Annotated in this window: 42 protein-coding genes and 1 pseudogene; 11 read left to right on the forward strand and 32 right to left on the reverse strand. The window is 62.2% G+C overall.

All coding sequences use genetic code 11. The features are described from left to right. Window positions 1-112: 112 nt before the first annotated feature. The 8 genes from xylB to ACIPL0_RS20600 form a co-directional block, all read right to left on the reverse strand. Complete coding sequence (gene xylB / locus ACIPL0_RS20565; protein ID WP_400598557.1) at window positions 113-1,597, reverse strand: xylulokinase; 1,485 nt, start codon at window positions 1,595-1,597, stop codon at window positions 113-115. A gap of 29 nt (window positions 1,598-1,626) precedes the next feature. Further along, window positions 1,627-2,625, reverse strand: a complete 999-nt coding sequence (locus ACIPL0_RS20570) for a LacI family DNA-binding transcriptional regulator (protein WP_400598556.1) — start codon at window positions 2,623-2,625, stop codon at window positions 1,627-1,629. Window positions 2,626-2,653: 28 nt separating this feature from the next. Then, window positions 2,654-3,595: an ABC transporter substrate-binding protein gene (locus ACIPL0_RS20575; RefSeq protein ID WP_400598555.1), complete on the reverse strand. Its 942-nt coding sequence runs from the start codon at window positions 3,593-3,595 to the stop codon at window positions 2,654-2,656. Window positions 3,596-3,768: 173 nt separating this feature from the next. After that, on the reverse strand, window positions 3,769-4,761 hold the full coding sequence (locus ACIPL0_RS20580) for a ribose ABC transporter permease (protein ID WP_400598552.1): 993 nt from the start codon (window positions 4,759-4,761) through the stop codon (window positions 3,769-3,771). A 214-nt stretch (window positions 4,762-4,975) separates the two neighbouring features. After that, a complete protein-coding gene (locus ACIPL0_RS20585; RefSeq protein ID WP_400598550.1) occupies window positions 4,976-6,526 on the reverse strand; it encodes a sugar ABC transporter ATP-binding protein in 1,551 nt (516 codons plus the stop codon). A gap of 313 nt (window positions 6,527-6,839) precedes the next feature. Then, the gene (locus tag ACIPL0_RS20590) at window positions 6,840-7,211 is read right to left on the reverse strand and encodes a hypothetical protein (RefSeq protein ID WP_400598548.1); all 372 of its coding nucleotides are present in this window, start codon (window positions 7,209-7,211) and stop codon (window positions 6,840-6,842) included. A gap of 1,107 nt (window positions 7,212-8,318) precedes the next feature. Continuing rightward, window positions 8,319-8,759 carry a Bro-N domain-containing protein gene (locus ACIPL0_RS20595; protein ID WP_400598546.1) on the reverse strand — a complete coding sequence of 147 codons (441 nt, stop codon included), beginning with the start codon at window positions 8,757-8,759 and terminating at the stop codon, window positions 8,319-8,321. A gap of 256 nt (window positions 8,760-9,015) precedes the next feature. Continuing rightward, complete coding sequence (locus ACIPL0_RS20600) at window positions 9,016-9,561, reverse strand: carboxymuconolactone decarboxylase family protein (RefSeq protein WP_400598545.1); 546 nt, start codon at window positions 9,559-9,561, stop codon at window positions 9,016-9,018. Window positions 9,562-9,633: 72 nt separating this feature from the next. Here ACIPL0_RS20600 and ACIPL0_RS20605 point away from each other — a divergent pair, with 72 nt between their 5' ends. Together ACIPL0_RS20605 and ACIPL0_RS20610 are read left to right on the forward strand one after the other, a co-directional pair. Further along, window positions 9,634-10,632, forward strand: a complete 999-nt coding sequence (locus ACIPL0_RS20605; RefSeq protein ID WP_400731574.1) for a cupin domain-containing protein — start codon at window positions 9,634-9,636, stop codon at window positions 10,630-10,632. 167 nt (window positions 10,633-10,799) lie between these two features. Further along, window positions 10,800-11,015 carry a 4-oxalocrotonate tautomerase family protein gene (locus ACIPL0_RS20610; protein ID WP_400598541.1) on the forward strand — a complete coding sequence of 72 codons (216 nt, stop codon included), beginning with the start codon at window positions 10,800-10,802 and terminating at the stop codon, window positions 11,013-11,015. A 96-nt stretch (window positions 11,016-11,111) separates the two neighbouring features. Here the strand turns inward: ACIPL0_RS20610 and ACIPL0_RS20615 are convergent, their stop codons facing one another. The 4 genes and pseudogenes from ACIPL0_RS20615 to ACIPL0_RS20630 form a co-directional block, all read right to left on the reverse strand. Further along, window positions 11,112-11,660, reverse strand: a complete 549-nt coding sequence (locus ACIPL0_RS20615; RefSeq protein WP_400731575.1) for a methyl-accepting chemotaxis protein — start codon at window positions 11,658-11,660, stop codon at window positions 11,112-11,114. 312 nt (window positions 11,661-11,972) lie between these two features. After that, window positions 11,973-13,025 (reverse strand): annotated as a pseudogene (locus ACIPL0_RS20620) (methyl-accepting chemotaxis protein); the annotation flags it as partial. Beyond that, a complete protein-coding gene (locus ACIPL0_RS20625) occupies window positions 13,022-13,594 on the reverse strand; it encodes a chlorite dismutase (protein WP_400598539.1) in 573 nt (190 codons plus the stop codon). The gene ACIPL0_RS20625 and the pseudogene ACIPL0_RS20620, both read right to left, overlap by 4 nt. A gap of 90 nt (window positions 13,595-13,684) precedes the next feature. Then, entirely contained in the window at window positions 13,685-14,497 is an 813-nt protein-coding gene (locus tag ACIPL0_RS20630; protein WP_400598538.1) for an HD-GYP domain-containing protein, read from the reverse strand. 364 nt (window positions 14,498-14,861) lie between these two features. Here ACIPL0_RS20630 and ACIPL0_RS20635 point away from each other — a divergent pair, with 364 nt between their 5' ends. After that, entirely contained in the window at window positions 14,862-15,833 is a 972-nt protein-coding gene (locus tag ACIPL0_RS20635; protein WP_400598536.1) for a YeeE/YedE thiosulfate transporter family protein, read from the forward strand. 132 nt (window positions 15,834-15,965) lie between these two features. After that, entirely contained in the window at window positions 15,966-16,220 is a 255-nt protein-coding gene (locus tag ACIPL0_RS20640) for a glutaredoxin domain-containing protein (protein WP_400598534.1), read from the forward strand. Between the two features lie 27 nt (window positions 16,221-16,247). Here the strand turns inward: ACIPL0_RS20640 and ACIPL0_RS20645 are convergent, their stop codons facing one another. Both ACIPL0_RS20645 and ACIPL0_RS20650 read right to left on the reverse strand, forming a co-directional pair. Continuing rightward, entirely contained in the window at window positions 16,248-18,617 is a 2,370-nt protein-coding gene (locus tag ACIPL0_RS20645; protein WP_400598533.1) for a DNA polymerase II, read from the reverse strand. Window positions 18,618-19,203: 586 nt separating this feature from the next. Beyond that, entirely contained in the window at window positions 19,204-20,373 is a 1,170-nt protein-coding gene (locus tag ACIPL0_RS20650) for an aspartate aminotransferase family protein (RefSeq protein WP_400598530.1), read from the reverse strand. 108 nt (window positions 20,374-20,481) lie between these two features. On the opposite strand from ACIPL0_RS20650, the gene ACIPL0_RS20655 reads away from it, so the two are divergent. Next, complete coding sequence (locus tag ACIPL0_RS20655; RefSeq protein ID WP_400598528.1) at window positions 20,482-21,384, forward strand: LysR family transcriptional regulator; 903 nt, start codon at window positions 20,482-20,484, stop codon at window positions 21,382-21,384. A gap of 121 nt (window positions 21,385-21,505) precedes the next feature. Here ACIPL0_RS20655 and ACIPL0_RS20660 read toward each other — a convergent pair whose 3' ends face one another. Next, complete coding sequence (locus ACIPL0_RS20660; protein ID WP_400598526.1) at window positions 21,506-21,982, reverse strand: RidA family protein; 477 nt, start codon at window positions 21,980-21,982, stop codon at window positions 21,506-21,508. Between the two features lie 236 nt (window positions 21,983-22,218). Between ACIPL0_RS20660 and ACIPL0_RS20665 the strand changes: the two genes are divergently transcribed. After that, on the forward strand, window positions 22,219-23,235 hold the full coding sequence (locus tag ACIPL0_RS20665; protein ID WP_400598524.1) for a zinc-dependent alcohol dehydrogenase family protein: 1,017 nt from the start codon (window positions 22,219-22,221) through the stop codon (window positions 23,233-23,235). 195 nt (window positions 23,236-23,430) lie between these two features. Here ACIPL0_RS20665 and ACIPL0_RS20670 read toward each other — a convergent pair whose 3' ends face one another. The 3 genes from ACIPL0_RS20670 to ACIPL0_RS20680 all read right to left on the reverse strand — a co-directional run bounded on the left by ACIPL0_RS20670 (window position 23,431) and on the right by ACIPL0_RS20680 (window position 26,097). Beyond that, on the reverse strand, window positions 23,431-23,745 hold the full coding sequence (locus tag ACIPL0_RS20670; RefSeq protein ID WP_400598522.1) for a class I SAM-dependent methyltransferase: 315 nt from the start codon (window positions 23,743-23,745) through the stop codon (window positions 23,431-23,433). 391 nt (window positions 23,746-24,136) lie between these two features. Then, on the reverse strand, window positions 24,137-24,574 hold the full coding sequence (locus ACIPL0_RS20675; protein ID WP_400598521.1) for a DoxX family protein: 438 nt from the start codon (window positions 24,572-24,574) through the stop codon (window positions 24,137-24,139). A gap of 101 nt (window positions 24,575-24,675) precedes the next feature. Further along, window positions 24,676-26,097 (reverse strand): transglycosylase SLT domain-containing protein, encoded by a 1,422-nt coding sequence (locus ACIPL0_RS20680; protein ID WP_400598519.1) that lies wholly within the window; start codon window positions 26,095-26,097, stop codon window positions 24,676-24,678. A 186-nt stretch (window positions 26,098-26,283) separates the two neighbouring features. On the opposite strand from ACIPL0_RS20680, the gene ACIPL0_RS20685 reads away from it, so the two are divergent. The 3 genes from ACIPL0_RS20685 (at window position 26,284) to ACIPL0_RS20695 (ending at window position 29,278) form a co-directional block, all read left to right on the forward strand. Then, on the forward strand, window positions 26,284-27,093 hold the full coding sequence (locus tag ACIPL0_RS20685; protein WP_400598517.1) for a TatD family hydrolase: 810 nt from the start codon (window positions 26,284-26,286) through the stop codon (window positions 27,091-27,093). Window positions 27,094-27,368: 275 nt separating this feature from the next. Further along, on the forward strand, window positions 27,369-28,718 hold the full coding sequence (locus tag ACIPL0_RS20690) for a methyl-accepting chemotaxis protein (protein WP_400598516.1): 1,350 nt from the start codon (window positions 27,369-27,371) through the stop codon (window positions 28,716-28,718). Window positions 28,719-29,056: 338 nt separating this feature from the next. After that, complete coding sequence (locus ACIPL0_RS20695; RefSeq protein ID WP_400598514.1) at window positions 29,057-29,278, forward strand: hypothetical protein; 222 nt, start codon at window positions 29,057-29,059, stop codon at window positions 29,276-29,278. A 45-nt stretch (window positions 29,279-29,323) separates the two neighbouring features. Here ACIPL0_RS20695 and ACIPL0_RS20700 read toward each other — a convergent pair whose 3' ends face one another. From ACIPL0_RS20700 to ACIPL0_RS20735, 8 genes are all read right to left on the reverse strand, one after another. Beyond that, on the reverse strand, window positions 29,324-30,118 hold the full coding sequence (locus tag ACIPL0_RS20700; protein ID WP_400598512.1) for an acyl-CoA thioesterase: 795 nt from the start codon (window positions 30,116-30,118) through the stop codon (window positions 29,324-29,326). Window positions 30,119-30,216: 98 nt separating this feature from the next. Then, window positions 30,217-30,996 carry a CHAD domain-containing protein gene (locus ACIPL0_RS20705; protein ID WP_400598510.1) on the reverse strand — a complete coding sequence of 260 codons (780 nt, stop codon included), beginning with the start codon at window positions 30,994-30,996 and terminating at the stop codon, window positions 30,217-30,219. A 21-nt stretch (window positions 30,997-31,017) separates the two neighbouring features. Further along, window positions 31,018-33,027, reverse strand: a complete 2,010-nt coding sequence (locus ACIPL0_RS20710; protein ID WP_400598509.1) for a DUF3488 and DUF4129 domain-containing transglutaminase family protein — start codon at window positions 33,025-33,027, stop codon at window positions 31,018-31,020. A gap of 13 nt (window positions 33,028-33,040) precedes the next feature. Next, complete coding sequence (locus ACIPL0_RS20715) at window positions 33,041-34,024, reverse strand: DUF58 domain-containing protein (protein ID WP_400598507.1); 984 nt, start codon at window positions 34,022-34,024, stop codon at window positions 33,041-33,043. Then, complete coding sequence (locus ACIPL0_RS20720) at window positions 33,994-34,911, reverse strand: AAA family ATPase (RefSeq protein WP_400598506.1); 918 nt, start codon at window positions 34,909-34,911, stop codon at window positions 33,994-33,996. Before ACIPL0_RS20720 ends, ACIPL0_RS20715 begins: the two co-directional genes overlap by 31 nt. Window positions 34,912-35,196: 285 nt before the next feature. After that, window positions 35,197-35,475: a hypothetical protein gene (locus ACIPL0_RS20725; RefSeq protein ID WP_400598504.1), complete on the reverse strand. Its 279-nt coding sequence runs from the start codon at window positions 35,473-35,475 to the stop codon at window positions 35,197-35,199. Between the two features lie 279 nt (window positions 35,476-35,754). After that, the gene (denD, locus tag ACIPL0_RS20730; RefSeq protein WP_400598502.1) at window positions 35,755-36,741 is read right to left on the reverse strand and encodes a D-erythronate dehydrogenase; all 987 of its coding nucleotides are present in this window, start codon (window positions 36,739-36,741) and stop codon (window positions 35,755-35,757) included. Between the two features lie 16 nt (window positions 36,742-36,757). Then, on the reverse strand, window positions 36,758-38,068 hold the full coding sequence (locus tag ACIPL0_RS20735; protein ID WP_400598500.1) for an MFS transporter: 1,311 nt from the start codon (window positions 38,066-38,068) through the stop codon (window positions 36,758-36,760). 164 nt (window positions 38,069-38,232) lie between these two features. Here ACIPL0_RS20735 and ACIPL0_RS20740 point away from each other — a divergent pair, with 164 nt between their 5' ends. Continuing rightward, the gene (locus ACIPL0_RS20740) at window positions 38,233-39,009 is read left to right on the forward strand and encodes a FadR/GntR family transcriptional regulator (protein WP_400598498.1); all 777 of its coding nucleotides are present in this window, start codon (window positions 38,233-38,235) and stop codon (window positions 39,007-39,009) included. Between the two features lie 716 nt (window positions 39,010-39,725). Continuing rightward, window positions 39,726-40,784 (forward strand): patatin-like phospholipase family protein, encoded by a 1,059-nt coding sequence (locus ACIPL0_RS20745; protein WP_400598496.1) that lies wholly within the window; start codon window positions 39,726-39,728, stop codon window positions 40,782-40,784. A gap of 36 nt (window positions 40,785-40,820) precedes the next feature. Here the strand turns inward: ACIPL0_RS20745 and ACIPL0_RS20750 are convergent, their stop codons facing one another. Genes ACIPL0_RS20750 through tssA form a run of 6 tightly spaced genes read right to left on the reverse strand, consistent with a single transcriptional unit; the run spans window position 40,821 to window position 47,348 of the window. Beyond that, window positions 40,821-41,927: an OmpA family protein gene (locus tag ACIPL0_RS20750; RefSeq protein WP_400598495.1), complete on the reverse strand. Its 1,107-nt coding sequence runs from the start codon at window positions 41,925-41,927 to the stop codon at window positions 40,821-40,823. A gap of 23 nt (window positions 41,928-41,950) precedes the next feature. Further along, window positions 41,951-42,382 carry a type VI secretion system baseplate subunit TssE gene (tssE, locus tag ACIPL0_RS20755; RefSeq protein ID WP_400598493.1) on the reverse strand — a complete coding sequence of 144 codons (432 nt, stop codon included), beginning with the start codon at window positions 42,380-42,382 and terminating at the stop codon, window positions 41,951-41,953. 3 nt (window positions 42,383-42,385) lie between these two features. Further along, window positions 42,386-42,922, reverse strand: a complete 537-nt coding sequence (gene tssJ / locus ACIPL0_RS20760) for a type VI secretion system lipoprotein TssJ (RefSeq protein ID WP_400598492.1) — start codon at window positions 42,920-42,922, stop codon at window positions 42,386-42,388. Then, on the reverse strand, window positions 42,906-44,000 hold the full coding sequence (gene tssG / locus ACIPL0_RS20765) for a type VI secretion system baseplate subunit TssG (protein ID WP_400598490.1): 1,095 nt from the start codon (window positions 43,998-44,000) through the stop codon (window positions 42,906-42,908). The genes tssJ and tssG overlap by 17 nt, the downstream gene beginning before the upstream one ends. Next, window positions 43,964-45,733, reverse strand: coding sequence for a type VI secretion system baseplate subunit TssF (gene tssF, locus ACIPL0_RS20770; RefSeq protein WP_400598488.1), 1,770 nt, complete (start codon window positions 45,731-45,733; stop codon window positions 43,964-43,966). Before tssF ends, tssG begins: the two co-directional genes overlap by 37 nt. A gap of 25 nt (window positions 45,734-45,758) precedes the next feature. Further along, a complete protein-coding gene (gene tssA / locus ACIPL0_RS20775; protein WP_400598486.1) occupies window positions 45,759-47,348 on the reverse strand; it encodes a type VI secretion system protein TssA in 1,590 nt (529 codons plus the stop codon). Between the last annotated feature and the right edge of the window lie 343 nt (window positions 47,349-47,691).

The raw sequence follows: 47,691 nt of genomic DNA on the forward strand, positions 1-47,691 counted from the left end.
CTGGACTGACGCCTTCGCGAGCAGAGCTCCCTCCCACAGGTTCTGTGGTGCCGAATACATTTGGGCATGACAGCAAAACCTTGTGGTGCACCTGCAGGAGCCGCATCAGCGGTTAGGCGTGCAGCCCCTGCGCCGCCGCCAGCAACCCGCGAAACTTGCGATATCGACGCTGCAACACAGCCTGCACTGCCGAGTTCGGTCTATAGCGCGTTTTGACCGGCAAGCCCTGCTGCAACGATGTCCCGCCCTGCCCGATCGCCAGCAAGCCGAGCTTCGCCGCGCCGATGCAGGCGCTCAGTTCGCTGCCGTGCAGGGTATAGACCTCGCGGTCGAGAATGTTGGCCAGCAACTGCGCCCAGTACTCACTGCGCGCGCCACCACCGACCAGGGCACAGGCGTTGATCGTCGCCCCGGCCGACAACACGGCACTCATCGCGTCCAGCAAGCCGAAACCGACGCCTTCCAGCACCGCATAACCGAGCATCGCCGGGGTGCTGTCGTGACCCAGGTGCATGAAGCCGCCACGCAGCAGCGGGTCGTTGTGCGGCGTGCGTTCGCCGGCCAGATACGGCAGGAACAGCGGATTCGATTCCGCCACTGCGCGCTCCACCGGCCACTGCGCCTGCACCTGCTCCAGCAGCGCCTGTTCATCGGCCTGACCGAGCAAGCGGGTGACCCAGCGCAGGCAACTGGCACCGGCCAGCATCGCGCCCATGGTGTACCAGCGATCCGGCAACGCATGGCAGAAGCTGTGCACGGCGCTGGCCGGGTTGCCCGCCGCATGATCGGTGATGGCGACGATCGCCGCGCTGGTGCCGAGGGTGACAAAGGCATCGCCAGCGCTGATCGCGCCGATGCCGACCGCCGACACCGGGTTGTCGCCACCACCGGCGGCCACCGGCAGGCCGCTCGGCAAGCCCAGCACTGACGCCGCTTCGGCGCTCAATCTGCCAGCCAGTTGACTGGCCTCCAGCAGCCGGGGCATTTGCGCCAGAGCCAGGCCGGTGGCCCGCAGCATCGGCTCATGCCATTGCCGTGCGGCGACATCCAGCCACAGCGTGCCAGCCGCATCGGACATGTCGCTGGCGCGCTCGCCGGTCAGCAGCAAGCGCAGGTAATCCTTGGGCGACAGCACGCAATCGACCCGCGAGAAGACCTGCGGCTCATGCTGCTGCAGCCACAGCAATTTGGGTGCGGTCAGCCCGGCCATGGCCAGACTGCCGGTGGCCTCGGCATAGGTCGGATAATCGCGGTTCAACTGCGCAGCTTCCGCCACCGCCCGCGAGTCGTCCCAGAGGATCGCCGGATACAGCACCTGATCAGCAGCGTCGAGCAGCACGGCACCGTGCATCTGCCCGGACAACCCCACGCAGGCGACCCGCGCCCATGCCTCGGGCTGCGCACCACGCAACTGCGCCAACGCACTCAGGCACGCTTGCCACCAGTCGGCCGGGTTCTGTTCCGACCAGCCGGGTTGACGCCGGGCAACGTGTACGCGCGCGCCGGCCTGCGCCAGCACCGCGCCGCTGGCGTCATACAGCACCGCCTTGAGTTCCGAGGTGCCCAGATCGATGCCCAGAGAAACAGCCTGGCTCATTAAGGTTCACTTCCTGTCTGCGGGAGCGCTCAAGGGCATCCACATGAATTTCGGATACGCAGCGTCGGCGCCAGTTGTTCGGACTGCCGTGGGCCGTCCGGCTGATCGATACGCTGCAACAGCAATTGCACCGCGCGCTCGCCCAGGGCCTGCACCGGCTGGGCGATGACGGTCAGACGCGGCAGGAAAAAATCGGCCCAGTCGAAATCGTCGAAACCGACCAGCGCCATCTGTTCCGGCACGACCACACGGGCGTCGCGCAAGGCGTGCATGGCGCCGATGGTCATGAGGTTGTTGGCCGCCAGCATCGCACTGGGCGGGGTCGGCAAGGCCAGCAACTGTGCCGCTGCCAGCCGCGCCGAACCGCTGTTGGATTCGCCGTTGACCAGCAGGGCTTCGTCGAACGCCAGCCCCGCGTCGGCCAGGGCCAGGCGATAGCCGTCGATGCGTTCTTCGGTGGTGCTCAGGCCACGGTGGCCGGCGATCATGCCGATGCGCCGGTGACCATGGCCGATCAAATGGGCCACCAGCTCGCGCGTCGACTGACGGTTTTCCACGCCGACCTGATCGAAGCCGTCGGGTGCCAGTCGGTCCACCAGTACGGTAGGAATGGCGTTGGCCTGCAAGTAGGCCAGCGCCGCCTGTTGCGGGTCGCTGGAAGGCGCCAGGAGGATGCCGTCGACGCGCCGATGATGCAGCGCCTTGACCACGCGCAACTCCTGTTCGGGGTCGTCGTGGGTGTCGACGAACAGCATCATGCTGCCGTGTCGCGCACACTCGGTTTCGATGGCGTGCACGGTTTCGCTGAAGTAATGGTTGGACAGCGCGGAAATGGCCACCCCGATGGTGTTGGTCCGCGAGCGGGCCAGCGAACGGGCCAGGGTGTTGGGGATGTAACCCAACTCCCGCACCGCCTGCTGCACCGCTTCCACGGTTTCCGGGCTGACCTTGCGCGTGCCGTTGAGCACATGGGACACCGTCGAAGTCGACACCCGTGCCCGCCGCGCCACGTCCTCCATCTTCACCACTGCCTTTACTCCCCCGGCGCCTGCTGAATCAGCGTTTGACCGACCAGCCGGTGTAGCTGCCAATGTTGTCGCGGGTGATCAGTTTCGGCGTCAATTGCGTCACCGCCTCGGCCGGCTTCTTGTCGTTGAGCAGGTCATTGCCGATCACCACCGCCTGCTGGGCCATGGCCCATGGGTCCTGGCTGGACGAGGCCTGGATCGACGAGTCGGACTTCAGCGCATGTTCGATGTCCGGCGCGCCATCCACCGAAGTGATGACGATGCCGCTGCGCTTGAGCTGTTTGGCCGCCAGGTCGCTGCCGATGGCCTGCGGGTCGTTGATGGCGAACAGACCGTCGATTTTCGGGAAGCGCGTCAGGTAGCCCTGCATGGCATTCAGACCGCCGTCGCGGGAGCCCTTGGCGTCCTGGTCGTCGGACAGCACCTTGATGTCCGGCGCGGCGGCGAAGGCGGCCTTGCAACCGGTGACACGGTCAGTGACGGCGGTGACCTGCGGGCCGTTTTCGATGATCACGTTGCCCTTGCCCGACAGCTTGTCGACGATGAACTGACAGGCCAGCTTGCCGGCCTCGACGTTGTCGGTCTGCACGGTGGCATCGACACCCTTGGCATTGACGTCCACCGCCACCACCACGATGCCGGCCTTGCGTGCCTTGGCGATGGCCGACGCGGTGGCTTCAGGGTCGACGGCGTTGATCAGAATCAGATCGACACCCTTGGCGATGAAGTTGTCGATCTGGGTGAACTGCTTGCTCAGGTCGTAGTCGGCGGACACCGAGGTCACGCTGACATTCGGGTTGAGCTCCTTGGCCTTGGCGGTGGCGCCTTCGGCCAGGGTGACGAAGTACGGGTTGCCCAGCGAACCCAGGCTGATGCCCACCGATTTCAGCTCGCGCGCCTCGACACCTTGCGACAGCAGTGCGGCCAGGCACAGGGAAACGACAGCCGGGAATTTGCGTTTGAAGTTCATGTTGTCTCTCTTGTGGTTATTGTTTGAGCCATTTTTTGCAACGCATTCGACTGACACCCTCTCGCCCCGTAGCAGTCCGGCTTGCCGGCGGTGGCGATCTCCAGGGCCATACCGCTGGCAAGCCAGGCTGCTACAGAGCAAGCGCCACCTGCGCGGGAGTCAGTGACGACCCTTCAGGTGCGCGCGCCGGACTGCCGATAGCGGTCCAGCGCCACCGCACCAATGATCACGATGCCCTTGATGATGTATTGCCAGATGTCGGAGACGCCCAGCAGCACCAGGCCGTTGGTCAGCACCGCGATGATCAGTGCGCCGATCAGCGTGCCGCCGATGGTGCCGACACCGCCGGTGAAACTGGTGCCGCCGAGAATCACCGCAGCAATCGCGTCCAGCTCGTAGGACTGACCCAGTTGCAGGCCGTTGGCGGCGAACAGGCGCGAAGCGCTCATCACCGCGCCGAGCCCGGCCAGGGCGCCGGACAGCGCGTAGACGAACAGCAGCACCTTCCACACCTTGATCCCGGACAGGCGCGCCGCCTCGGGGTTGCCGCCGACCGAATAGATCTGCACGCCCATCACGGTGCGGCGCAGGATGAACCAGGAAATGGCGACCACGGCGACGGCAATGATCACCAGCCACGGCACACCAAGCAGCGAGTCGTTGCCGATGAAGGCGAACGGCAGATCCGGGTTGAACACGGTCTTGTCGTCGGCCAGCAAACGCGCCAGCCCGCGCATTGCGGTCAGTGCGCCGAGGGTGACGATGAACGGCGGCAGGCGCATGAAGGCGATCAGGCCACCGTTGACCAGCCCCAGCAACAGGCCGAAACCGATCCCGGCGGCGATACCGAACATGCCGAACTGCGGCGACATCGAGGCCTGCAACGCCACCACCGCCGACGCTGCGAGAATCGCGCCCACCGACAGGTCGATGCCAGCCGTCAGGATGACGAAGGTCATGCCCGCTGCCAGCACCACGTTGACCGAGGCCTGCTGGGTGATGATCGACAGGTTCTGCATGGTCATGAAGCTGTCGCTCATCACTGCGAAGCCGATCAGCAACAGCACCAGCACCGGCAACATGCCCACCGTGCGCATCAGTTCGCGGGCCCGTTCACGCTTGTTGACGGCGGCCACGTTTGGCGAATTTTCCAGGGTCAGACTCATGGCCTGGCCTCCTTGTTATTGTTGTTGAAAAAAATGACCTGAAATCCGTAAACCGTGGCTTGCCTCACGCCCTCTGTACGAGCTGGCTTGTCCTGCGACCGGCTGCGCAGCAGTCGTAAAATCAGACGCATTGGCCGCATCAGACAGATCGCATTCACCGGTTTTACGACGGTTTCCCCGCCGGTGGGCAAGCCAGCTCCTACAGGTGTGGGGTTCAGTCATGAGCGCCCACCTGCTGCCCACCCGTCGCCAGATCGATGATCCGCTCCTGGGAAATCTCATGGCCCGACGCACCGCCGACTTCGGCCACCAGCTGCCCTTCGCGCATGATCAGCACGCGGTCGCAGGTGCCGATGATTTCCGGCAGTTCGCTGGAGATCACCACGATGCCAACGCCGGCCTTGGCCAGTTCGTTGATGATCCGGTAGATCTCCGACTTCGAGCCGATGTCCACGCCACGGGTCGGCTCGTCGAGGATCAGCACATGGGGTTTGACCTCCAGCAGCCGCGCCAGCAAAACCTTCTGCTGGTTGCCACCGGAGAGCGCGCCGACGTTGACCTTGCCCGAGGCCACGCGGATCGACAGCGAACGGATCGCCTCCACCGCCCGCTGCGCGCCACGGCCACGGTCGAGCACGCCGCCGGCATGGGCATCGGGGACGCAGGCACAGACGTTGATGTTGTCGCGCACGCTCATGTCGAGAAACAGGCCCTGAGCCTTGCGGTCTTCGGTGAGGTAAACCACGCCGGCACCAATCGCATCGGTCGGGTTGCGCAGTTCGCTGACCGCCTTGCCCGCCACCTCCAGCGTGCCTGAGATACGCGGGTCGGCGGCGAAGATCAGCCGCGCCAGCTCGGTGCGGCCTGCGCCCACCAGCCCGGCGATGCCCAACACTTCGCCGGCGTGCAGGTCGAAACTGCAAGGTTTCACGCGCTTGCCATCGGCCATGTCGCGCACGCGCATCACCACCGCACCGGGGTCGTAAGGCGCATGTTCTTTCTTGTAGAAACCGGAGAGGTCGCGGCCGACCATCATCTTCACCAGGGTTTCCGCGGACAGCCCCTCACGCTCCAGCATGCCGACGTACTCGCCGTCGCGCAGCACCGAAACGCGGTCGGACAGCTCGTAGATTTCCGCCATGCGATGGCTGATGTAGATGATCGCCAGGCCCTGATCGCGCAGTTGCTTGATCAGCGCGAACAGCCGGTCGGTTTCCCGCGAGGACAGCGGCGTGGTCGGCTCGTCCATCACCAGAATCTTCGCGTTGGCGTGCAAGGCCCGGGCGATTTCCACCAGCTGCCGTTCGGCAATCGACAGCACGCTGACCTTGGTCGACGGTTTGAAATCGGCGCCGAGGCGCACGAGTACGTCGACACAACCGGCCTCCATGGCCTTGCGGTCGATGCTCCAGCCGCGACGCAGTTCACGACCGAGGTAGATGTTCTCGGCGACGCTGAGGTTCGGGCACAGGCTCAGCTCCTGATAGATCACCGCCACGCCCTGCTCTTTCGCCGTCAGCGGATCGAACGCGCTCAAGGCCTGGCCGTTGATGCGGATCTCGCCACCGGCATCGGCCTGGTAGGCGCCGGAGAGAATCTTCATCAGCGTCGATTTGCCCGCGCCGTTCTCGCCCATCAGCGCGTGAACTTCACCGGCATAGACTTTCAGCGCGACGTTTTTCAAGACGCGCAGGCCGTTGAAGGTTTTGGAAATGGCGTTCATCTCCAGCACCGGCTGGAGGGCTTGCTGAAGGACGGCGCTCATGGGCGCACACCGCAAGCAGGGATGACGTCGAGCGCAGGGACCGCGCGCAGGAACAGAGCAGGCAAGCTGTTCATGAAGATCCTCGAGATTTCTTGTTTTTATACTGGCGCCGCCTCGTGTCTGGGCGGCGCTCTCTGACTGACTGCTGGAATCAATTGGAAACACTCTAGAACAGCTGAAACGTTTCACGCAAGCGCTTGCTTTTCCCTGCGCGAAAATAATTTCAGAGCCATCAGTTTGCCTCTCCATAACGAAAACGCCCCGGATGCAGCGTGGTGCGCTGCATCCGGGGCGTTCGATCCGCCTGAAAACGTTACGGCTTGGCGACGTGCCAGACGTCCTTGACGCCATCGCCGGTGGTGTCGCCCGGCGCCTTGTCCTTGACCCAGGTATACAGCGGCTTGCCCTTGTACGCCCACTGCTTGCTGCCGTCGTCACGGGTCACGACGCTGTAATCGCCTTCCATCTTCGCATCGCTTCCGGCCATCAGTGGCGGCCAGTTCGTCGCGCAATCACCGTTGCACGCCGACTTGCCGGCGCTGTCTTTGTCGAAGGTGTACAGGGTCATGCCTTTGTGGTCGGTCAGTACACCGCCCTTGCCGGTCATTGCCGGTGCGGCTGCAAATGCCAGGCTCGACGCGCAGGTCAGCGCCACGGCGGCGGTCAGGATGATTGTCTTCAGCATGTTGAACTCCTTGGTGTTGTTCTACTTGGAGGGAGCAATGCCAGAAACATCCCTGGCTCCCGCTGCCGAGATGGGCAGCGAAGGTAGAACGTTTGACGAAGGGGTTTTATTCCATGGCCAACGAAAAATAATTCAACGCAGCCTCGTTTCGCCTGCGGCACGTTACGCGAACCCTTGTAGGAGCTGGCTTGCCCTGCGACCGGCGACGCAGTCGTCGTAAAACCTGTGTCCTTGGTTTGCCTGACGGATCGCATGGTCTGCTAACGCAGCCTTGTTTCGCCTGACGGCACGTTACGCGGCCCCTTGTAGGAGCTGGCTTGCCCTGCGACCGGCGACGCAGTCGTCGTAAAACCTGAGCACGCGGTTTATCTGGAGGATCGCATGGTCTGCTAACGCAGCCTTGTTTCGCCTGACGGCGAGTTACGCGGCCCCTTGTAGGAGCTGGCTTGCCCTGCGACCGGCGACGCAGTCGTCGTAAAACCTGTGCACTCGGTGTGTCATTTGGATTGCTGAGTCTGCTAACGCAGCCTTGTTTCGCCTGACGGCGAGTTACTTGGAAAAGCCCCAAGTAACCAAGGGCTTCTTACCCCGCCATACGGTGCCTCGCTAATGCTCGGCATGCCCTCACTCCGGCGACGCTCCGTGGGCACGCTGCGAAGGGCCATCCATGGCCCAGCGCAGCTCTCGCGGCATCCATGCCGCTCGACCCACTGCGCATCGCCTGCGTTCGGCCTTCTGGGACGGGGCCCCAAGATCAAAAACCAGATCAAAAGACGGATTGTGCGGACTCCTAAAGGTTCTGCTGGCGTGCTGAAATCTGCCAGACACCCTGAACCACTGTGGGAGCGAATTCATTCGCGATGCGGTATTCCTGACGATGGTTTCGTGTCGCCTGCATGATCATCGCGAATGAATTCGCTCCCACAGTAGATCGGCGTTGCCATGACTCTGCGGACACGGCTTGTTTTTGATTCTGGCCGAAGGCCGTAGGAGCGCGCTTGCCCGCGATGGCGTCAGATCAGTCGATAGACCAGCGTCTGAACGGAAACCATCGCCCCAGACCGATCGAGCACCTACAAGTTTGTGGTGTTCAACGTCGCGTCGCCCTCAAGCCTTCATCGACCCCGAAGCGTCCTTCGCCCACAACCGGGTCAAGCGCAGCCATTGCACCGGTCCCACGGGGCTGCACGTCCAGCGCAGGGTACGTATCAATGATGTATCGCGCAGCGGGTGCTTGCGCAGCATCGGCAATACCTGATGGGTCACCCACTGGCGCAGCAGGCGGTTTTGCGGGGTGTCATGGTGGGCGAGGAGCGCATACAGGCCAGATTCACTGATCAGCGATTGCTTGCTCCAGTGCCCGCTGCATTGCAGCCATGCGTTGCGGCGCTGGTCGGGATCGAGCTTGTGCGTGGCAAGCTCTTCGGCTGCCGTGCCCATGAGTCCGGCGATGTCCTGGAGGCAGAACCACGCTTGATGTCCCAGCTGACGGGCGCGCAGCGGGTGGAGATGACGGATAGAGCGTTTCGCTTCGAAGCAGTCGATCACGGCCTGCACCTCCTGTTTTCTGGCTGATCAAAACAACGGCGCGCAGGCTAACGTGACGCTTTTGCCCGAACAAGCGCGCAGTGGCGATCCAGGCAGGCATTGCTGCAATTTCAGAAACGTCCTACAAATCTCTCGAATCAGCGCAGACTTGTTCAGGCGCAAGAATTTTTCCGGAATAAACACAAACGGCGCCTTTCGGCGCCGTCTGTTTCAGAGAGGATGAATTCAGATTCCACCCCTCTGTTTTTATCGATAATCAGACTGCGGCCGGAATCGCCGGGAAGTCGATGGTCGTGTCGTTCACACGGTTGAACAGGTTGGTGAACATGATGACCGAGATCGCCAGGCTGATTTCAGCCAGTTGCACGTCGGTGTAACCTGCGGCCTTGATCGCGGCGAACTGCTGGTCGCTGACGGTGCCGGTGGTTTTGATCAGCAGGGTGACGAAGCTGATCAGCGCATCGCGTTTCGAGTCGCCGGTCGGGCGGCCTGCACGCAGGTTTTGCAGGACTTCAACGCTCAGGCCGGTCATCTTGGCAAGCATGAAGTGCGCGGTTTCGCAGTAGTCGCAACCGGTCAGGTGGCTGACCAGCAGCTTGATGACTTCCTGATCCTGCTTGCTCAGCGTGCCGGCAGCCAGTGCGCCGTCCGCACCCAACACTGCGCCCAGACCGGCGGGCACCAGGGCGCCGATTGCAGCGTAGGTATTTGGCACCATGCCGACTGCCTTTTTGATGTTGCCGTACAGCTCGGCGGTGGCGCCGGTAGCGGTTTCGATTGCAGGTGTGTGAATGCGGCTCATGACAGGTCTCCAGGGGGTGGATCATTAACGGGTGAGACACTAATTTAAGAAATGCAGCCGATACCGTTAAGATTGAAAAACCTCACAAACAACCTTATTCGTCTCAACCTGAACTACTCCATGCCTTCCCCACTGGATTGGTTAAGTCAACTGCTCGCGATGGTTCCGGTCTCTGGCCGGCTGGACACCCGCTGCTACTACGGCGCGCCGTGGAACATCACCTACGATCCTTCGCCCGAAGGCGAAATGCCTTATCACATCGTCCTCAAGGGGTCGGCCGTGGTGAACGCACAGGGCGATTACCCGCTGCAGCATCTCCAGGAGGGCGACATCATTCTGTTCGCCCACGGCTCTGCGCACATCCTCCACGACGGTGGCGCAACAGCGCCGGGGCAGGCACGCTTCCGGCAGGAGCTGAATTTTGTAATCAGCGAAAACGCCGGAGTCGGTGATCGGCTGGAGATGCTGTGCGGCCGCTTTATCGTCAAGCCGCCATACGACCGCCTGCTGCGTTCCTATCTGCCGCCGCGGCTGATCGTCCGCGCGGCGCCGGACCTCCCTGCCGATCAGTCGACCGCCGGTCAACTGGCGAGTCTGGTGGGGTTGATGCGTCACGAATCGGCGAGCCCGACGCTCGGTGCCCACGCCATGCTGGGTGCGCTTTCCGCCGCCCTGTTCACACTGGCGCTGCGCCGCGCGGGTGAAGAAGAGAATGCGCCGTCAGGCCTGCTGGCGATGGCCGGGCATCCTCGGCTGGCGCCGGCACTCAACGCGATCCTGAATAACCCGGCCCATCCCTGGACGCTGGAAAACCTGGCCGAGCTCTGCAACATGTCGCGCGCGACGCTGGCCCGCCATTTCAAGGAACGCATCGGCCGCACCACCAATGACCTGCTCACCGATGTGCGCATGACCCAGGCGATCAACGAGCTGAAGAACCCATCGAACTCGACGGAACTGGTCGCGGAGCGTGTCGGTTATCAGTCGATCTCGGCCTTTCAGAAGACCTTCAAACGGCATATCGGGATGAGCCCCGCGCAATGGCGCAAACATCAGATGGCCTCTTCGTGAGCATTGCCTGAATCGTTGCCGCGCAATAAAAAACAGCAAACCTGTCTCGTTACGACCAGGGCCATCACTGCAACCGGCAACGTTCGCGCGGCGCGGACGATGCGCCCTGACGGCATGCTAGATTTTTCTCGCATCGTCTTCGCCCACACGACCACAGGAACATCGCCATGCCATACGTCAGCATCAGAGTCACCAAAGAGGGTGTAACAGCGGATCAGAAGAAAGAACTGATCGCGGGTACGACCGAGTTGTTGCAACGGGTGTTGGGCAAACCACCTGCCTCGACCTTCGTGGTCATCGACGAGGTGGAAACCGACAACTGGGGCTGGCAGGGTACGACCATGACCGAGATCAGAAAGGAGCAGGCGAAGGGCTCCGACTGAAAGAGCACGCGCCTGCGCCTCGCGTGATTCGAAACGGGCCTGCCCGCTCGGGAAAATGGCTGGCCTCCTCGTGAAAGCAAAAAGGCCACGTCAGGTTCAGTGCAAACGGAACTTGTCGACCAGTCTGGTCAAGTCTTCGCCAAGACGGGAAAGGTCATCGCTGGCGGTGACCGTTCTCATGCTGTTATCCGCAGACTCATCGGCAATACCCCGCACGGTTATCAGACTCGCGCTGATCTGCCGGGAGGTCTCGGTCTGCTGATCGGCCGCTGCGGTGATACTGAAGTTCATCTGGTGAATGGACGACATGGATTCGCGGATTTCCGCCAGCACCCTGCCCGCCTCTCTCGCCAGTTCGACGCTCGAGATGCTCATCGTTTCACCTTGCCGCATCAACGCCGTGGCATCCCGGGCCCCCGTCTGCAGCGACCCGATCAGCTCATTGATTTCCCGAGTCGACTGCTGGGTGCGCAGCGCCAGCCCGCGCACCTCATCCGCGACCACTGCAAATCCACGCCCGCTCTCACCGGCGCGGGCCGCTTCGATGGCCGCATTCAGCGCCAGCAGGTTGGTCTGCTCGGCGATCTCCTGGATGACGGTCAACACCAGACCGATGCGTTCGCTGTCGGTACTCAGGCGCACCATTGCACGGGTGCATTCGCCAACGTTCGCCAGCAGCAGATCGAAATGCTCCTGCGCCTGCCTGACAACACTGTCGCCCTCCACCGCACGTTTTTCCGCCAGCCGCGTGGCATGGGTCACTTCCCGGGTGTTCTCCGCCACGTGCTGGGCACTGGTGACCATCTCCGCCACCGCTGACGCGACCTGAGCGGTCTGCTCACGCTGCTGACCTGCGCCGACGGTGTTGCGCGCCGTGATCCTGGAGAGCTCCTGGGCCGAGCTTGCCAGACGATGAGCACCGCCACCGATCTGACCGATGACGTGCCGCAGTTGCTCAGCCATCTCCTGCATGGCACGAACCATTTGCCCGATCTCGTCCCTTGCGCAAGTTTCCAGGTTGCCGGACACATCGCCGGACGCAATGCGCCTGGCGAATGACAATGCCCGACCGAGACTCGGCACGATCTGCCGCGTAATCACCCACGCGGCGGCCAACCCGAAGATCAACGCAAACACCGCCGCGACCACCAGCGCGCTGCGGGCATGGCTGACATCCTCGCCACGGCCTTCCACCTGCTGGCGATAAAGCGCCGCGCTCAACGACTGCAATTCGCCGGCCTGACTCAGCATCACTTTTTTGGCTTCCTGGCTTTTCAGCACATTGCTGCGAAACTCGCCAACCTTGTCCTGATAGGCAAGAACCGTCTGCAACGCTTCGACGAGTCGCTGCTGCAGCGCGTCGTCCGGCAGTTGCTCCCACAAATCGTTGCCGTTCAGGCGTATCGAGTCCGCCGTGGTGGAGATGCGCTGCAAACCTTCATCCGTGGGCGTGTGGGTGTAAGCCTGCACTTGCAGGCGCAGCGTGCCGACAAGTTCCTTGAGCGCGAATGCCGAGTGCAGCGACGCCACCTGCTGCGCCGAAGGACTCTGCGCATCGTCGAACAGGCCGCCGATCATCAGGTCCAGCTGACTCGCGATCCGGTCGATCATGGGCTCCATCGCACCCTGCGCTTCGCCTGCCTGGGTCCGCGCCGCAACAAAACCGGCGAAGGTGTCCCGATACGACGCTCTGACGCTGTTGATACGCGCAATCGCGGTACGCCCGGCTTCGCCGGAACTGTTTGCGACCCGTGCGATGACCGCGCTCAGCTTTTCAAGCTCACGGTTGTACAGATCGACAGACTCGCGGCTGCCGGTCCTGTCGAACTCGGCCTCCTGAAGCCTCACTGCAGCAATCTGGGTATCGAGCGAGACGGTCTCGACCAGCGCGTCACTGCGCAAGGTCAGCTGATTGACGCTGGAGAGCGCAATGCCTGTCAGCAGTGCCGTCAGCGAAAGGACGGTACCGAACCCGACAATCAGCTTGTTGCGTACGGATGCGCCGATCATTCGTCGACACGCCGCATGCGCAGGTCTACTTCCCGCTCGACGAACTGCCACTCCGCGGACGCCCGAAGCAAGCCCAGCAATTCGTCAAAGGCCTGAGCATCTTCCGGGGCGTACTCGAACCAGGTGAGAAAATCGAACGGCTGCGGTGTGGCGAGATCACGGCAATGGAACAGGCGTCGCGCAATGGCCGGAAGGTAGCGCATCCCGATAGCGATATGACGAGACTGCCCCTCGATCACGTCGCGACGTTCGTCTTGCGTCAATGCCCACCATTGCGGGTTTTTCCGCAGACCGATAAATGCCGCCAGGCTCGCGCCGGGGCGACCCGGTTCGGGCTGTCGGGCTATCAGAAGACGCTTTTCCTCACGTGTCACATAGCGGTCGTGGCTGGTCATGCCCTGCAAATGCCAATCGACTGCTCCGTTGCGCTCAGGCGCGACAGGCCCCGACATCTGTAGGCGCTTTGCCCTCGGCAGGGCCTCACCCACAAGGGCGATATCGTTCAGAATCAGCCACGGGCCCTGGTCTCCCGCGACAAAGTGAGACAAGCGTTGCGATGGCTCAGTCATGTGTGTGATCTCGCATCTATATCCATTGGAGACAGTCAGGCCTGTACGACTTCACCGGCGCGAAACGGCTGTCCGGCTCGCCGGTCGCGTTCAGCCGCGAGCCGTTACCCCGCCCGAGAACTTCCGGGCCAGCGTGGCAATGAGTCGAGTGTCGGGAGACGGGATGAGCGTGCCCACCGAACACTGAGCACCGGAGGGCTGTGTGGCCAGCGTTCCTTCATCGCCGCGATACAAGGCGAACCCCGAACCGCATGCCGGGCAGAACACTTGATCGCCGGGATTGTTTTCACGCTTGATGACGATGATCGGCCCACACCCCGAACAGCGGCCCAGCGGGATACCATCATCGGAGTGGCCCACGACATGATCCAGTTGCCCTTCCGCGCCCAATGCAACCAGACGGGTCGCAAAGCCCCGGTCAAACTGGCTACCCGCCCCTTTCTCGATCAGTTCGAGGGCTTTTGCAACAGGCATGCCGTTTCGGTAGGGGCGCTGGCTGGTCATCGCATCGAAAGCGTCACAGACACCAACGATCGCGGCCATCGCAGGAATCTGCTCGCCCGACAGACCTCTTGGGTAACCACGCCCGTCAGGGGTTTCGTGGTGCTGCCAGACCGCAGGCATCACCAGGTTGCTCAGCGGATGGCTTTCAAGGAGCCGCCGGCCAAGCTCGGGATGGGTCTTGATGACGCTGTATTCGTCCTGGTCCAGGGGCCCGGCCTTGCGCAATATGGCATCGGGGATGCCCGCTTTTCCCAGGTCATGCACAAAGCCTCCCAGCGCGATCAGGGCCACTTCACCGCGCGCCAGCCCCGCGTGCCCTGCAAGCAAAGCGCAATATTGCGACACCCTCCACAGGTGCCCTCCCGTGTAGGGATCACGAGCCTCGACCAGCCATGCCATGGTCAACAGACTGGCGAGCAGTGAATCAGCTGAGGCCTGAGGAGCCGTGGCTCCGACCCATTGACTCAATCGTGTTATCAACCCCATTCCTGCACCCGTAGTGATCAATGAAATCCGTGGTTTGCTGGCGACTGCAGCAGCGCATCCACGTAGATTCGCTTCAGGCGAGCATTCAGTTACATCTGGCTGATATTTTTTTTCGGGCAGTGACGAACTCGCCAACCCGGGCGCGCATTGCAACTTGAAGGCGGCCTTTCCCGGTATGGCATTTCAACCGACAGGCCGCGAAAAAGCCCGCTATCGTGGGCGTTACGGCGATCGCACCGGATCGTCATCGCCAATGGCGCCATGAGGGGTAAATTCGATGGCTGTGCTGATTTTGAGCACCCTGCTCGCGTTCATCACCGGCTTTGCCATCAGACGGGGCAATATCTGCGTCGTTGCCGCCATGCACAAATGGGTGGTTCATCGCAACGAACACCATTTGAGAGCCTTCATCACCGGCATCTGCTGTTCGGGGCTTGTCCTGCTGATCATTGCCTGGTCGTTGCCCGCTTACCCCGGCGTTTCTGCGGAATATCCGGTCAGCGTCATGACGGTGCTGGGGGGCATATTGTTCGGAGTGGGCGCCTGGCTGAATCAGGCATGCGTACTGGGCACCATCGCCTTCCTGACCCGAGGTGACCTCAATTACTGCGCCACCCTTCTCGGAATGTTTGCGGGCGCGCTTCTGGGTCAGCAGGGTTTCAAACCGCTGCCGTCCTCCAGCCCATCCCCGCTTCAAACACCCGACGGAATCGCCCTGGCCGTGGCGGCGGGCTATGCGCTCGTCGTCGTGCTGGAGCTGTACCGGCATTTTCGCGCACGAAGACAGGCAGGCGCAGACGGAGTCGTCCTTCAGGAAAGCCATGCATTGCTGCCGATGCTGATCGTCGTGGGGATTTCCTGCGGAGCACTTCATGCATTGAACGGCGAATGGACCTACCTTGCGACCCTCACGCGCGTGGCCGAGGGTTTGACCGTCGGTATGGAAAAGCCGATATCAGCGCTCCTGATCTTCACGGTGGCGACCTTCCTGGGAGGCGTGATCTGCGCCCGGCTCGACCGTGAATTCGCGCTCCACAGGTGGTCGCTGAAAACCTCCGCGCAACGCATGGCTGGAGGCGCGACCATGGGATACGCCGCGTGCATGATTCCGGGCGGAAACGAATCGATGATGTTCAATGGCATCCCCTCCATCGGCTTCCACGCGATCACCGGATACATCGCGTTATCGCTCACGCTTCTGGTCATTATCCACTTCAGGCATGGCGCATCCCGGCGCACGGAACGTTAGTTTCGACCCTTGCGTCCAACTCAGACAATTAGACGATTGGAATCATTTTATCGACTAAATGCGTCCATAGAGATCAGGTTTTTTCGCATCATGGGTTCTTTCCCCCAGAAACCAAACCGGAGCGAAGCCATCATGAACGACGTCACCCTGTACACCGGCAACACCTGCCCTTGCTGCACGTCATCCCGACAACTGCTGGCGTCGAAGGGCATCACGCCCATTGAAATCAACGTGGAGGACAATCTCGAAAATCTGCGCGATCTGGTCGGCCAGGTCGGGCGGCGCTCCTATCCGCAGATCTTCATCGGCATACACCATATCGGCGGTTTTCACGACATGGCGGCGCTGGATCGGGACGGGCATCTCGACGCCTTGCTGGGACGTTGAGCGGGTATCTGTCTGCTGCTGACAGGGTCAGAAGTCGAAGCTCATCTGATCCAGAGCCTGAAGGTTGATGGCCTTGGATGTCACGAACGGCAGTATCGCGTCGGCGATCGGCTGCAGCTGACGGGTGATGTAGTGGTCGTAGTCGATGGGCGCAGTGCGGGCCTCCAGGGGCTCGGGACCGGCGACGGTGATGACGTAACTGATCCAGCCACGGTTCTGGTATTGCAGGGGCCGCCCCTGCTGACGGTTGTATTCATCGGCGATGCGCGCGGCACGCACGTGGGGCGGAACGTTGCGCTCGTACTCGTCCAGCGCGCGGCGCAGACGCTTGCGGTAAATCAACTGGTCGTCCAGCTCGCCGGCCAGGGTGCGGCGCACATATTCCTGCACATACTCCTGATAAGGACGGCGCTGGAAGATGCGCTGGTAAAGCTCCTGCTGGAAGACCTGGGCCAGGGGCGACCAGTCGGTCCGTACGCTTTCCAGGCCTTTGTAGACCATCTCTTCGCTGCCGTCGGGACGCGTGACCAGGCCGGCATAGCGTTTCTTGCTGCCCTCCTCCGCGCCACGAATGGTCGGCATGAGGAAGCGTTTGAAATGGGTTTCGAACTGCAGCTCCAGCGCGCTTTCCAGGCCGTAGGTCTCGCGCAGATGCTCACGCCACCAATCGTTGACGCCCTTGACCAGCGCCTTGCCGATCTGCGCGGCTTCGTCCTGACCGTGAGGCCGCTTGAGCCAGACGAAGGTGGAGTCGGTGTCGCCATAAATCACTTCGTAGCCCTGGGCTTCGATGAGCTGACGGGTCTGGCGCATGATCTGGTGGCCGCGCATGGTGATCGACGAGGCCAGCCGCGTGTCGAAGAAGCGACAGCCGCTTGAGCCCAGCACGCCGTAGAAGGCGTTCATGATGATTTTCAGCGCCTGAGACAGCGGCGCGTTGTGTTCGCGCTTGGCGACTTCCCGGCCTTCGGCGACCCGCGCGACGATGGCCGGCAGGCAGTGGCGAGTGCGCGAAAAGCGCCCGCCGCGAAAGCCTTCCACTGACTCGCTGTCATCGGGGTGTTTGAGGCCTTCGATCAGCCCGACCGGGTCGATGAGAAAACTGCGGATGATCGACGGGTACAGACTCTTGTAGTCGAGCACCAGCACCGATTCGTACAGACCGGGTCGCGAGTCCATGACAAAACCGCCGGGGCTGGCCTCGGGCATGCGCTCGCCAAGGTTGGGTGCGACGAAGCCCTGGCGGTGCATCAGCGGTATGTACAGGTGCTCGAACGCGGCCACCGAACCGCCGCTGCGGTCCGCCGGCAGGCCGGTGACGGTGGCGCGCTCCAACAGGAAGGTCAGCAGCTCGGCCTTCTCGAAAATCCGCGTGACCAGCTCGCAGTCCTTGAGGTTGTAGTGCGCCAGCGCCGGCTTGTCCTCGGCGAACATGCGGTTGATTTCGTCCATGCGCTGGTACGGGTTGTCGATGGACTTGCCTTCGCCGAGCAGGGTCTGGGCGACGTTTTCCAGACTGAACGACGGAAAGCTCCAGGTCGCCGAACGCAGCGCCTCGATGCCGTCGATGATCAATCGCCCCGCCGCCGACGCGAAGAAATGATTGTTGCCGGCGCCATGCTCGCGCCAGCCCATGACCTCGCCGCCCCGGCCGATCCGCAGCGGCACGTTGAAACGCCGCGAGTGCTCGTGCAGCACGCGCAGGTCGAACTGCACCAGGTTCCAGCCGATGATGGCGTCGGGATCGTGCAACGCCATCCAGTCGTTGAGCCGCTCCAGCAAGGCTTCGCGGCTGTCGCAATAGTCGAGCTTGAAGTCCACCCGCGAGTCGTCGCCGTTGGCCGGGCCAAGCATGTACACCTGACGCTCGCCGCAGCCTTCCAATGCAATGGAATACAGCTCGCCGCGCTCGGTGGTTTCGATGTCCAGCGACACCAGCTTCAATTGCGGACGGTAGTCCGGCGCCGGTTTCATCTGCGCATCGCGAATCAGTCCGTCGGCGTCAGGCGTGCCGCTGAACTGCACCGGCGCGGTGATGAAACGCTCCATCAGATAGCGTTCAGGCGGACGGATGTCGGCTTCGTAGACATCGACGCTGGCCCGGCGCAGATCCTTTTCCAGATTCATCAACTGACGATGCTGACGGGTATACAGACCGAGCACCGGGCGGTGACGGAAGTCGCACAGATCGAGGGGTTTGAACTCCACACCCTGCTCGTTACGCAGCACCGCCTCGGCCCGCTCACGATGCTGCGCCGGCACAAAGGCCACCGAGGTCTGATACGGCAGACGCACCTGACGCGGACCGGCGTCAGTCGCCAGCCAGAACTCGACTTCAGTGCCCGAAGGCGTGTCGCGCCAATGCCGGGTCAGGACAAAACCCTGCTGTAACTCCACCGCTGCAACCTCGATTCGTGTTTCAAGGGTGGGATTCTACGGGGATTGTCACAAGGGCGCGCGCTTTCCCCGTAGCAGCATGGCTTGCCGGTGGTGACGGCCTCAGCATCGCAACCGCCGGCAAGCCGGACTGCTACGGGAATTCGGGGCCTTCACGGAAAAGGTGGGTTCTCACAAAACCTGTGGGAGGGAGCTCTGCTCGCGATGGCGGTGGGTCAGTCAGCATTGAAGTGGCTGGGCTGACGCTTTCGCGAGCAGGGCTCCCTCCCACAAGGTTCGCGTTATCCAATGGATGTCCAAATGACCTGAACCTGTAGCAAGCCCGCTCCCACAGGTTCAGCACATGCCACCCACCTTGTGGACAACCGGAAACCCGTAGCAGCATGGCTTGCCGGTGGTGACGGCCTCAGCATCGCAACCGCCGGCAAGCCGGACTGCTACGGAGATTTGGAACCACCGCGTAAAGATTGGGTTCTCACAAAACCCGTGGGAGGGAGCTCTGCTCGCGATGGCGGTCGGTCAGTCAGCACGGCAGTGGCTGAAGGCTCCCTCCCACAAGGCCCGCATCATTCGATGGATCTCTGACCTACCCCAACACCCCGACAATCGCGCTGACGATCTTTTCCACGTCTTTTTCATCGATCACCAGCGGCGGCAGCAGGCGGATGGTGTGGCCGCGAGTGAGGTTGATCAAGACCCCGTGCTCCCTAGCGGTACGCAAGCACAGTTCGGGGATCGGGCGGGTCAGTTCGATGCCGATCATCAGGCCCAGGCCACGGACTTCGCGCACGTCCGGGTGGCCGGCCAGTGCTTCGCGCAACCAGGCCAACAGCCTGGCGCCCTGCTCCGCTGCGTTGCCCAGCAAGCCTTGCTGTTCGACGATCTCCAGCACGGTACAACCGACCCGGCAGGCCAGCGGGTTGCCACCGAAGGTGCTGCCGTGGCTGCCGGGCGTGAACAGCCGGGCCACGGCCGATGTCGCCAGGCAGGCGCCAATCGGCACGCCGTTGCCCAAACCTTTGGCGAGGGTGATGACGTCCGGCTGGATGCCTTCGTGCAGAAAGGCGAACCACTGCCCGGTACGACCGATGCCGGTCTGGATTTCGTCGAGGATCATCAGCCAGTGGTTGTTGCTGCAGTGTTCGCGCAGCGCTTTCAAATAACCTTTGGGTGGCAGCAGCACGCCGCCCTCGCCCTGAATCGGCTCCAGCATCACCGCGACAATGCGCTCGCCGTAGACATGGGTGGCCTTCTTGATCGCGACGATATCGCCGAACGGCACTTTGACGAATTCACCGACCATGGGCTGATAACCCAGGCGCACGCTGCCATTGTCGCTGGCCGACAGAGTGCCGAGGGTGCGCCCGTGAAAGGCGTTGTCCATGACCAGCACCAACGGCTGTTCGATGCCCTTGGACCAGCCGAACAAGCGCGCCAGTTTGAGCGCCGTCTCGTTGGCCTCGGCACCGGAGTTGTTGAAAAACGCCTGATCCAGCCCGGACAGCCGGGTCAGCGTGTGTGCCAGGCGCTGCTGCCAGTCGATGCGGTAATGGTTGGAAGTGTGCAGCAACAGTCCGGCCTGCTCGCTGATTGCCGAGACGATCTGCGGATGGCTATGGCCGACGTTGGTCACCGCCACCCCCGCCACGGCATCCAGATAGCTGCGCCCGCTGTCGTCCCAGAGTCGCGCGCCCAGGCCTTTGACGAAGCTCAGCGGCAAGGGCTTGTAGGTGTTCATCAGGCAGGCGGCGGTCATGTCTATAGCTCCATCACGGGGACTTGTTCGGTGTGCAGCCAGTATCGTTACCCTGTTTTACTGTATAAAGATCGACTTTCTTCAGTGACCTTAAAGCAGGGCTTGATAATGGACGTACTGCAAGCGATGACGGTGTTTGTCAGCGTGGTGGAAAGCGGCAGCATGACGGCGGCCGCACGCCAATGCGAAATGTCCACGACCATGGTCGGCAATCACCTCAAGGCCCTTGAGCAGCGCCTCGGTGTCAGCCTGCTGCAACGCACCACCCGGCGGCAGAACCTGACCGAATTCGGCGTGCAGTATTACCGCCGTTGCGTCGAGGTGCTGGGGCTGGTCAACGACGCGGACCGGATGGCCGAACAGGTGCAGACCCAGCCCAGCGGCACCCTGCGCATCACCGCTCCGCCGGCGTTTGGCGCCGAACGCCTGCCTTTTCTGCTCGGCGACTTTCTGGCGAAGTTTCCGGAGATCAAAGTCGAGGTGGTGTTGAGCAACCAGTTGCTGGACTTGATCGAACACGGTTTCGATGCAGCCATTCGCCTCGGCGTGCCGGAGGTTTCCGGACTGATCGCCCGCCCCTTGCGCGACTACACCCTGACCATCTGCGCCTCCCATGACTACCTGCAACGTCGAGGCACGCCGCAGTCCGCCGACGATCTGGGCGAACACAATTGTCTGGCGTTCGCCTACCCGGCCGGTGACGACTGGCGCGCGGCCGACAAGCTGTGGAAGCTGACCGGCCCCGACGGCGTGATGGAAGTGCCGGTGTCCGGCTCGATGATCGTCAACAGCTCACCGGCGCTGCGTCAGGCGGCGCTGGCCGGGATCGGCATCGCCATGTTGCCGGACGTGCTGATCAGCGAAGACCTGGCCGCCGGCAGGCTGGTGCCGCTGCTGCAGCAATACCGGCCGCCGAGCCGGCCGATGTGGCTGATGTACCCGCAGGACCGCTATCGACTGCCCAAGGTCCGGCATTTCGTGGAATGCGCGTTGGCGGCTTGGGGGGTGTAGCCGCCAATTGTAGGAGTGAGCTCTGCTCGCGATAGCGTCATGTCTGTCGGTACTTCGGTGATTGACACGATGCCTTCGCGAGCAAGCTCACTCCTACAGCCAGATGCTGTGATGAAGTTGTTTATTCAGGCTGCGCCACCGCGATCAGATCCATCTCCACTGTCGCATTCTTCGGCAGCTGATAGACGCCCACCGAGCTGCGGGTATGCGCCCCGGCCTCGCCGAAGACAAAGAACAGCAATTCCGACGCGCCATCGGCCACTTCGCTCTGCTGGGTGAAGCTGTCGGTGCACTGCACGAACAGGGTCATGCGCAGGATGCGTCTGATCTTGTCGAGGCTACCCAGGCTGCGCTGCAACAGCGCAATGGCACGCAGGGCACTGATCTTGGCGCCAAGCTGCGCCGATTCCAGGGTCACGTCGCCACCGGCACGTCCGGTCACCACCACGGTGTCGCCGACCCGGGGGATCTGTCCGCTGATGTACAACTGGTCCTCATGGCGAACCAGCGGCACGTAGTTGCCACCGATCTTGATTTCGCCATCGAAGTCATAACCCAACTGCTCGCAAGCCTGTTTGAAGCGAAGGTCGCACGACATGATCGGTCCCTTGTTATGGGTAAAAACGGGGGGAGATTCAACGCGCCATCATAGAACGCCCGCTCTGCGCCGCCCTACCGAAATCTGTTCCCCCGTAGCGCTGAAACCCGCGAGCTACAAGTTCCCTGAATGTCAATTGATGACGGGCATGTCGGGTATCGACAGAGAGAAATGGTCCAGCGCCGCCCTCATCGATACAGTCATCTCAAGTCAAATCACATGAGTCGAGGTTGGAAATGTCCCGCGCCATCAAATTTCATCGCTTCGGCAAAGCCGATGTGCTCAGTTGCGAGGAGCAGCCTGACCGTTTGCCCGGTCCACAGGAAGTGCTGGTTCGTGCCCAGGCCATCGGCATCAGCTGGGACGACGTGTTGTGGCGGCAGAACCTCGGTCTGGACCAGGTCCAGTTGCCTGCGGGGCTGGGCAGCGAAATGGCCGGCATCGTCGAAGCCGTCGGCGCAGACGTCACCGATCTGAAGGTCGGTGACAAGGTCGCCAGCTTCAAGGCCATGAGCGCCAACCAGTATCCGGTGTGCGGCGACCACGTGCTGGTGCCGCGCAACGCGCTGACCCTTTACCCGGACGTGCTGACGCCGACCGAAGCCAGCGTTCACTACACGCCGATGTTGTTGGCTTACTTCGCCATTGTCGACCTGGCCAAGGCCAAACCCGGCCAGACCGTGCTGGTGACCGATGCGGCCTACAGCCCCGGTATCGCCTTCGTACAACTGGGCAAGGCGCTGGGTCTGCACGTCATCGCCTCGACTCAGTACGCCGAAGACCGCGAATACCTGCTGGCCAACGGTGCCGAACGGGTGATCGTGACCGAAGAAGACGATATCTGCCTGCGCATCAACGCCGTGACCAAAGGTCAGGGGATCGAAGCGGTATTCGACGGGATGGGCGGCATGCAGATGTCGATGCTCGGTGACGTCCTCGCGCCACGCGGCAGCCTGGTGCTGTACGGCCTGCGCGGTGGCAACAAGACGCCGTTCCCGGCCCTGCAGGCGTTCAGAAAGAACATGCGCTTCTTCGTGCATTGCCTGGAGAACTTCACCGGCAAACCGGAACTGGGCATCGAGCAGGACGGACCGGCCATGAAACGCGCACTGGCGGCCATCAACGAGCTGACCGAACAGGGTCTGCTCAAGCCGGACATCCATCGCACCTGGCCGTTCGAGCAGTTCGGCAAGGCCCACAACCATCTGGACGACGAGCCTGTGCGTGGCCGCGTGGTACTGATGGTACGTTGAAGCACCGTGTCACGGGTCAACCGCAACACGGTGCGCGCGACGCGCCCGGGCCGTTGATTTGCAGCAAACCTGGCGTTTACGGAAGTTCGATGTAAACGCCTGCGCAGTTCGCTTCCTCCCCCTCAAGCCTCAAGCCTCAAGCCTCAAGCCTCAAGCCTCAAGCGAACAGTTTGCGGGCTTTTCCCTTGCCTTGCGTTATCGGGTGATCAGGCCTTGGCGGGCAATGCGCGTCAGATGACCGATCACGTTTTCAGCCGTGCCCGGCGTTGGGGAATGGATGACCGCGAGATCGAATTGATCGTTGCCGAAACGTTCGAGGGAATCACCCGCATCGATGAATTGAATGAGAAACGCGTGGGGGCCGTTCGATCGACGCGGCCAGCCGTCCAGATAACGCAGCAGCGTCGGCTGATGGGCACCGCCCAGAAGGATTTTCGGATTGCGACGGGTGAACTGGCTGGCGATGGGCGCCAGACGAACGAGTGGGCGCGGGTTGGAAGTGCTGCTCATGGTGTGGTCTCCGCCTCAAAATTCCGCCGGGCAGGTGAGAGGCGACACCGAACCAGCGCTTTAGCGGTATTTCGGTGTCATGTTCAACGACACCCGGCGCCCCGCAAGTAGCTGTTTAAATCGGCGCATGGGGCGGGATCCTAAATAAACCGCGCGGGCGTTGTCAATTCGGCCAGTAAGGTGAACGCAAATCTGTAGGAGCCGGCTTGCTGGCGAACACGGTGAGTCAACAGCATCAATGTCGACTGACACTCACGGTTCGCCAGCAAGCCGGCTCCTACGGAAAATGCGCAAGGACCATCGAGATTCAAGCCTTTGATCAGCCAGATCCCACGCAAAAAAAATCCGCGACCCAAGGGTCGCGGATTTTTCAGGGATCGCAGATTTCGATTTATTTCCCGGCAATCGCCCGATCCAGCGAGAGGCGACCGGCGCCTTCGAACAGCACGGCGATCGCTGCACCCAGCAGAGCCAGGCCGAACTCGTAGCCGTTGTTGGCCATGAACAGACCGTTGTGGATGTGTACCGAGAGAATCGCCACCACCAGCATGACGATCAGCACCACCGCGGCTGGGCGAACCAGCAGGCCGAGGAACAGTGCCAGGCCACCAAAGAACTCTGCACTGCCGGACAGCAGCGCCATCAGGTAACCCGGGTTCAGACCCAGGCTGGCCATGTATTGACCGGTGCCTTCCAGGCCGTAACCACCGAACATGCCGAACAGTTTCTGGCTGCCGTGAGCCATGAAGATGATGCCGACGAGGATACGCAGGACAGCGATACCGTAACCGGCGTTGGTGTTGAAGATCGATTTGATTTGAGCATTCATGGCGTTTAATTCCATTTGTTTGGTAAGGAGTGGCGCCATGATAATCGGATTAATCAATATGAAAATCGCAAAATTCCCATACCAACCATCGAATTAATCGATCAGTCCCTTGAAGCCACTTTCCGTGGTGAAGGACTTTCCAGCGAACTGCGCTCCTGGTCGTACGCCAGATAGTATTTGTTCACACTGTTAACGTAGCTCACCACGTTCATCCCCACCTGCTCCATCGCCACACGCTCGACCTGGAAGAACCACTGATTGGGGTTCAGCCCCTGCCGGCGTGCTTCGGTGCGCATGGCCTGCACCCGCTCCGGGCCCAGATTGTAGGCGGCCAGAGTGAAGGCCATGCGCTCGCGCTCGTTGATCTTCGGGCTGGCGAAGAACTTGCGGCGGATCATCGCCAGATACTTGCTCGCCGCCTGCACGTTACCGTCAACATCGTGAATGTTGCCGACGCCAACCCGCTGGGCTGCCGACGGGGTGATCTGCAGCAGCCCGGTGGCGCCACTACCGCCCTTCGCGCCCGGATTGAGCTGGGATTCCTTGAACGCCAGTGCCGCCAGATCGAGCCAGTCCATCTTCTGCGCATCGGCGTGGCGTTGCAGGGTCGGGCGCAGTTTTTCCAGACGCTGACGATCCTCACGGGCCAGCGGATAGTGAACGCGATACAGGTCTTTGTAGGCCTTCTGGAACGCCACGTCCTGATTGGCCGGCGGCTCGTAGGTCTGCAGGAAACGGTCGACGCTGGAGTGCAGCATCACCGCGTCCTTGCGCACGAACCAGTTCATGTTGCCCGGATCGCTCAAGGCCAGCGAACGGTCTACGCGCAGCTTGGGCATCACCCGCGCCCAGCGCTCGGCAATCGGCTGTTCGACCACGGTCAAGTGATAGATCCCGGCCTGCACCATCTCCAGCACGTCCTCCACCGCCAGACTCGGATCGACCCATTCGATCTTCACCGGCGGCAGCTTGCGCATCGCCAGTTTCTGATTGAGCTGCAGAATGGCTTCGTCGGCCGCGCTGCCGTTGGTCAGCATCAACGTGCGGCCCGACAACTGCTCGGCGTGCTTGTAGCTGCGCTCGCCGCGCACGCCGACCACCACCAGCGGCACGTGGCTGACCACAGGCTCCGTGGCGTCGACATACTGCGCGGCGCTGGCGTCGAGCAGTTCGCCCGGCGCCACCAGGTCGCCTTCGCCACGTTGCAGCGCGGCCAGCAGTTGGTCCTTGGCCTTGGGAATCAGCTTGAGGGAGACTTTTTGACCATCGCGGGCATGGCCGTTGAGGTATTTTTCGAAGGCCTGCAGGCGACGATATTCAACGCCAATGGGCTCGCCCTGCACTTCACCGGAGCTGTTGCGGCTCTGATTGACCAGCACGCGCAGCACCTTGCTGCTGCGGATGGCGGCGAGGTCGCGTACCTGGGTTTTCTTGATCACCACCGGCGGCCCGGCGGGGCGTGCCGTGGCATGGGTGGGCACCAGCAACAGGCACAGCAACGAGATCAGCGAGGCTCGGATCATTGAGGCTCCGGGAAAATGCCGAAAAAACGGACTTGAAGTCTGTGTCGGGCAGTCACTCGACGCTGCAGTCAATGCCAGCTGGCGACAACACAGGGATCTAATAATTCTTAAGCAGTTGAGACTGCTTGATTTTTTATCGCTTCAATCGCTCTGGTATTCTTCTCGGCCTCCGGCCTGAGGTGCACCATGCAGCTAATCGACATCGGCGTCAACCTGACCAACCCCAGCTTCGCTTCCAAGGAACGCGAGGTGCTCGACCGTGCTTATCAAGCCGGCGTGGCCCAATTGATCCTCACCGGCACGGACGTCGAAAGCAGCGAACAGGCCTTGCAGATGTGTCGCCAACTGGACGAAAGCGGCCAGCGATTGTTCAGCACCGCCGGGGTTCACCCCCATTCGGCGAGCGCTTGGACAGTGCAGACCGAGAAAGAGTTGCAGGCCCTGCTGAAAGAAAAATCGGTGTGCGCCGTCGGGGAATGCGGCCTGGATTTCAACCGCGATTTTTCGCCGCGCCCGCAACAGGAAAAAGTCCTGGAGGCCCATCTGGCCCTGGCCGTGGCCCTGCAATTGCCGGTGTTCCTGCATGAGCGCGAAGCCGACGAACGCCTGCTGGCGATCCTGCGTGATTACCGCGATCACCTGCCAGCGGCCGTGGTGCACTGTTTCACCGGGGAAAAGCGCGCGCTGTTCAACTACCTCGACCTGGACCTGCACATCGGCATCACCGGCTGGATCTGCGACGAACGCCGTGGCACCCATTTGCATCCGCTGGTGCGCGAAATCCCCCGTGGCCGGTTGATGCTGGAAAGCGACGCGCCCTACCTGCTGCCCCGCAGCCTGCGGCCAAAACCGAAAAACGGCCGTAACGAACCGGCCTACCTGCCAGAAGTGCTGCGCGAAGTGGCATTGCATCGCGGTGAAACCGCAGCGGATGTCGCCGCGCACACCACGGCCTGCGCCCGGGCGTTTTTCGGCCTGCCGGAGCTGGCGGGTTAGTTCCCCACAGAAGTCCGGCGCCGTACCGATAGACATCCGACACCACGAGCCCTGTGGGAGGGAGCTCTGCTCGCGAATGCGCTGTGTCATTCCCCGCAACTGCAACGGAAATGACGCCACCGCGAGCAGAGTTCTCTCCCACAGGGCGGTGTAATGCTGGAAAACGGTTTGTCCCGCCTTGCCTCTCATTGATGCAGATCAATGCTCATGTCATCTGCAATGCACACACTACTGGCACCTTGCCTTATCCCGTGCATCCACAGAAGAGCTTTCTCATGAGCCGCTGGCTGAGCAACATCTCCCTGAAGTACAAATTCTGGGCGGTCAACGCCGTCGCCTTTCTCACCACCTTGCTGCTGGTGCTGTACGCCGTGCAGCTGGAGCAGCAGTCCCGCGCCGATGACGCGCGCCAATTCGCCGAAGCCCGGACGCAACTGCTCGCAGCATGGCCGGCGAGCCAACCGCTGCCTTCGTCAACGCAGCAACTGGCGGCCGGCCTCGGTCAGGCGCCCAGCTTCACCCAGGTGCTGACCGAGCATTTCAGCCATTACGCCGTCGCCGTGTTCGTGCTGATGCTGGCGATGCTCGGCGCCTCGCAACTGCTGATCCGCTTTCTGCTGACCCACCTCAACACCCTGAAAGACGTGATGCTCCACGTCGAACGCAGCGGCGATCTGTCTGCCCGCGTGCCGCTGGCCGGTGACGACGAGGTCGGGCAGATGGCCAAGGCGTTCAACGCCATGCAGGCCGGCTATCAACGCATTGTCGGCACCGTGGCACAGTCGGCGGCGCGGCTCGATCAGGGCGCGATACAACTGGCCTCGGGCATGAGCGACGTGCGCGAAGGCATGCTCGGCCAGCAGAGCGAGACCGATCAGGTCGCCACGGCGATCAATGAAATGACCGCGACCGTCTACCACATCGCCCAGCACGCCAGCGCCACGCGGGATCAGTCGCAGAGCGCTGATGCCCTGGCCGGTAGCGGCAAGGAAGTGGTGGACCGGGTGCAGACCTCGATTGCCGGGCTGTCCAGCGGCGTGCAACAGACCGCCGGGATGATTCAGCGTCTGGCCGAAGACAGCCAGAAGATCAACGGCGTGGTCGGGGTGATTCACAGCATCGCCGAACAGACCAATCTGCTGGCGCTCAACGCCGCTATCGAAGCGGCCCGCGCCGGCGAAATGGGCCGGGGCTTCGCGGTGGTGGCCGATGAAGTGCGCAACTTGGCCAAACGGGTGCAGACCTCCACCGACGAAATCACCCGCATGGTCACCGACCTGCAGGCCGGCACCCGCGATGCGGTGGACTTCATGCAGGAAAGCTCTTACAAGGCCGACGACTGCGTGCAGCACGCCCGTGAGGCCGGTGATGCCCTGGCGGCGATCACCGAAGCCGTGGCGCAGATGCGTGAAAGCAACACGCAGATCGCCGTGGCCGCACAGCAACAAAGCCAGGTCGCCGAAGAAATGAACCGCGCAGTGGTCAGCATCCGCGACGTCACCGAACGCACCGTGCGTCAGACCGTGGACTCGGCCGGCACCAGCGATGAGCTGGCGACACTGGCCGGCGAGCTGAACAGCGCGATCGGGCAGTTGAAATTGCGCGCAGCCGACACCGCCAATTAGCCGCGCAGATACCCTGTGGGAGGGAGCCCTGCTCGCGAAAGCGTCCGTCCAGAAGAAACGCAATCAACCGGGCGATGGCATTCGCGAGCAGGGCTCCCTCCCACGGCCTGCGGCCAGAATCAAAGGCCTTGAGCCCGGCCGGCTGTCCTGTGTAGGCCAGGTGGTTTCAGGAATGCCGCCGTTATAACGAAATCGTCCCGTACACATCCGACCGATTGTTTTCAACCATCCAGCCTATCGTTCCGATAGCAAACCTCGATTCGCCCTTCCCCGGCGCCGCGCCTATCCTGAATTCATCGAAAACAGTTCTTATTCAGGCGTTACGGAGGTACGCAATCATGCCTAAATTCATTACTGATCTGCACTTGGGTGACTTTTTCAGCGCAGCCAGCAAATCCGGCCTGTCGTCGGGGCTGGTGCTCTCGTCCCTGGCTTTTCCGCTGTCAATCGTTTCGGGTCTGCTGCTGCTCGACGGTGCACTGAGCGCCAGCATCACTTCGGCCGGTATCGGCGTGCTCGGTCTGATCGCGGCTCAGGCCATCAAAACCCGAGGCAAATAAGGTCTCGGGCAGGGTCGTCGCGTTACCGCTTGATCGTCACCCGCTTCAGCCAAACACCGTCACCGTCTGCCGGCTGATTGCCAGCAACTCCCCCTTCGGCGTCCACAACGCTGCCGCTGCATGGCCGTAGCCATCCCGCGCATGCTCGATCACCGCCCGATATTGCGTCCAGTCTCGCGTCGTCAACACTGGCATCGGCTGCACGAACTCGATGGTCCAGGTCAACGAACTGCCCGCCGCCGGTTTGTTCAAGTGCGGCAATACGGCCGGTGGCCAAGTGTCGACCAAGGCCAGCAAATGCGCTTCAGTGAGGACTTCCTCCTCTACATCACGCAGCCGCGCGTAACCGCCAATGGCCGGCGACGGCGTGTTTGAATACGGCAGTCCGCCCAACGCCCAACGCATGTCGATAAAACGCAGGTATTCCGGCATCACCCCGGCAATGAACGGAAACACGGGGGCGTCGTCCACCGCTTTGAACGCTGGAGCAGGCTCGGCCTCGACGCTGATCATCGAATCGCGCGCCGCACCGAAACTGCCCTGCACCAGCGTCATCGTTTTGCCGTTCTGCACCGCCCTGCCCAATACCTGACTGACCGCCTTGCCCTCGCGCAGCACTTCCACCTCAAAGGCAATCGGCACATCGACGCTGGGAGGGCCGACAAAGGTGATCGCCAGCGAACGCACCGGTCGCCCCGCCGGAACCTGTGCCCGCATGGCTTCGAACTGCAGCGCCGCCATCAACCCGCCGAACACCGCGCGGCCCTGGGACCAGCCGGCAGGAATAGTCACCGATAGCGGGTTGTCACGCACGGCGTTGAGCAAGTCGGAAAAATTCATGGGCACTCCGGACACGGATGACAGACATGTCCGGATGTTAGCGAGGCGTCAGGCGCAGGACAGGGTTCATAACTGCCAATCCTGCGGCCTGATCAGGGTCAATGGGCGTGATGGCCGGCAAAGCAGGCCTGAAACAGCTGTTCCAGCGCCCTGTCGGACTTTTCCTCGGCTTGCAGGATGCCCAGTTCCCAGCCGGCAACGCAGTCGGCCAGATCCTGCTCCTGCTCGGCCTGGGCCAGCCACTGCAGATGGTCGTGCCAGTCACCCAGCGCGCTTTGTGCGGCCTTGAGCCGACGCTGCATGCCCTTGGGCTGATGACTGAGTTCCGGGTACGCCTCAGCGGCGTAGCGCACCCGCTTGATCAGCAGACGCAGGCGATGGCGGTCGTGGGCCGGGTCAGCCATGGCTTCGCGCAACGTCTTCCACTGCTTGTCCATGCGCTTGCCGATCCGCTGACGCAACCTTTTCAGCAAACCGTGGCGCTGCTGCGCCCGCAGGAACGACGGCAGTTGATCGAGCACGCCGAGCAGACGATTCAACTCGGCGGAAGTGGCCACCTTCGGACAGGCCGTGTCGAGAATGTTCGAACGCTTCAGCGCCGCCTGCTGCAACCCCTGCTCCTGCAGAAACGCCGCCAGCACCTGCATGTCGCGCAGCGGTGTGGTCAGGTCACCGACGCCCTTGGCTGCCTCTTCGACCTGATCCATCCCGGGCAGACCGCGCAGCGGCCGCAACACACTGCGCAGCCTGCGTACCGTGGTGCGCAGGTCGTGCAACGCCTCGCTGTCGGTGGACGCCGCCAACCGCGCATGGCAGGCCAGCAACTTGACATTGAGACTTAGAATTTCGGCGATCAAGTGATCGACCATGACAGACATGAAGCACTCCTCGATTAACCATCAACGCTGCTTTTCCCGCGCCGCAGACAATCGCCAGGGCAAGCTGCGGCGCAAATGTTTCAACTGTCGGCGCAAAGCCCCTGTTGCCCCTGTAGAGCCGGCCATGCCGCCATAGCGCTGCGCTTCGAATTCGCGGGCAAACGCCTCGATCGCTTCCGCATGCAACGGAAATTGCTGAGCCGCACGGCGGGCGAACGCCTGGGCGCCCTCACCTGGCTGACGTCTGAGACCGTGACGAACCAGCAAGCGTTCAAAGGCGCTGAACAGACGCAGCTGCGAGTCGCTTTCGCGGCGCCAGGGCTTGAACAGCCACAGCGCCAGCAGGCCGAGGATCACCAGCGCGCCACCGGCGAACACCGGCGCCTGGAACCCGGAGAACCAGCGTCCCAGCACCTGCAATTGCTGTTGCCCCTGATAGCCGAGCACCCAGCGCTGCCAGCCGTAATTGAGGTTGTCCCAGCTCAGGCGGATCGAATTGAGCCAGGCCAGATGCCGATAGCGCAGCGCCGACATCGGCGAATCGCCGAGAAAGTCCTCGTCGGCGGCCAGGGCCTGTTCCAGCCCCTGCTCGATTCGCGCCGGGGCCACGGCGGCGGTCGGGTCGACACTGCGCCAGCCGACGCCGGCCTGCCAGTATTCGACCCAGGCATGGGCATCGAACTGACGCACACTGATGTAGTTACCGTCCGGGTTCAGTTCGCCACCCTGATAACCGGCCACCACCCGTGCCGGAATCCCCGCAGCGCGCAGGACAAACGTCATGGCTCCGGCATAGTGGGCGCAGAAACCGGCACGGCTGCCGAACAGGAAATCGTCGATGCTGTTGGGCCCCAGCGCGGGCGGCTTGAGAGTGTAGTGAAACGGCTGCTCGCTGAAATACGAGAGCATCGCGTCGACCATGAGATCCGGCTTCGGATAGCGGCGTTTCAGGTCCGCCGCCCAATCCCGTGCTTCCGGGTTGACCTTGTTCGGCAGTTGCAGGTTCTGCAGACGGGCACCGTCGCTGAGCACGGTCTCGCGCACCGCGTCGGGCCAGGAGGTGACGCTGTACAGCATCGATTGCTCGATGGGTCGTCGCCGCTGCCAGCGGAAGTCGCTCATCTGCCGAGCGCCTTCCTGATCGGCCTGGCCGACATCCAGGGTCATCAACCAGGGTTTGCCGGTGGGCTCCATGACCACGGTGTAACTGACCTTGTCACCGTCGCGGCGCCAGTCGGGCGCATCCGGCACTTGCGCGCGCGACGACTGCGACCAGCGTCGGCCATCGAACTGCTCAAGGGTCAGGCCGCGCCAGTACTGCTGATTGCGTGGCGGAACCGGCCCGTCGAAACTGGCGCGGAACACCAGCGCCGCCGACTTGCTCAATTCGGCGATGTCCCCCGGTGCCATGCTGTCGGACAGCCCGGTGAGCGCCTTGTTGCTCGGCTGCGGCAACGACCACAACGGATCCAGGCGAGGGAAGAACAGAAACAACAGCAACATCAGCGGCACGGCCTGCAACAGCAGCTTGGCTGCCAGCCACAAGGTGCCGGACGGTTTGCCGGCCAGACTGGACTGCTGCAGGCCGATCAGCGCCGCCAGCAGCGTCGCCACCGGCAACAGGGTGAACACGCCCCACAGCAGCGCATCCTCGAACAGATAGCCGACCGCGACACAGAAGAAGCCGAGGAAGATCAGCACCAGCGCATCGCGCCGGGTCTGCATTTCCAGCATCTTCAGGATGAACGCGGCAATCAGCAGCGCCGCCCCGGCATCCAGCCCGACCAGACTGCCCCGGGCCAGAAAGATGCCGCCCGCCGTGCCCACCAGCAGACCCGATTTGACCCAGGTGCCGGGAATGCGCACGCGCATGCGGAAAATCTGGATGCGCCAGAATGTGCAGACCAGCCATAGCACGACCAGCGACGCCGGAATATGCAGGGCGAACGGCACCATCACCAGTGCCTGGGCGATCAGCAGCCAGTTCAGGCTGACCCGTGGAATCGGTTGCGCGAGGCTGGCGGACGTCATGACAACCCCGCGCTCATGCCCGCACGCCGTACAGCGCCAGCTGGCGCAGACAGGCCTCGCGATGGGCGTCGCCACTGTCCACCGCCGAGAGGAAACCCGGCAGACGCAGGGCGAACGGTTGCTGGCGCTGCGACAATTCCAGGACCCAGTAGCACAGCCGCGACAGGCGCTCTTCGATATCGCCGCCCAGCGCCATGAAATCCAGACACAGATCATGGCCACTGAGGTCGGTGAATTCCTTGACCATCAGGCCCTGCCCGCGCGACCAGGCCTTCCAGTGCATGCGTTGCATCGAGTCGCCCGGTTGCCACAGGCGCAACCCTTGATAATCATCGACGCCGCGCCCGCGTGTGGCCTGACCATCGTCTTCGGTGTGCGGTTGCGCGCCTTGCAGCAACGGCAGGCTGCCGGGGATCGGTCGCGGGTAGATCAGCACGGTCTGCTCCAGATCCAGCCAGCTCCAGGCGCGGAAAATCCCCAGCGGAAACACGCTTTCGACCCGCAGACGCGGCGCCCGCAGCCAGCCGCGATTGACCGCCGGCAGGGTCAAGGCGACTTCCACCAGACGTTCGGGGTCAACGTCTGTCTGCTCCAGTTGTTCGCTGTCCCAGCCCAGGGCAATAGCCTGATGGCCGGCGCCGGCGCTTTCCAGACGCAGACGCAGTTGCACCGGCTCGCCGACGAACACCGAACGAGCGGTGCCGGCACTGAGGGTCAGGCCGCTGAAATTGCGGTAGGTGTGCAGAATGGCCAGGATGCCCACCGACAGCATGAGAAAGGTCAGGCCATAAGCGAGGCTGTTCTGGTAGTTGATCGACACCAGCAACAGCAAAAACAGCACGAGCGCATAGGTACCTCCGACCCGGGTCGGCAGGATGAAGATTCGGCGGTGATCCAGCTCGATCCGCGAAGCCGGGGGAATACGACGTCCCACCCAGCGCTGCCAGACCGGCTTGAACTGTTCGATCAAAGCACCGGCACCTCGCGCAGCAACCATTGAACCAACGCCCCGCCGCCATGCCCGGTCGGATCGGTGCGCTCACGCAGCCGATGGCCGATCACCGCCGGCAGGATCGCCTGAACGTCTTCCGGAATCACATAATCGCGCCCGATCAGCAACGCCCAGGCCCGCGCCGCCGAGAGAATCGCCAGGCTTGCCCGCGGCGACAGGCCATAGGCGAACTGTGGCTGACTGCGGGTGGCATCCACCAGCCGCAGCACATAATCCACCAACGCATCGCTGGCCCGCACCCGCCGGGCCTCTGCCTGCAACGCGGCCAGTTCGGCGTGATCGATGATGGGTTCGATGTTGGGCAGCATTTCCCGCCGCGACGTCCCCAGCAGCAAGGCCTTTTCCGCCGCGCGCGCCGGGTAGCCCAGCGACAGGCGCATCAGAAAGCGGTCCAGTTGCGACTCAGGCAAGGCAAAGGTGCCACCCTGGCTGAACGGGTTCTGCGTGGCGATGACAAAGAATGGATCGGGCAGCAACCGGGTTGCGCCTTCGATGGTGACCTGTCCTTCTTCCATGGCTTCGAGCAGCGCGCTCTGGCTTTTCGGCGTGGCGCGGTTGATCTCGTCGGCCAACACCAGTTCGGCGAAGATCGGCCCCGGATGGAAGGTGAATTGCCCGGTATCGCGGTTGAACACCGACGTGCCGAGGATATCGCCCGGCAGCAGGTCGGAGGTGAATTGAATCCGCTGAAAGCTCAGGCCCAGCACGCGTGCCAGGGTGTGACTCAGCGTGGTCTTGCCCATGCCGGGCAAGTCTTCGATCAACAAATGGCCGCCCGCCAGCAGACACGTCATGGCCAGCCGGACCTGGGGCTCCTTGCCCAGCACCACTTCATTGATCGCGTTTAGACAAGCATCCAGTTTTCTGCCCATTGGAAAGCCTCCCCAGGCGACTGCGCGTGGCAACAAGGACTGCACAAGATGCCAAAAGTGCTGTCACTTTAAAGTCAGCGTAGGCCTTTTCGCCAGAGCGGATGGGCAATTGAGGAGGATTTATTGCGCTGAGCCGCCGCACGACCGGAAGGGGAAAGAATCTGCGGGGTTAAAACATTGTGGGAGCGAATTCATTCGCGATGCGTAGGTCAAGGCAACCGATCTGTGTTGCCTGCACCGGCCATCGCGAATGAATTCGCTCCCACAATGCACGCGCTCGCGAGCTTAACGCCCGGCGCGGGACTCACGAATGTAGAAACGCGCCTTCTCGGCCTTCTCCGAGCAGCCCTCGAAGGCTTCGAATTGTTGCTGGGTCTTGGCACCGGTCAGCAACGACAGGGCCTTGGAATAACTGACCGTTCCGGCAAAGCCTTCGGCCTTGGCCAGATCCAGTTCATGCCAGGCGGCATCCAGCTGCGTGGCACAGGTGTCACGATAGGCAGTTTTGCCAGCGCAGCCGGTCAGAACGAGGGCCAGCACGGGCAGGCAGATCCAGGCTTTCATCGGGTGTTACCTCAACAATGGAATCGACAATGCCGCTTTGACGATGCAGCGATGTAAAAGTGCCATAGCGGAGGTGACGGCGCATCTGTTGTTCTGATGAATCTTTTGCAGCGCCGCAAAACCCGTAGCAGTCCGGCTTGCAGCCGGGCTTTTGATTCTGGCCGAAGGCCGTGGGAGGGAGCCCTGCTCGCGAAGGCGTTATCTCAGACACCACTGCAGCGCCTGATCTATCGCTTTCGCGAGCAGGGCTCCCTCCCACAGTTCAGCATCGGCCCTAAATCAACCCACACTCACCTGCGGCGGATACTCCGCCATGAACTGCCCGATCACATCGGCGAAGTCATGATCCGCCGTAAAGCCCAGCGCCCTGGCATAACCGGCGGTGAACGAACCCGGCCAGCTGCCGACGATGCGTTCGATGGCCGGATTGCGCTCCAGACGAACCCGCGCCACCACGGCGTCCCCGGCCGTACGGCGCAAGGCATCGAGCATCTGCTCCACGGTGATCGACAATCCCGGCATGTTGATCACCCGCCCCTGACTCAAACGCTCGCCAGGCAGTTCGTGCCCGTGAATCAGATTGGCGATGGCCTGTGCCGGCGACATCAGCCACAAACGTGTGTCCAGCGGCACCGGGCAGACACTGTCCTGACCATTGAGCGGCTCGCGGATGATGCCGCTGGCAAAGCTCGACGCCGCCATGTTCGGCTTGCCGGGACGGACCACGATGGTCGGCATGCGCAGACTGCGACCGTCAACGAAACCGCGCCGGCTGTAATCGGCCAGCAACAGATCGTTCATGGCTTTCTGTGTGCCGTAGGAGCTTTGCGGCGCCCACACCTGATCGTCCTCCACCTGCGCTGGCAGTTGCCCACCGAACACCGCCACCGAACTGGTCATCACCCATTTCGGGCAGGTCCCCAGGCTGCGGATCCGCTCCAGCAGGTTGTGCGTGGCGCTGAAGTTGATGCGCATGCCCAGGTCGAAATCCTGCTCGGCCTGGCTGGACACCACCGCCGCCAGATGGAAGACGCTGTCGGTGTCTGCGTCGACCAGCGTTTCCAGCATGCGCGGGTCGGCGATGTCGCCGCAGACCACCTGCACCCGAGGATCGTCGATGCCGGCCAGCGGCACCACGTCGAAGGCCACAATGCGGCTGATGCGTTGTGTCGCGCCCTGCCGATCCGTCAACGAGCCACGCTGAAGAAGGGCTTCGATCAGGCGACGGCCGAGAAAGCCGGCCGCACCGGTCACGAGAATGTTCATGAATTGCTCCTGATGCTCAGCGATTAACGAGTTTTGCGGGGATGCGGAATACCAGTGCCGCACCCAGAAACAGCGCACTGGCCATGACATACATGCCGATGGTGGTGCTGTGGGTCATGTCCTTGAGAAAGCCCATCAGATACGGCGAGACAAAACCGGCGAGGTTGCCGCAGGAGTTGATCAGAGCAATCCCCGCCGCCGCGGCCGTGCCACCAAGAAACGCTGTCGGCAGCGGCCAGAACAGCGGCAGCGTGCTCAGCGCGCCCATGGCGCCGAGGGTCAGGCCGATCATCGAGACGGTGAAGTTGTCGCTCCAGGTGGCCGAGATGATCAGACCGATGCCACCGACGATGGCGGTCAGCGCCAGGTGCCAGCGACGTTCACGCAGACGGTCGGCGTTGCGCGACACCAGCAGCATGGTCGCCACCGCTGCGCCATACGGAATGGCCGTCAGCAGACCGATCTGCAACACATCGGTCACACCGGCCTGGCGCACCAGGGTCGGCAGCCAGAAACCTACCGTGTAAAAGCCGGCGATCAGGCAGAAATAAATGCCCGTGAGCAGCCACATGCGCGGCTGGCGGAACACCTCTTTCACGCTGTGGGCGACATGCCCCTGGGTTTCGGCGTCGATGCGCGATTGCAGCAGTGCCTTCTCGTCCTTGCTCAGCCAACCGGCGTGGGAAATGCGGTCGCTGAGGCAGAAGATCACCAGAATACCGATGGCAATCGACGGCAGACCTTCGATGAAAAACAGCCACTGCCAGCCGGCGAAACCGTGTGCGCCATCGAACGCGGCCATCAGCCAGCCCGACAGCGGCGCACCGATCAGCCCCGACAGCGGCACGGCGGTGGCGAACAGCGCGAACATCTTTCCGCGACGGTGGGTCGGGAACCAGTACGACAGGTACAGGATCACGCCCGGATAGAAACCGGCCTCGGCCAGACCCAGCAGAAAACGCATGATGTAGAACGACATCGGCGTGGTCACGAAAGCCATCAGCGAGGAAATCACGCCCCAGCTGATCATGATCCGGGCAATCCACAAGCGCGCGCCGACCCGGTGCAGGATCAGGTTGCTGGGGATTTCCACCAGAAAGTACGCGATGAAGAAGATCCCGGCGCCCAGGCCATAGACCGCTTCGGAGAAATGCAGGTCATCGGACATTTGCAGCTTGGCAAAGCCGACGTTGACCCGGTCCAGATAGGCCACCAGATAACACAGCAGCAACAGCGGCAGGATCCGCCACGCTGCCTTGCGGTAAGCCGCGTCTTCCGACGCATCGACAGCCGTGCCGATAGCGCCTTGAGTCAGTGATTCACTCATCTCTTTCCCATCCTGTTGTTTTTGTAGTGGGGTGATGTGGTGCGGGTAAAACGCTGCGCGAAAGAATAAGTAACATAATACGTCATACGAATTCAACAACGTGTGCGACGGGACGCTGGCCGCAAAATGCAGTAACGTTCGCTCATTTGAAACACGAGATTTCCATGAGCCCCACCGAGCCATCGGCGCTGCCGAAAACAGCGGCCACCCTCAAAGACGCGTCCAAAGGCACCCTGGCCGACCAGGTCACGGCGGCCCTCAAGGCCCACATCGCCAGCGGCGAAGCCCTGCCCGGCTCGCGCCTGCCGACCGAGCCGGTGTTGTCGGAGCGTTACGGGGTCAGCCGCACGGTGATCCGTGAAGCCATCTCGCGCCTGAAATCGGCAGGTCTGGTGGAAGTGCGCCAGGGCAGCGGCACGGTGGTCTGTGAAGGCGCGCACATCAAGGCGTTCACCATCGACGAAGACGTCTGTGGCTCGATCGACGCGGTGTTGCGGGTGACCGAACTGCGCCGCGGCATCGAAGGCGAAGCAGCCGCCCTCGCCGCGCAACGGCACACGCCGCAGCAACTGCAAGCCATCGAACGCGCCCTGAAAGCCATCGACAAGGCGGAAGAACAAGGCCGCGACGGTGTCGAAGAAGACCTCGCGTTCCACCTCTCGGTGTCCCACGCCACCGGCAACGCACTCTACCCGTCACTGCACGAATTCATCGCGCAATTCGTCAAGGAAGCCATCCGCATCACCCGCTCCAACGAAGAACGCCGCCGCGACATGGCCAAGGACGTGCGCGTCGAACACTTCGCCATCTACACCGCCATCGCCGCCCGCGACCCCGACGCCGCCCGCCACGCCGCCCTCACCCACATCCACAACGCCGTCGAACGCCTGAAAAACGCCGACCCGGCGTTCTGGCACAGCCCGGGCAGCCGCCCGGCATGACGAGAAGCCCGTCTGCAAAATCGCCATCTGCGCAGCAGCACCGTCACGTGCACTTCTGGCCGAAGGCCGTGGGAGCGGGCTTGCCCGCGAATGCGTACATCCGGTCGATACCTCGCTGCCTGACCTGACGCCTTCGCGAGCAGGGCTCCCTCCCACAAAGTGATGCGGTGTCGGGTGATATTCGTCATGACGCCAACCCCGTAGCGGCCTGACTTGCCAGCGTCAGCGACGCCAAATCTGTGGAAACGTGGCTTGCCCGCGAAGCGTCAGCCCAGACAACCCCGTGCCGGCTGACCCATCGTCTTCGCGGGCAAGCCCGCTCCCACAGGCTCAACGCTGCTACAGCAGCACCGTCACGTGCGCTTCTGGCCGAAGGCCGTGGGAGCGGGCTTGCCCGCGAATGGGCCCTCACACGAACTGAGGTGCCAGACAGGGCAACACCTACCACTCGTCGCAATTGTTTAAATAAGAATGAGTTACGAATTGGTTTTCACAAAATCTTCACGGCCATCTCGGCAGTCTGACCACTACTCCTTTTGATCCTCCTTTAAGCCCGCCGCCCCAGCGGGCTTTTTTCTGGGCGGGGATTGATCAGCTCAGGTCGTTATCCCCTCGCCTTCCCCGGCTGTTACCTAGTATGTTTCAGCAAGCAATCCGCCATGTCGTAGCCGCGGTCTTGCCTCACACCTGAAGCTCATACGACCGGGAAGCTCCCTATGAAAAAAAGAATCGCGCTGGTGTTGGGTTCTGGAGGTGCCAGGGGGTATGCGCACATCGGGGTGATCGAAGAGCTGGAGCGGCGTGGTTACGACATCGCCTGCGTCGCCGGTTGTTCGATGGGCGCGGTGATCGGCGGGATCTATGCGGCGGGCAAGTTGCCGGAGTATCGGGCCTGGATCGAGAGCCTGGATTATCTGGATGTGCTGCGTCTGGTCGACGTGAGCTTTCGACTGGGGGCGATTCGCGGGGAAAAGGTGTTCGGACAGATTCGCGAAATTGTCGGCGAAGTGAACATCGAGGATTTGCGCATCCCTTACACCGCCGTGGCCACCGACCTGACCAACCAGCAGGAAATCTGGTTTCAGGAAGGCAACCTGCACGCGGCCATGCGTGCTTCGGCAGCGATTCCCAGTCTGTTCACGCCGGTGGTCCAAGGCAATCGCACGCTGGTGGACGGCGGCCTGCTCAATCCGCTGCCGATCGTGCCGGTGGTGTCCAGCCACTGCGATCTGATCGTCGCGGTCAACCTCAACTCCACCAACCACAAGCATTACCAGTTGCCGGTGATCGAGCGGCCGCCGGCGGTGAAAAAGCGTTTCGACAGCCTGATCAGCTCCATCGGTTCACACCTGCCCTTCCGACGCAAACTGGAAGTGGCCGGCACCGATGTCCTGCGCCTGGAACAGGACAGCCTGAAAGCCACGGCCGCCACCCTGCCCGATCCCTGGCTGGGTGAAGACAGCGAGTCGGCGGACCCGCAAGGTCAGCAGGCGGCTGCAGCCCCCACTGAACCTGGCGCGCCGAAGTCCGCCAGCGGCGCGGTGATCGTCGACAACGTGGGGCCGGCCTCGCTGCTGGATCTGATCAACCAGAGTTTCGAGGTAATGCAGACGTCACTGGCGCAGTACAAGATCGCCGGCTATCCACCGGACATTTTGATCAACGTGCCAAAGAAGGTCTGCCGCTTTTTCGAGTTCTACAAGGCGCCGGAGTTGATCGCGCTGGGGCGGGAAATAGCGCGGGACACATTGGACAGGTATGAGCGGGAGCACTGAAAATCCCGCCGGTCACACCCTGCTCTTCTGCCTGCGTCAGGCTTCATCAGTACAAGAACCGTCCTGCGGCACCAGACGAATGTCCACACGCCGGTTCGCCGTGCGCCCCGCCTCATTGAGATCACTGGCAACCGGCTGTCCGGCACCCAGCCCCTGAACGGCAAAACAGCTGTCAGGAAAATCCCCCATGCTCTGTATCCACGTTTTTACCGCCGATGCACGATCAAATGAGAGCTGGAGATTCCTGGTGGTGTCACCGGTTCCATCGGCATGCCCCGAGATGACAATCAGCCAGCCTGACCGAGCCTTGATGTCCACCAAAGCATCGATCAGCATCCTGGTCGAATCAGCCCGGAGTTGCGCACTGCCTGCATCGAACAATGACAGGCTGCTCAACTGCACGGGCGCTGGCGGCACAGCTTCACTTCTGCTTTCGGCAAACCAGTGCCACGTCAGCAAACCCATCGATACGAGCACCAGCGCCATCGCCGACACCACCCATCCGGGGAGCCGTCTTTTACGCGCGACGGCAGGCAGTACCGGCACCACAGGGATCAACTCGGGGAGCCGTCGTATTGTCGGCTGCCTGTCCGCCAGTAAGACAGGGCGGGTAATCAACACACGTTCCGGTTCGACCCGTGCAAGCATCTGCGCAACCTGCCGACACAACGCATCCAGCGCAAGCGGTGCGGTGTCGGCTTGAGACAGCAGTAGTCGATTCAGATGGTCCAGTCCTGCATGCAGCTCGACCAGCGCTTGTCCATCCACGGTGCCGATGTCCATGCGGCGCAACAACGGCGGCAAGTGATCGAACAACCAGTCCAGGAGGGCCAGACGGGCCGCAGGTTGCGGCGGCCACATCTGCGACCACTCACGCACCAGCGATTCGACCAGCGCCAGGCCCCTCACCAGGCCGGGCAAGCCTGTCCGCTGTCCGCAGGCCAACGCATAACAGACAGCAGTCTGCAGCTCTGCACCGTTCACGCGAAACAACGCCAGACACAACACCTCGACCTGCGCCCAATCCACATCGGGACATGCGGGATGATTCATTTTGCCAAGCTCGGCACGCAGCGCCGAGAACTCACTGAACTCACCGGGATCGCCACCCAGTTGAATGGGCATTTCAAACAGCACGGTCATTACACACACCTCGAACCAGACATTTACAGCGCGTACTGTTGCTTCAGATGGCGCACCAGCACTTTCCCTTCCGGGCCCAGTGTGGTGCCGAACGTCACGCGGTCGCCGCCCTTGAGCCGAACATCCAGGGCGTATTCCAGATGCCCCGGCAACGTCTGTGGCAGCAGCGACACCTGCACCGCCAGCAAACGCGGCTCGAACTTGAGCAAGGTTTCGGTGATGGTCTCCATCAACCCGTGTGCCGTGGCGGGCAGGCCCTGCAGAATCAGCCCCATGTCCGGCAAGCCGTAATCCGGCAGATGGCTGAGCGTACCGGCTCGACTGCCGAGAATGCGTCGGATGTTGTCGAGCACTGACAGCACTTGCTGTTGATCTTCATCCACCAGGTGCAGGTCCAGCTCACCATGGAAGTTCTGCAGCAGCATTTCGTAGAGCGACGGGTTCGACTCGGTCATTGATCACTCCTTCGCCAACGGACGAAGCACAAGACGGTCATCGCCCAGTTCAATGATGCGCGCCTGATCGGGGTCGAGGTCGTCGCGCTTGAGCGTCAGGCGCCAGCTGTTGCGTTGCAGATCCGGGGTGCGCAGCAGTGCGACCACGGTGATAAATTTCGTTTCCGGATTGAGCGGCACGTTCAACTGCGCGCCCTCCCCCGGTTTTATGAGCACCGCTTGTTTGTCCAGCAACTCAGCGCCGAGCAAGTCTTCATCATCGTCGAGCAACCGATCGTAATTTCCCAGTTGGATCGATCGGTTGTCAGTGGTTTGATAAATCCGCAGCAGGGTCGGTACGGATAACGCACTCATGTACATAGCATCGGTGTTGAGTGCAGCGCGACCGCTGAAGTCCAGCCGCAGGTCCTTCACTTGTTTGTAGAAAATGGCCCGGGTGGTGGACGAGGTGGAATCGGCCACTGACTGGAACAGGCCACACCCCGTCAACGCCGCTGCCATGGCTACGGTGATCAATGCATTACTAACGGTATTCGGCATGCTGAGCCTCTCCCACTGTCGGGTTGATTTGCAGGCCCGGATAACGGCCCAGATTGATGGTGATGGTGTGCTCGTCCTGAGCCGGTTCATTCGCTGCGCCCAGCCCCAGAACACCCGTCTGCCCCAGCCAGAGCGGTGCCTTGCCCAGCAACGGCGTCGGCAGGCTGCTGACCGGTAGCGACAGTTGCAGCTTGGCCGTGCAGCGCCAGCCCAGATAAACGCGCAACAGCACGAGCAGATCGGTATGCAGCTGACCACCGGGTAGCCAGCCGCGCGCTTCATTCGGGTCCAGCGTGAACAGGCTCAGCAAGAGCTGGCTGTTGGCGTCGTAACCGACACTGCCCAGCGGAGTGCCCTGAGACAGGCTGACCGGGTGAGCCGCCGACAGGCCCGCGGGCTGCTGCAGTGGAATCGCCTTGGGCCAATGCGCCGTCACCTGCGTGCGGGTAGCGGGTGCCAGCAACGTCACCAGCGCGGTAATCCCTTCGGCATTTCGCGTCGGCAGACGCATGACACTGAGCAACGCCAGAAAGCGCGAGACGGGTGTCGCGATCTGTTTTGCAGTCCCCGGAATACCCAGGCCGATCAGCCCCAACAGGCATTGCGATGTCGCATCGCTGCCCCCTGCCTCGAACGTGGCCGGGTATGAGTACTTGCGCCAGACCCGGTAAAACTGGGTGAAGATCCGATGGTTGAAAATGTCGAGAAATGCCTCCAGCGCTTCGTGCCCCTCCCGGCGCTGGGTGATGTCATCGAGGAAGGTCGTCGGCATCGGCGAATCCACGCCATACAACCCCAGCAAACGGGTGCGCACCGTGGCGGGTCGCGCCGGATTCGACTCATCGGTCTCAATGGCTTTCAGCTCGGCAGCAGGAAAACCCATACCGGGATCCGGGCGAAACCGCACCGGATCGTTGTCAGGTCGCTCGGTACTGCCCAATGCCGGCAGGCCGGGTCGGGACTGCTCCAGCAACTGGCAGAAACGGTAAACGTTGGCCTCGGCCACCCGGTCTTTCAGCAGGTCCAGCAACTCCACGGCACTCATCCGGGAATCCGCTGGCTGTGGTTCTCGTTCCATCGCAGGCGTTTCCCGGTCGGTTGCAAAATCAGGGTGAGTTGGTTGAACAGGTGAATATCGGCGTACAGCGCGAAAAAGCGGCTGAGCATTTCCCCGAACAGCTGAATGTCGCCTTCACCGGCAAAACCGTTGGCATCCAGAGTGACTTCGATGTCCACGCCGCGCAGCAGAAAGCCTTTTTCGAAACGCTGAATCAGGAAGTGTTTGACATCGACAATCGCCGCCAGCCGGCGCCGGTTCATTTCGCTGCCCGTCCAGTCGTACAACGCCAGGGTGCCGCGCAGCACTTCGGCATTGTCGAGCATCGGCAGGAAGTTCGAGCCCAGGTGGCTGAGCACTCGCCAGTGAAAGCGGTCACGGTTGGGCGGGTAGCACGGCAGCGTCGGGGCGGTCAGGTTGCGTATCCGCAGGTTGGTCACCGTTGAACTGGCTGCGGTGTCGATCACCGTGCTTTGCAACGCTTTGCGCGGCAGTTGCCCGTGGGTGCCGGTCAACCGTAGCGACAGGCATTCCTGCCTGTTCAGCCGGTCATCATCGAAGCCCTCCCCGCCCAGAATCAGCCAGGTGTCGTGCAGGCCATTCGCACCGCGCTTGAGGCGGGTATGGAAATAACGCTCCGGCGCTTCGTCACGGAGCATGCCGCCCTTGTGGCGGAAACTGCTGAAGGGCACGTAGTCGTGGGCCACCGCGTTTTTCGACGCGCAGACGTTGTCCACCGAATAGATTTCGATATGACCGTCCTGCAAGCGCATGGGCCGCAGCAGATAATCGGTCTGCAATGGCTGCAACGTCAGCGGGTCGCTTTCCAGGGTAAACAGATTGATCACCGGCACCGCGTGCAGACGCAGATGGTCGGCACTGAGCTGAAACTGCTGCGGCCAGGGCTCATCCAGTACCACCTCAAGCTCAAACCACGGCACCTCCGGCGGCAGCACCAGTTGCTCCAGGCCGCACAACGTCACGAACATGAACTTCTCGCGGAAGATGAAATACTCCAGCAACAACTGATAGCCGCTGAACGCGCTGTCGCCCTTGGGCCACAGGCGGTCATACTCGGCAAAGCCCTTGGCGGAAAAATACGCATCCAGCGCGCGGCGATCCTGCTGACCGGGCAAGCGCACATACAGAGTCCGCGCGTGCACCGCCAATGCCTGATGCAGCGCACTGGCCAAGGGTGGCGAGGCGTTCAGGTACAGCGGCAGACGACTGAGATCGGTCTGGCTCCAGTCAGACAGGCCGCCGCAGTCAAAACGCAGACGCAGCAGCGAACGCCCGTCCGGCTCGTTGCCATGTTGCACCGACAGCAGACTCAGTGGCTGCAACACCAGATCCTGAGTGGTGGTGTAGTTGCAGCGGGTTTGCCGCGCACCGATGGGCTGCGTCAACACCTCGAATCCACGCGGGATGGTCTGGCTGCCCTTTATGCTTCCGGGAGCCGGCGTCAGCTCGATGATCGACAGTGACGGGATAGTGCGCAGGTAATGCGGCCACAGCAGGCTGACCAGCCCTTCGGTCAATTCGGGCAGATCGTCGTCGAGCTTTTCGCGCAGGCGCCCCATCAGAAAGGCAAACCCCTCGAACAGCCTTTCCACGTAGGGATCGTGAGCGCCGGGCTTGTCCATGTTCAGATACGCCGCGCGATCCGGAAATGCCTCCGCGAACTCCTTGCCGGCCTCACGCAGATAGCGCATCTCTGCGTCGAAGTATTCCAGGGTGAGATTGTCCATGCTCAATTGCAAAATTCCTGTTCAGTGAGGTTCAGCTGCAAAGCACTGCAGCGCGTACCGGATCAATGGCGACCAGCGCGGCGAGCAAGACGTCCATGCGTTGGCTGACGGCGGCTTTGTCGACGTCGTTGCGTTGCGCTTTCAGGCGCAGCAGCTTGAGCAGGCGAGCCTTCACCTCGAAGCTCAGCTCCGGTTCCCAGTTGGCAAGCGCCTGGTTTTGCGCGATGGCGTCGAGCTCACTGAGCAGATGAAGGGCCAGATCGCTCTTGCCGTATTGCTCGGCCACCCGCGCCATCAGCAGCCGCACCAGCCAGCGCTGACGGCCAGTCTGTTGGGCGTCCGGATGCGTGATCAGCCAGTTGAGCGCGTGCTCCACACCATGGCTGTCGGCCTGGGCCAGGGCTTCGTCTTCCAGTGCAAAAATCTGCGAGTCGCTGATGGCGATGGCGGCAGCAGGCACCGGCAGCCACTGTTGAGTGCGACCGCCACTGACATGCTGGGTGATCCACTCGCGCGTGGTCTCGTCGGCGAATGGCGTACCGTCGGCCCAACGCAATTCTTCGATCCCCGGAAAGCGCTCAAGCAAGATGCGCAAGTCGCTGGCTACGATGCTGGCCCAACTGTTCTGCGGCGCAGGCTGCTTGCTCAGGGCCTGATACAGGTACCACTGCAAATCGAACCAGAAGTGATTGACGCCTACCGCGAACATGACCTGCCCTTGATCCAGCAACTCGGTCCAGTTCTGTTGCACAAACAGGCGCTTGAGTTGAGCACGATGGTCGCTGCGGGGCGGGGCCAGGCGCGTGGTGCCATCCGTTTCCAGGGGCAGCGGCACATGCACAGTGTCCCAGCGCAGGCTTTTCATCAATCGGTGAGCGGCCAGCCAGCCATTGGGCTGATCACATAGATAACTGGCCAGCTTGCGCCCTGCTTCCAGCAGACCACTGCCGGACTTGATCGTCCCGTCCAGCCCCGGCACCGGTGGCGCACTCGGCTCGTGGCCGGCGCTGTGTTGCGGCACCAGTGCATTGACGCCACCGGACTGATTCATTCGGGCGGCAAGCGCCGAGTACAACGCCCCCAGCACGGGACGCTGAGTCTCCGGCCAACTCGCCAGCCCATGCTCCAGCCAGACCAATGCGGCCACCGTCTGCTCGGCCTCGCTTTTTACCACCTCAGGAAACAGCGCCAGGCTGTCCAGTACCTTGCCGCTGGTCAGCCATTCCAGTGCCATCTTGCGACTGTTGGGCCGAGTCGGCAGCAACGCGTCCGGGTAGCGTTCAAGCAGCGCGGCGAGCAGGCTCAAGCCATCGCCGAGCCCGGATTCACCGTCCTTGTGCAGACGCGCCCACAGGTAATAAGACGCCACACGCAGGTCCTTGCAGCGTTGCGTGAGCAGCTTCTCCGCCAGCGCGATCACACGTTCGGCATCGGCTCCGGAGAGCTTGTTGACCTCTTCGCGCATGGACTGAAAATCGTCGTCGTAGCCCGGGTCTTCACCCACCGGCGCATCGGCGCTGATCGGCTCCAGCCACGACACCCAACGCGCAGCCTGGGTACGTGCCATCGCCAGTCCATCACGATCGTCCAGACACTGGGCAATCAGGGTTTGCAGACTCATTGAATCACCTCGTTAAACGCCAACGGCCTCTTGCCTGAGCCCGTGAAAAACACCTGCCTGGGCATCCTGAAATTCCTCTGTTCCAACACACTCACCTGTCGATGCCCCGTAGGAGCGATCCTGTGGGAGCGGGCTTGCCCGCGAAGACGCCCGTGAAATCCCCACCGCCAGCAAGCCGGACTGCTACAGACAGGTTTGCGCAAATCCCTGTAGGAGCTGGCTTGCCCTGCGACCGGCGGGGCACCCGTCGTAAACCCACAGAACGCCGTTTGCCTGATACACCGCATCAGCCGGGTTTGCTGCCGCTTCGCGTCAGGTCGCAGGACAAGCCAGCTCCTACAGG

The sequence above is a fragment of the Pseudomonas sp. NPDC090208 genome, assembly GCF_044746785.1.
In the GTDB taxonomy this organism is placed as follows: Bacteria; Pseudomonadota; Gammaproteobacteria; order Pseudomonadales; family Pseudomonadaceae; genus Aquipseudomonas.

What these genes read in the sequence shown, in the direction of transcription:
- ACIPL0_RS20695 (WP_400598514.1), top strand. Translation starts at nt 29,057, where the DNA reads ATGCCTAAATTCATTACTGATCTGCACTTGGGTGACTTTTTCAGCGCA.
- ACIPL0_RS20740 (WP_400598498.1), top strand. Translation starts at nt 38,233, where the DNA reads ATGAGCCCCACCGAGCCATCGGCGCTGCCGAAAACAGCGGCCACCCTC.
- ACIPL0_RS20635 (WP_400598536.1), top strand. Translation starts at nt 14,862, where the DNA reads ATGGCTGTGCTGATTTTGAGCACCCTGCTCGCGTTCATCACCGGCTTT.
- ACIPL0_RS20745 (WP_400598496.1), top strand. Translation starts at nt 39,726, where the DNA reads ATGAAAAAAAGAATCGCGCTGGTGTTGGGTTCTGGAGGTGCCAGGGGG.
- ACIPL0_RS20725 (WP_400598504.1), bottom strand. Translation starts at nt 35,475, where the DNA reads ATGAAAGCCTGGATCTGCCTGCCCGTGCTGGCCCTCGTTCTGACCGGC.
- ACIPL0_RS20680 (WP_400598519.1), bottom strand. Translation starts at nt 26,097, where the DNA reads ATGATCCGAGCCTCGCTGATCTCGTTGCTGTGCCTGTTGCTGGTGCCC.
- ACIPL0_RS20665 (WP_400598524.1), top strand. Translation starts at nt 22,219, where the DNA reads ATGTCCCGCGCCATCAAATTTCATCGCTTCGGCAAAGCCGATGTGCTC.
- ACIPL0_RS20600 (WP_400598545.1), bottom strand. Translation starts at nt 9,561, where the DNA reads ATGAGCCGCATTCACACACCTGCAATCGAAACCGCTACCGGCGCCACC.
- ACIPL0_RS20610 (WP_400598541.1), top strand. Translation starts at nt 10,800, where the DNA reads ATGCCATACGTCAGCATCAGAGTCACCAAAGAGGGTGTAACAGCGGAT.
- ACIPL0_RS20690 (WP_400598516.1), top strand. Translation starts at nt 27,369, where the DNA reads ATGAGCCGCTGGCTGAGCAACATCTCCCTGAAGTACAAATTCTGGGCG.
- ACIPL0_RS20685 (WP_400598517.1), top strand. Translation starts at nt 26,284, where the DNA reads ATGCAGCTAATCGACATCGGCGTCAACCTGACCAACCCCAGCTTCGCT.
- ACIPL0_RS20660 (WP_400598526.1), bottom strand. Translation starts at nt 21,982, where the DNA reads ATGTCGTGCGACCTTCGCTTCAAACAGGCTTGCGAGCAGTTGGGTTAT.
- ACIPL0_RS20670 (WP_400598522.1), bottom strand. Translation starts at nt 23,745, where the DNA reads ATGAGCAGCACTTCCAACCCGCGCCCACTCGTTCGTCTGGCGCCCATC.
- denD (WP_400598502.1), bottom strand. Translation starts at nt 36,741, where the DNA reads ATGAACATTCTCGTGACCGGTGCGGCCGGCTTTCTCGGCCGTCGCCTG.
- ACIPL0_RS20615 (WP_400731575.1), bottom strand. Translation starts at nt 11,660, where the DNA reads ATGGTGCGCCTGAGTACCGACAGCGAACGCATCGGTCTGGTGTTGACC.
- tssE (WP_400598493.1), bottom strand. Translation starts at nt 42,382, where the DNA reads ATGACCGAGTCGAACCCGTCGCTCTACGAAATGCTGCTGCAGAACTTC.
- tssJ (WP_400598492.1), bottom strand. Translation starts at nt 42,922, where the DNA reads ATGCCGAATACCGTTAGTAATGCATTGATCACCGTAGCCATGGCAGCG.
- ACIPL0_RS20735 (WP_400598500.1), bottom strand. Translation starts at nt 38,068, where the DNA reads ATGAGTGAATCACTGACTCAAGGCGCTATCGGCACGGCTGTCGATGCG.
- ACIPL0_RS20715 (WP_400598507.1), bottom strand. Translation starts at nt 34,024, where the DNA reads ATGGTTGCTGCGCGAGGTGCCGGTGCTTTGATCGAACAGTTCAAGCCG.
- tssG (WP_400598490.1), bottom strand. Translation starts at nt 44,000, where the DNA reads ATGGAACGAGAACCACAGCCAGCGGATTCCCGGATGAGTGCCGTGGAG.
- ACIPL0_RS20585 (WP_400598550.1), bottom strand. Translation starts at nt 6,526, where the DNA reads ATGAGCGCCGTCCTTCAGCAAGCCCTCCAGCCGGTGCTGGAGATGAAC.
- ACIPL0_RS20700 (WP_400598512.1), bottom strand. Translation starts at nt 30,118, where the DNA reads ATGAATTTTTCCGACTTGCTCAACGCCGTGCGTGACAACCCGCTATCG.
- ACIPL0_RS20575 (WP_400598555.1), bottom strand. Translation starts at nt 3,595, where the DNA reads ATGAACTTCAAACGCAAATTCCCGGCTGTCGTTTCCCTGTGCCTGGCC.
- ACIPL0_RS20580 (WP_400598552.1), bottom strand. Translation starts at nt 4,761, where the DNA reads ATGAGTCTGACCCTGGAAAATTCGCCAAACGTGGCCGCCGTCAACAAG.
- xylB (WP_400598557.1), bottom strand. Translation starts at nt 1,597, where the DNA reads ATGAGCCAGGCTGTTTCTCTGGGCATCGATCTGGGCACCTCGGAACTC.
- ACIPL0_RS20650 (WP_400598530.1), bottom strand. Translation starts at nt 20,373, where the DNA reads ATGACCGCCGCCTGCCTGATGAACACCTACAAGCCCTTGCCGCTGAGC.
- ACIPL0_RS20590 (WP_400598548.1), bottom strand. Translation starts at nt 7,211, where the DNA reads ATGCTGAAGACAATCATCCTGACCGCCGCCGTGGCGCTGACCTGCGCG.
- ACIPL0_RS20720 (WP_400598506.1), bottom strand. Translation starts at nt 34,911, where the DNA reads ATGGGCAGAAAACTGGATGCTTGTCTAAACGCGATCAATGAAGTGGTG.
- ACIPL0_RS20675 (WP_400598521.1), bottom strand. Translation starts at nt 24,574, where the DNA reads ATGAATGCTCAAATCAAATCGATCTTCAACACCAACGCCGGTTACGGT.
- ACIPL0_RS20640 (WP_400598534.1), top strand. Translation starts at nt 15,966, where the DNA reads ATGAACGACGTCACCCTGTACACCGGCAACACCTGCCCTTGCTGCACG.
- ACIPL0_RS20710 (WP_400598509.1), bottom strand. Translation starts at nt 33,027, where the DNA reads ATGACGTCCGCCAGCCTCGCGCAACCGATTCCACGGGTCAGCCTGAAC.
- ACIPL0_RS20750 (WP_400598495.1), bottom strand. Translation starts at nt 41,927, where the DNA reads ATGACCGTGCTGTTTGAAATGCCCATTCAACTGGGTGGCGATCCCGGT.
- ACIPL0_RS20625 (WP_400598539.1), bottom strand. Translation starts at nt 13,594, where the DNA reads ATGACTGAGCCATCGCAACGCTTGTCTCACTTTGTCGCGGGAGACCAG.
- ACIPL0_RS20630 (WP_400598538.1), bottom strand. Translation starts at nt 14,497, where the DNA reads ATGGCATGGCTGGTCGAGGCTCGTGATCCCTACACGGGAGGGCACCTG.
- ACIPL0_RS20655 (WP_400598528.1), top strand. Translation starts at nt 20,482, where the DNA reads ATGGACGTACTGCAAGCGATGACGGTGTTTGTCAGCGTGGTGGAAAGC.
- tssA (WP_400598486.1), bottom strand. Translation starts at nt 47,348, where the DNA reads ATGAGTCTGCAAACCCTGATTGCCCAGTGTCTGGACGATCGTGATGGA.
- ACIPL0_RS20705 (WP_400598510.1), bottom strand. Translation starts at nt 30,996, where the DNA reads ATGTCTGTCATGGTCGATCACTTGATCGCCGAAATTCTAAGTCTCAAT.